Origin of the sequence: Achromobacter sp. Root565 (assembly GCF_001427425.1) — a bacterium.
Lineage (GTDB): Bacteria > Pseudomonadota > Gammaproteobacteria > Burkholderiales > Burkholderiaceae_B > Achromobacter > Achromobacter spanius_D.
In genome coordinates this window covers 342,140-399,810 of sequence record NZ_LMGO01000006.1, presented here as the reverse complement: position 1 = coordinate 399,810, position 57,671 = coordinate 342,140, and the positions used below count along the sequence as shown (strand labels likewise).

47 protein-coding genes (2 of these 47 running past the window's edge) are annotated in these 57,671 nt (G+C 65.7%); 23 read left to right on the top strand and 24 right to left on the bottom strand.

Features of this window, described 5'->3' with window-relative positions:
- From ASD71_RS23205 to flhD, 8 genes are all read right to left on the bottom strand, one after another.
- On the bottom strand, positions 1–570 hold the start of the coding sequence (locus ASD71_RS23205; RefSeq protein ID WP_056570597.1) for a methyl-accepting chemotaxis protein. Its footprint begins 1,134 nt before the window's first position; only the first 570 of its 1,704 coding nucleotides appear in the window; its start codon is at positions 568–570; its stop codon lies off the left edge, out of view.
- Positions 571–663: 93 nt separating this feature from the next.
- Positions 664–1,164, bottom strand: coding sequence for a chemotaxis protein CheW (gene cheW / locus ASD71_RS23200; protein ID WP_056570175.1), 501 nt, complete (start codon positions 1,162–1,164; stop codon positions 664–666).
- A gap of 17 nt (positions 1,165–1,181) precedes the next feature.
- On the bottom strand, positions 1,182–3,311 hold the full coding sequence (cheA, locus tag ASD71_RS23195; RefSeq protein ID WP_056570174.1) for a chemotaxis protein CheA: 2,130 nt from the start codon (positions 3,309–3,311) through the stop codon (positions 1,182–1,184).
- Between the two features lie 28 nt (positions 3,312–3,339).
- The gene (locus ASD71_RS23190) at positions 3,340–3,720 is read right to left on the bottom strand and encodes a response regulator (protein WP_056316568.1); all 381 of its coding nucleotides are present in this window, start codon (positions 3,718–3,720) and stop codon (positions 3,340–3,342) included.
- Positions 3,717–4,712 (bottom strand): flagellar motor protein MotB, encoded by a 996-nt coding sequence (gene motB, locus ASD71_RS23185; RefSeq protein WP_056570171.1) that lies wholly within the window; start codon positions 4,710–4,712, stop codon positions 3,717–3,719. Before motB ends, ASD71_RS23190 begins: the two co-directional genes overlap by 4 nt.
- Positions 4,713–4,723: 11 nt before the next feature.
- Positions 4,724–5,593: a flagellar motor stator protein MotA gene (motA, locus tag ASD71_RS23180; RefSeq protein ID WP_056570169.1), complete on the bottom strand. Its 870-nt coding sequence runs from the start codon at positions 5,591–5,593 to the stop codon at positions 4,724–4,726.
- Positions 5,594–5,709: 116 nt separating this feature from the next.
- Complete coding sequence (flhC, locus tag ASD71_RS23175) at positions 5,710–6,288, bottom strand: flagellar transcriptional regulator FlhC (protein WP_056570167.1); 579 nt, start codon at positions 6,286–6,288, stop codon at positions 5,710–5,712.
- Between the two features lie 33 nt (positions 6,289–6,321).
- Positions 6,322–6,645 carry a flagellar transcriptional regulator FlhD gene (flhD, locus tag ASD71_RS23170; RefSeq protein ID WP_046806433.1) on the bottom strand — a complete coding sequence of 108 codons (324 nt, stop codon included), beginning with the start codon at positions 6,643–6,645 and terminating at the stop codon, positions 6,322–6,324.
- A gap of 426 nt (positions 6,646–7,071) precedes the next feature.
- Between flhD and ASD71_RS23165 the strand changes: the two genes are divergently transcribed.
- From ASD71_RS23165 to ASD71_RS28145, 14 genes are all read left to right on the top strand, one after another.
- Positions 7,072–7,827 carry an RNA polymerase sigma factor FliA gene (locus ASD71_RS23165; protein WP_056570165.1) on the top strand — a complete coding sequence of 252 codons (756 nt, stop codon included), beginning with the start codon at positions 7,072–7,074 and terminating at the stop codon, positions 7,825–7,827.
- Between the two features lie 180 nt (positions 7,828–8,007).
- Positions 8,008–9,609, top strand: coding sequence for a methyltransferase regulatory domain-containing protein (locus tag ASD71_RS23160; protein WP_056570164.1), 1,602 nt, complete (start codon positions 8,008–8,010; stop codon positions 9,607–9,609).
- 226 nt (positions 9,610–9,835) lie between these two features.
- Positions 9,836–11,524: a flagellin gene (locus ASD71_RS23155; RefSeq protein WP_056570161.1), complete on the top strand. Its 1,689-nt coding sequence runs from the start codon at positions 9,836–9,838 to the stop codon at positions 11,522–11,524.
- 257 nt (positions 11,525–11,781) lie between these two features.
- Positions 11,782–15,210, top strand: a complete 3,429-nt coding sequence (locus tag ASD71_RS23150) for a methyltransferase domain-containing protein (RefSeq protein WP_056570159.1) — start codon at positions 11,782–11,784, stop codon at positions 15,208–15,210.
- Entirely contained in the window at positions 15,207–15,977 is a 771-nt protein-coding gene (gene rfbF / locus ASD71_RS23145) for a glucose-1-phosphate cytidylyltransferase (RefSeq protein ID WP_056570157.1), read from the top strand. Before ASD71_RS23150 ends, rfbF begins: the two co-directional genes overlap by 4 nt.
- A complete protein-coding gene (gene rfbG, locus ASD71_RS23140; protein ID WP_056570155.1) occupies positions 15,962–17,032 on the top strand; it encodes a CDP-glucose 4,6-dehydratase in 1,071 nt (356 codons plus the stop codon). The genes rfbF and rfbG overlap by 16 nt, the downstream gene beginning before the upstream one ends.
- The gene (locus ASD71_RS23135; RefSeq protein ID WP_056570154.1) at positions 17,029–17,586 is read left to right on the top strand and encodes a dTDP-4-dehydrorhamnose 3,5-epimerase family protein; all 558 of its coding nucleotides are present in this window, start codon (positions 17,029–17,031) and stop codon (positions 17,584–17,586) included. The genes rfbG and ASD71_RS23135 overlap by 4 nt, the downstream gene beginning before the upstream one ends.
- Positions 17,583–18,827, top strand: coding sequence for a class I SAM-dependent methyltransferase (locus ASD71_RS23130; protein ID WP_056570153.1), 1,245 nt, complete (start codon positions 17,583–17,585; stop codon positions 18,825–18,827). The genes ASD71_RS23135 and ASD71_RS23130 overlap by 4 nt, the downstream gene beginning before the upstream one ends.
- A complete protein-coding gene (locus ASD71_RS23125) occupies positions 18,824–19,645 on the top strand; it encodes an NAD(P)-dependent oxidoreductase (RefSeq protein WP_056570152.1) in 822 nt (273 codons plus the stop codon). The genes ASD71_RS23130 and ASD71_RS23125 overlap by 4 nt, the downstream gene beginning before the upstream one ends.
- The gene (locus ASD71_RS23120; RefSeq protein ID WP_056570151.1) at positions 19,646–20,401 is read left to right on the top strand and encodes a cephalosporin hydroxylase family protein; all 756 of its coding nucleotides are present in this window, start codon (positions 19,646–19,648) and stop codon (positions 20,399–20,401) included.
- Positions 20,402–20,420: 19 nt separating this feature from the next.
- Positions 20,421–20,921: a DapH/DapD/GlmU-related protein gene (locus tag ASD71_RS23115; protein ID WP_056570150.1), complete on the top strand. Its 501-nt coding sequence runs from the start codon at positions 20,421–20,423 to the stop codon at positions 20,919–20,921.
- 130 nt (positions 20,922–21,051) lie between these two features.
- Positions 21,052–22,017, top strand: a complete 966-nt coding sequence (locus ASD71_RS23110) for a hypothetical protein (RefSeq protein WP_056570148.1) — start codon at positions 21,052–21,054, stop codon at positions 22,015–22,017.
- 240 nt (positions 22,018–22,257) lie between these two features.
- Positions 22,258–22,452 (top strand): putative motility protein, encoded by a 195-nt coding sequence (locus tag ASD71_RS23105; RefSeq protein WP_056316520.1) that lies wholly within the window; start codon positions 22,258–22,260, stop codon positions 22,450–22,452.
- Positions 22,453–23,566: 1,114 nt separating this feature from the next.
- Positions 23,567–24,124, top strand: a complete 558-nt coding sequence (locus ASD71_RS28145) for a transposase (protein ID WP_255357211.1) — start codon at positions 23,567–23,569, stop codon at positions 24,122–24,124.
- 108 nt (positions 24,125–24,232) lie between these two features.
- Here ASD71_RS28145 and ASD71_RS23095 read toward each other — a convergent pair whose 3' ends face one another.
- Positions 24,233–24,736 (bottom strand): MarR family winged helix-turn-helix transcriptional regulator, encoded by a 504-nt coding sequence (locus tag ASD71_RS23095; RefSeq protein WP_056570146.1) that lies wholly within the window; start codon positions 24,734–24,736, stop codon positions 24,233–24,235.
- A gap of 112 nt (positions 24,737–24,848) precedes the next feature.
- Between ASD71_RS23095 and ASD71_RS23090 the strand changes: the two genes are divergently transcribed.
- Positions 24,849–26,033 (top strand): MFS transporter, encoded by a 1,185-nt coding sequence (locus ASD71_RS23090; RefSeq protein WP_200949473.1) that lies wholly within the window; start codon positions 24,849–24,851, stop codon positions 26,031–26,033.
- 94 nt (positions 26,034–26,127) lie between these two features.
- Here the strand turns inward: ASD71_RS23090 and lpdA are convergent, their stop codons facing one another.
- The 3 genes from lpdA to aceE are packed head-to-tail and all read right to left on the bottom strand — an operon-like array spanning position 26,128 to position 32,328.
- Positions 26,128–27,915, bottom strand: coding sequence for a dihydrolipoyl dehydrogenase (gene lpdA, locus ASD71_RS23085; protein WP_056570142.1), 1,788 nt, complete (start codon positions 27,913–27,915; stop codon positions 26,128–26,130).
- 12 nt (positions 27,916–27,927) lie between these two features.
- On the bottom strand, positions 27,928–29,607 hold the full coding sequence (gene aceF / locus ASD71_RS23080) for a dihydrolipoyllysine-residue acetyltransferase (protein ID WP_056570139.1): 1,680 nt from the start codon (positions 29,605–29,607) through the stop codon (positions 27,928–27,930).
- 12 nt (positions 29,608–29,619) lie between these two features.
- A complete protein-coding gene (aceE, locus tag ASD71_RS23075; protein ID WP_056570137.1) occupies positions 29,620–32,328 on the bottom strand; it encodes a pyruvate dehydrogenase (acetyl-transferring), homodimeric type in 2,709 nt (902 codons plus the stop codon).
- Positions 32,329–32,680: 352 nt separating this feature from the next.
- Between aceE and ASD71_RS23070 the strand changes: the two genes are divergently transcribed.
- The 6 genes from ASD71_RS23070 to ASD71_RS23045 all read left to right on the top strand — a co-directional run bounded on the left by ASD71_RS23070 (position 32,681) and on the right by ASD71_RS23045 (position 39,542).
- Positions 32,681–34,435, top strand: coding sequence for a PAS domain S-box protein (locus tag ASD71_RS23070; RefSeq protein ID WP_056570135.1), 1,755 nt, complete (start codon positions 32,681–32,683; stop codon positions 34,433–34,435).
- Positions 34,432–35,058 carry a response regulator transcription factor gene (locus ASD71_RS23065; RefSeq protein WP_056570132.1) on the top strand — a complete coding sequence of 209 codons (627 nt, stop codon included), beginning with the start codon at positions 34,432–34,434 and terminating at the stop codon, positions 35,056–35,058. Before ASD71_RS23070 ends, ASD71_RS23065 begins: the two co-directional genes overlap by 4 nt.
- A complete protein-coding gene (folD, locus tag ASD71_RS23060) occupies positions 35,055–35,906 on the top strand; it encodes a bifunctional methylenetetrahydrofolate dehydrogenase/methenyltetrahydrofolate cyclohydrolase FolD (RefSeq protein ID WP_056570130.1) in 852 nt (283 codons plus the stop codon). The genes ASD71_RS23065 and folD overlap by 4 nt, the downstream gene beginning before the upstream one ends.
- Before the next feature lie 292 nt (positions 35,907–36,198).
- The gene (locus ASD71_RS23055; RefSeq protein WP_056570128.1) at positions 36,199–38,265 is read left to right on the top strand and encodes a M3 family metallopeptidase; all 2,067 of its coding nucleotides are present in this window, start codon (positions 36,199–36,201) and stop codon (positions 38,263–38,265) included.
- A gap of 318 nt (positions 38,266–38,583) precedes the next feature.
- A complete protein-coding gene (locus ASD71_RS23050; protein ID WP_056570126.1) occupies positions 38,584–39,198 on the top strand; it encodes an SCO family protein in 615 nt (204 codons plus the stop codon).
- A 92-nt stretch (positions 39,199–39,290) separates the two neighbouring features.
- Entirely contained in the window at positions 39,291–39,542 is a 252-nt protein-coding gene (locus tag ASD71_RS23045; RefSeq protein WP_056570125.1) for a GlsB/YeaQ/YmgE family stress response membrane protein, read from the top strand.
- Positions 39,543–39,629: 87 nt separating this feature from the next.
- Here ASD71_RS23045 and adeC read toward each other — a convergent pair whose 3' ends face one another.
- Genes adeC through ASD71_RS23030 form a run of 3 tightly spaced genes read right to left on the bottom strand, consistent with a single transcriptional unit; the run spans position 39,630 to position 45,512 of the window.
- A complete protein-coding gene (gene adeC, locus ASD71_RS23040; RefSeq protein WP_056570123.1) occupies positions 39,630–41,108 on the bottom strand; it encodes an AdeC/AdeK/OprM family multidrug efflux complex outer membrane factor in 1,479 nt (492 codons plus the stop codon).
- Positions 41,108–44,287, bottom strand: a complete 3,180-nt coding sequence (locus ASD71_RS23035) for an efflux RND transporter permease subunit (RefSeq protein ID WP_056570121.1) — start codon at positions 44,285–44,287, stop codon at positions 41,108–41,110. Before ASD71_RS23035 ends, adeC begins: the two co-directional genes overlap by 1 nt.
- A 13-nt stretch (positions 44,288–44,300) precedes the next feature.
- Entirely contained in the window at positions 44,301–45,512 is a 1,212-nt protein-coding gene (locus ASD71_RS23030) for an efflux RND transporter periplasmic adaptor subunit (RefSeq protein ID WP_056570118.1), read from the bottom strand.
- Positions 45,513–45,843: 331 nt separating this feature from the next.
- Here ASD71_RS23030 and ASD71_RS23025 point away from each other — a divergent pair, with 331 nt between their 5' ends.
- Entirely contained in the window at positions 45,844–46,755 is a 912-nt protein-coding gene (locus ASD71_RS23025; protein WP_056570116.1) for a LysR family transcriptional regulator, read from the top strand.
- 304 nt (positions 46,756–47,059) lie between these two features.
- Here the strand turns inward: ASD71_RS23025 and ASD71_RS23020 are convergent, their stop codons facing one another.
- The gene (locus tag ASD71_RS23020) at positions 47,060–47,791 is read right to left on the bottom strand and encodes a pseudouridine synthase (protein WP_056570593.1); all 732 of its coding nucleotides are present in this window, start codon (positions 47,789–47,791) and stop codon (positions 47,060–47,062) included.
- A gap of 106 nt (positions 47,792–47,897) precedes the next feature.
- Between ASD71_RS23020 and ASD71_RS23015 the strand changes: the two genes are divergently transcribed.
- On the top strand, positions 47,898–48,518 hold the full coding sequence (locus tag ASD71_RS23015; RefSeq protein ID WP_056570114.1) for a chorismate lyase: 621 nt from the start codon (positions 47,898–47,900) through the stop codon (positions 48,516–48,518).
- A 119-nt stretch (positions 48,519–48,637) separates the two neighbouring features.
- On the opposite strand, the gene ASD71_RS23010 is transcribed toward ASD71_RS23015, so the two are convergent.
- The 8 genes in view from ASD71_RS23010 to ASD71_RS22975 are tightly spaced (at most 10 nt apart) and all read right to left on the bottom strand, a layout consistent with a single transcriptional unit that may run on beyond the window.
- Positions 48,638–49,501 carry an oxaloacetate decarboxylase gene (locus ASD71_RS23010; protein ID WP_056570591.1) on the bottom strand — a complete coding sequence of 288 codons (864 nt, stop codon included), beginning with the start codon at positions 49,499–49,501 and terminating at the stop codon, positions 48,638–48,640.
- A gap of 10 nt (positions 49,502–49,511) precedes the next feature.
- Positions 49,512–50,909 (bottom strand): FAD-dependent oxidoreductase, encoded by a 1,398-nt coding sequence (locus ASD71_RS23005; protein WP_056570112.1) that lies wholly within the window; start codon positions 50,907–50,909, stop codon positions 49,512–49,514.
- A complete protein-coding gene (locus ASD71_RS23000; RefSeq protein WP_056570109.1) occupies positions 50,906–51,514 on the bottom strand; it encodes a cysteine hydrolase family protein in 609 nt (202 codons plus the stop codon). Before ASD71_RS23000 ends, ASD71_RS23005 begins: the two co-directional genes overlap by 4 nt.
- A 9-nt stretch (positions 51,515–51,523) precedes the next feature.
- Positions 51,524–53,572, bottom strand: coding sequence for a hydantoinase/oxoprolinase family protein (locus tag ASD71_RS22995; protein WP_056570108.1), 2,049 nt, complete (start codon positions 53,570–53,572; stop codon positions 51,524–51,526).
- Complete coding sequence (locus ASD71_RS22990; protein ID WP_056570106.1) at positions 53,569–55,239, bottom strand: hydantoinase B/oxoprolinase family protein; 1,671 nt, start codon at positions 55,237–55,239, stop codon at positions 53,569–53,571. The genes ASD71_RS22995 and ASD71_RS22990 overlap by 4 nt, the downstream gene beginning before the upstream one ends.
- A gap of 10 nt (positions 55,240–55,249) precedes the next feature.
- Positions 55,250–55,750, bottom strand: a complete 501-nt coding sequence (locus ASD71_RS22985) for a 3-isopropylmalate dehydratase (RefSeq protein WP_056570104.1) — start codon at positions 55,748–55,750, stop codon at positions 55,250–55,252.
- On the bottom strand, positions 55,747–57,015 hold the full coding sequence (locus tag ASD71_RS22980; protein WP_056570102.1) for a 3-isopropylmalate dehydratase large subunit: 1,269 nt from the start codon (positions 57,013–57,015) through the stop codon (positions 55,747–55,749). Before ASD71_RS22980 ends, ASD71_RS22985 begins: the two co-directional genes overlap by 4 nt.
- 2 nt (positions 57,016–57,017) lie before the next feature.
- Positions 57,018–57,671: the 3' portion of an ABC transporter ATP-binding protein gene (locus ASD71_RS22975; protein ID WP_056570101.1), read on the bottom strand. It continues 57 nt past the right edge of the window; only the last 654 of its 711 coding nucleotides appear in the window; its start codon lies beyond the right edge, outside the window — the gene reads right to left on this strand; the stop codon is at positions 57,018–57,020.

Below are 57,671 nucleotides of genomic sequence, written 5' to 3'. Positions count from 1 at the left end.
GGCGCGCCAGAAATCAAAGCCTTCGACGGCGCGCGCAAAGCGGCCTTCCAGCGCATCCTGCACTTTTTGAATCTGCGTCTGGTAGGCCGGCATGTCGGCCTTTTCCAGCGCGGCGACCAGGGGTGCGACGCCCTGCTGCACCAGCGCCGCATAGGCATCGTCGATTTCCTTCAGGGCCTCGGCTGCCTCGGGCGGCCGCGGCAAGGTCTTGAAGAAATCAAACTCGGCCTGGCCCTTGTTCAGCGACGCCTTGGCGCGCTCGAGCAGGCCGGCGGCCTCGCTGGACAGTCCTTGCGCCAGCAGGGTCGGCTGACCCACGCTGCGCACGATGTCCGCGTAGTTCAACGTGGCGGCACGCGCCAGGCCGTTCAGCGTGTCCTTGTGGCTCATCACCACGCGGCCGACGGCGTCGTCCAGTTCCTGCGATTGCTTGATCTCGGCCAGCGTCCCATTGCTGATGCGCAACGACAACACGCCCAGCGCGGCACCAATCACCAACATGAATGAGAAGAACGCCAGCACCCACAACAGGCTGCTGCGTATCGTCATGTTCGCGAAAAACTTGCGCATCACAAGAACCATCCCTTGACTGCAATCGTTAAAGGAAAGCGCCACATCGCGATCAATATGGCGCCTTTACCCCGCATTCCGGCCAGACTCCGATCAGGAGGCTACCTTCTCCACCAGCGCCATTTCGTCGCTGGTCATCATCTTTTCAATGTCCACCAGGATCAGCATGCGCTCGTCCACGGTGCCCAGGCCCGTCAGGTACTCGGTCGACAGCGTGGCGCCGAACTCGGGAGCCGGACGAACCTGACCCGAGTTGAGCATCAGCACGTCCGACACGCCGTCCACCACGATGCCAACGACACGGCGGTCGAGGTTGAGGATGATGACAACGGTCTGCTCGTTGTAGTCGACGCGGCCCAGGTTGAACTTGATGCGCAGGTCGACGATCGGCACGATGATGCCGCGCAGGTTCGTCACGCCCTTGATGAACGGCGGGACATTCGCGATGCGGGTCACCGTGTCGGCGTCGTAGCCGCGGATTTCCTGCACCTTCAGGATGTCGATCCCGTATTCCTCGTCGCCCAGCGTGAAGACCAGGAACTCGCTGCCGACATCTTCATTGCGCGCGGCTTGCGCTTGCGGTTTGGCTGCCATGATTTTTTAGTGCTCCATCAATTCAGAACGGCTTCGGGCTGCGACCAGCGCTCCCGGTTGGCGCGCGCGAGCGCAAATACGTCGACAATCAGGGCCACGCTGCCATCGCCAAGAATGGTGGCGGCGGAAATGCCCGGGACCTTGCGGTAATTCGATTCCAGATTTTTCACCACGACCTGGTGCTGCCCGATCAGGTGATCGACCAGCAGCGCGAAGCGCCGGTCCTCGGCCTGCATGATGACGGCGATCGCCTGGGTGGGATCGGTCTGGGCCTCGCCCACCGAGAACACCCGGTGCATCTCGACCAGCGGCAGGTATTCACCGCGCACGTGCATGACGCGCTCGTTGCCGGCGACCGAGTAGATCTGGTCATTGGTGGGCTGGAGCGATTCGGTGACGTGGTTCAGCGGCAGGATGAAGGTTTCTTCGCCCACCCGCACCGACATGCCGTCCAGAATGGCCAGCGTCAGCGGCAGCACGATGCGCGTCGTGGTGCCGTGGCCCGGCTCGCACGACAGCTGCACGTGGCCGCCCATGTCCTGAATGTTCCGGCGCACCACGTCCATGCCCACGCCACGGCCGGAAATGTCCGTGACCTTTTCGGCGGTGGAGAAACCAGGCGCGAAAATCAGCTGCCAGATCTCGTCGTCGGGCGAGTTTTCGTTGATGGCCAGGCCTTGCGCCATGGCCTTCTTCAGAATCTTCTCGCGGCTCAGGCCACCACCGTCGTCGCTGACTTCAATGACGATGTTGCCGCCGTTGTGCTGCGCGGACAGCACCAGCTGGCCAACCGGATCCTTGCCGGCGGCGACACGCTTTTCAGGCGTTTCGATGCCGTGGTCCAGGCTGTTGCGCACCAGGTGGGTCAGCGGGTCGATGATGCGTTCGATCAGGCTCTTGTCCAGCTCGGTCGCGCGGCCGTAGGTTTGCAGTTCGATCTGCTTGCCCATCTTGCCGGCGATATCGCGCACCAGGCGCGGGAAGCGGCTGAACACGTAGTCCATCGGCATCATGCGGATCGACATGACGGCTTCCTGCAGATCGCGCGCATTGCGCTCGAGCTGCTCCATGCCGTTCAGCAGACGATCGTGCAGCACCGGATCCAGCGTGGAGGCGGTCTGCGCCAGCATGGCTTGCGTGATGACAAGCTCACCCACCAGGTTGATGACCTGGTCGACTTTTTCGACGCCGACGCGGATCGAGGTCGATTCCTTGTCTGCATGGGCAGCGGTGGCAGCGGCCGGACGCGCGGCGGCACGGGCGGCCGGCGCGCCAGCATCGGCGGCAGGCGCTTCGGGCGCAACCGGGGCTGCGGCAGCCTCGGCAACCGGCGCGGCTTGCGCGGCAGGCGCCGCTTCGGCGGCCACAGGCGCGGCGTCGCCGCTTGCCGGCGCCGCTTCACGGGCGATGTTCAATTGGTCGCCGTCGACGATGAAGCAGCACACCGCTTCGATGTCTTCCGGCGTGCAGGTGCTTTCCACCCAGACGGTCAGCACGCCGTTGGCGCGTTCGCTCGCCTTGACGGCGCCCAGGTTGCCCATTTCTTCGAGCAGGGACGCGGCATCCTTGTCGGACACCTTGGTGATGCGCACGCGCAGCGGCAGGCCGTCAGCATCGGCGGCCGATGCGGCAGGTTCGACCGGCGCGGCCGGCGCAGGCTGGGGCGCCTGCTGCACGGGTGCGGGCGCCGGGGCGGCGACCGGCGCAGCAGCGGGCGCGGGCGCAGCGGCTGCGGCGGCGGGGTCCTGATGCTCCAGCGCAAGCTGCCTCAATACGGCGCAAATACGCTCAAACACGGCGTCATCGGGCTCTTCGGAGGCCCGATAGGCATCCAGTTGGCTTTTGAGCACGTCTTTCGTTTCCAAGAAAATATCAATCATGTCCGTGCGCAGCGCCATTTCGCCACGCCGGATCGCGTCCAGAAGGTTCTCAAGCAGATGGGTCGTACCCGCCAGCTGAGTGAAACAGCCGAACGTCGCTGCGCCGCCCTTGATCGAATGGGCCGCGCGGAAGATGGCGTTGAGCTGCTCGATGTCGGGCGCGCCCACATCGAGCTCGAGCAACAGCTGCTCCATTTGCGCAAGCAGCTCGTCCGCCTCGTCGAAAAAGGTCTCGTAAAACTGACTGAGGTCCAAACCAGAACTCATGACCCGTACGCCTTTCTAAATGAACCTGCTACGCGCCGGCCTGCTCATCGAGCAGTTCGGTCGCCAATTCCACCAGCACATCGGGATCCACCGGCTTGGAAAGCCAGCCGCAAACGCCCAGATCCCGGGCTGCCATCTTGCTGTCCACGTCGTCCTCGGTGGTCAGCACCAGCACCGGCACATCCATGTACCGATCCTCTTCGCGCAACCCCTGGATCAACTCCAGACCGCCCTTCACCGGCATGTTCCAGTCACTGACGACCAGATCCACCGGGTTGGCCATCGCCACCTCCAGCGCTTCCTGGCCGTTGCAAGCCGTCAACACCTTCCAGCCTGCGCCGGTCAGCGTCGCCTGCACGATCATCCGCATGGTCGTGGAATCGTCCGCCACGAGTATCGTTGCCGTCATTGTTGTTGAACCCCTTCAGCGGGCGGGGTGTTCTCCGCCTCGCCCTGCTTGGTTGCCGTTGCGGCCTGGCTGGCGGCTTGCACCGCCTGCACGGCCGACCCCACCTCGCGCGCATCCTTGGCGCTCACGTCCGCGGCTGCGGCGTTCTCGCTCTCGATCCGCTTCTGGGTGCTTTGGTTGAGCACCACCAGGCTGATGCGTCTATTAACGGCTGCATACGGATCATCTTTAACCAGACTCATGCTTGAAGACAGACCCTGGATGCGCATGACCTTGCTTTCGTTCATGCCGCCTGCCACCAATTCCTGGCGCGAGGCGTTCGCCCGGTCGGCCGACAGCTCCCAATTGCTGTAGGCGCGTTCGCCGCGCGCATACTGCGACGCGTCGGTATGACCGGAGATGCTCACCCTGTTCGGCAATTCGTTCAGCACCGGCCCCAGCTCGCGCAGGATGTCGCGCATGTACGGCTGCACTTCGGCGCGGCCGGTCGCGAACATCGGGCGGTTCTGGTTGTCGATGATCTGGATGCGCAGCCCTTCGGTCGTCAGGTCGATGAGGAGCTGCGGCCGGAAGGATTTCAGGACGGGGCTCGTCTCGATGACGTTCTCGAGGCGCCGCTTGAGGTTTTCGAGGCGATGCTGCTCGCGGCGCTCGGCGTCGCCCATGGGCTGGGACTCGACCCGGTTGCCCTGGCCACGGCGCACATCGCCCTCGCTGCGCAGCGGGTCCTGCCCGCCGCCGGGCACGGCGCTTGTTTCCGCCGAGCTGCTGGGGCCGCCCGTGATGGCGACGCGCAGCGGCATGCGGAAATACTCGGCGATGCCTTTCAGTTCTTCCTTCGGCACGATGCTGACCAGCCACATCACCAGGAAGAACGCCATCATTGCCGTAATGAAGTCGGCGTACGCGATCTTCCAGCTGCCCCCGTGGTGCCCGCCGCCCTTGACCTTCTTGCGGCGGATCACCACACGGTGATTATTTACCGTGCTCATGGCCCGCTCCGTCAGGCCTTGCCGGTCGACTTGGTCTGCCGGACGTGCTCTTCCAGCTCACCGAAGGTGGGCCGCACCGCCGAGAACAGCACCTTGCGTCCGAACTCCACCGCAAGCTGAGGCGGGTAGCCGTTCATGCTGGCCAGCAGCGTCGTCTTGATGCATTCGAGCACCTTCATGGCTTCGTCCGTGCGGCGCTCCACGCGGGAGGCCAGCGGACCCACAAAGCCGTACGCCAGCAAAATACCCAGGAACGTGCCGACCATGGCCTTGGAGATCAGGTCACCCAGGATGGCGGGCGGCTGATCCACGGCGGCCAGCGCCTTGATCACGCCCAGCACCGCGGCCACGATACCGAAAGCAGGCAGGCCGTCGGCCATCTGCTGCAGCGCATGAGCCGGCACTTCGCGCTCGTGGCGGTAGGTTTCGATTTCCTCGTCCATGAGCGTCTCGATCTCGAACGAGCTCATGTTGCCGCTGATCATGATGCGCAGGTAGTCCGTGATGAACTCCATGAGCTTCTCGTCTTTGGCGATACGGGGATATTCGCTGAAGATCGGGCTGGAGCCCGGATCCTCGATATGCGACTCGATGGCCATCAGGCCTTCGCGGCGCGCCTTGTTCAGCAGCACGTACAGGAGCGCCATCAGCTCCATGTAGACGTCCTTGCCGTAGCGCGAGCTCTTGAGCGCGTCCGGAAGCGCCTTCTTGACCAGCATCAGCGACTTCTTGCTGTTGCCCGCCAGGAACGCTCCGAACGCCGCGCCGAAGATCAGCGTCAGCTCGAAGGGCTGGTAAAGCGCGCCCATGTGTCCGCCCAGCGCCATGAAGCTGCCGACGACCGACACGATCACCACAAGAAAACCGATAACAATCAACACAACGGGCCCCTGCCAACGAAGTCTATAACTTGCGTCAATGATCCCCTGTCCCCCCTGCCCCAAAAAGGCGGGTTAGGGGGTGTTTTTCAGGGCTTTTGATGTATTTGGACGCCCGATCAGGTCGGAGCGGCGGTCGCAATGGGGGCTGGGCGGCTGCCGGCGCGTGCTTTTGCCGCCGCGCGGGTCTTGCCGGCGCGCGGTGGCGGACGGCAGATGGCGCACACGAAATCCGACTGAGGATCGTGGGCGTGGGCGATGAAATGACCGCCGCACTGCCGGCACGCGGAAAGCTGCAGCATGCCGCTGTCGAAGAATCGCACCAGCATCCACGCCCGGGTGAAGCTCAGGACGGGCTCGGCGTCCGCAGTCTCCTGCCCTGCGTTCTCGAGATACAGGCGATACGCGTCGATGGTGGCGCGTATGCCCTTGCTGGTGGTGCGCGTATTCAGGAACGAATACACGTTATAGAAGAGAGAGGAATGAATATTCGGCAGCCAGGTCATGAACCAGTCAACCGAAAAAGGCAGCATGCCCTTGGGTGGCGAGCAGCCGCGGATTTCGCGATACAGGCGGGCGAGGCGATCATGGCTGAGGCTGGTTTCAGCCTCAAGCACCTGAAGGCGCGCGCCCAGCGTAATCATGGAGCTGGCAAGCAGGATGTCGTCCGCTTCCTGGGAAACGCTCTTGGAGGCCATGACAGGTGTGTCCGAGTGGGATTCGCGAGGCCGTCAGGCCAGTTCTTCGACAGGCTGCTTGGCGAGCAGGATGGTTGCATGTGCTTGCTGCAGTGCACCACCCAGAACGTCGTGGGTCAGCGCCGACAGCAGGCTGTAATCGTCAAAACGGAAGCGGCACAGCAGCGAGCTGGAGCTGGCCAGTTTCACGAGTTGCGCCGGCGAGAGACGCATGAGAATGTCAGCGACTTCGTTACTGAAACCCAGGCGGAACATCGATGCGGCGAAATCGTCCCGCAACATGCGCTGAGCCAGTAACAGATACGACAGATTCACTTCGCGAATGTCTGCCAGCAAAGAATTTTCGACTTGTTGCACGCTGTACTCCCTATCCCTATCCCACCCGAGGGGCTTGATTACTCGTGGCGTCAGGCAACGTTTGTTACCTGTCCGCTTGCTGCATCCTGTTTTAATGCGAAATGTATCATTTGTTCGCAAATTAAGTAAAATTTACCACAGGTCATGTCATTTTCTATGACTTATATGACAAATCTTTGTTGATGTTGCGCAACGTGCCTTTCTAGACACACCTTGACATACAAGTTCGTGACAAATTCTCGCCAATTTGCCAAATAAGCATTCAAAACGTTGCGTACTTCCTGAAATGAACGGCCGCCCATTGCCGACAATGCCAACTTAGCGATTCTTAAGATTCGCCCGCATTACCGTAGCCGCGCTTGTCGACAATGTCGCAAATTGGCAACACGACCGCGCTTCACGATGGACTCCGCCAGAATTCCCGCAATGCCCCACGCAGATGACAGCCTGGTCGAATATGCGCCGCTAGTTCGGAAGCTGGCCCTGCAATTGCTCGCCCGGCTACCCGCCAGCGTCGAACTCGACGACTTGATACAAGCCGGCATGATCGGCCTGCTCGACGCCGTCCGCCGTTACCAGGAAACCGCGGACGCGCAGTTCGAGACCTACGCCACGACACGTATCCGTGGCGCGATGCTTGACGAGCTTCGCGGCCAGGATTGGTTGCCGCGCAGCGTGCGCACGAAGGCGCGCAAGATCGACCAAGCGATCCAGTTTCTGGAACAGCGTTTGATGCGCGCGCCCACCGAGGCCGAGATCGCGGCGCAGCTCGAGCTGCCGATCGACGAATACCAGACGCTGCTGCACGACGCGCAAGGCGTGCAGATCGTCCACTATGAAGACTTCACCACCGAGCCGGATTCGGCGTCCGGCCAGGCCGACTGGTCCGCCACGCTGAATCACGGCGCGCCCAGCGGCAACCCGCTGGACTCGCTGCTGGCCGGCGACTTCCGGCAGGCTCTGGTTCACGCCATCGACGCCCTGCCCGACCGCGAAAAGCTGTTGCTGTCGCTGTGTTACGAGCAGGGGCTGAACCTGAAGGAAATCGGCGCGATCATGAATGTGACCGAGGCACGGGTGTGCCAGTTGCGGTCGCAGGCGACCGCGCGCATCCGGGCGCGGCTGAAGGATCAGGCCTGGCAGGAATTGCCCCAGGAGGGGCAGATCGCGCAGATCATCTGATTTTCCCGGCCTGCGGACGCCGGGCGGCTTTCAGCCAGCGCGGATTCAGGGGGAAAATCGGACCTTGTTCATGCCTTCCGGGGCGCGGTGGGGCTGCTAGCCTTTCGGTCTAGCCCACAACGCGTGCGCGGCGAACCGCAAGAGCCTCGCAGCGCACCACGACCATCCCGGAATTTCGCCATGAGCGCACCCGACCGCTTGACGCAGGCCATTTCTGACGCCTACGACGAAACCCCCTATCTTTCCCTGCCCTTTTCGTACACCGCGCCAGGCAGCCTGCGCGCCGTGGCGCATCTGTATGGGATTTCCACGCCTGAATTGAGCCGCGCCCGCGTGCTGGAACTCGGCTGCGCGGCAGGCGGCAACCTGCTGCCCTTCGCAATGGCCTATCCCGAGGCGCGCGCGGTCGGTGTCGACCTGTCGCCGCAACAGATCGAAGCGGGCCAGCGCGCGGCCGAGGCCGCCGGCGCACGCAATCTCGATCTGCACGCCATGAGCCTGACCGACATCACGCCCGAGTTCGGCACGTTCGACTACATCATTTGCCACGGCGTATTCAGCTGGGTGCCGCCGGAAGTGCGTGACGCGATCCTGCGCATCTGCAAGGAGAACCTCGCGCCCGAGGGCGTCGCCTATATCAGCTACAACACCTACCCGGGCTGGAAGGCGTCGGACGTCATTCGCGACGCCATGATGCTCAACAGCTTCGGTGCGCAAACGCCGCAAGAGAAGCTGGCGCGCGCCAAGGACATGCTCGGCCTTATTGAAAACGGCCTGTGGGAAAACAATCCCCTGCAGTCGGCGCTGCAGCACACCGCGCAGAAGCTGCGCGGCCAAAGCGATCACTACCTGCTTCACGAATACCTGGAAGCCGTCAACACGCCCTGCTACTTCCTGGAGTTTGCGGCGGCGGCGCAACAGGCCGGCCTGGCTTATGTGACCGATGCCGAACCGCAACTGTCGTTCCCCTCCACATACGGTTCGCGTGTGGCACTGGGCCTGAACGGGCTGGCCGTCAACGCCGGCCGCGAGATGCGGGAACAGTATCTGGACTTCGCCATCGGCCGCTCGTTCCGCAAGAGCCTTCTGATTCACGCCGAACGCGCCGGCATGATCCTGGAGCAGCCCGAAGGCAGCGCCTTCGAGGGCATGCACCTGGCTGCCGACCTGCGCGCCCAACCCGGCGCCGCGGCTGCCCCGCAACAACGGCAATACCAGTCCGCGCGCGGCGCCACGCTGACCTCGCATGACCCGGTCGCCCATACGCTGATGGACATGCTGGGCGAGTCGTGGCCGCAGTCGGTGACGTTCGGCGCCGTCCGCGAAGCCGCCAGCAAGCACGCGCCTGCCGCCACCCAGGACGAGATGACCGCCGCGTTGCTGGCCCATGTCATCGCGCTCGTGCAATCGAATGCGCTGTACTACCGCCTGGAGCCGTCGCCGTATCAGGCGCCGCAATCCAAGCCCGTGCTCATCACGGGCGCCCTGAATCTGCTGCCCGAAGCCATCCGGCCCAACACGCAGGTCAGCCTGCATAACTTCTGGCATCAGGGCGTGACGCCGCCGGCCGATCCGCTGAGCCGGCACATCATGAGCCTGATGGATGGATCGCGCGGCGCGACCGAACTGCGCAGCGCCGTGCGCGACGCGCTGACGACCGGCCGCCATCCGCATCCGAACGGCCAGTCTTACAAAGGCGCCCGCAATCTGGAGCCGGTCGCGCAGGAATTTCTTAATTCCCTGCTGACCGAATTGCGCCGCAGCGGCCTCATCTTGAATTAAGCGCACGGCGTCCTGCCGGTCCTCCAGGGGAAACCGGCAGGAAATCCGGCTGTCCATCGTGCAAATTTACGATTGCCGAAAAAAAAGCCTAAAGATTGATTTTTGACTGCCGTAATCCTGGCAACGGAGAAATTCGAAGACACAAGTCAAAGAATTCTTCCCGTTACAAAGATGGGCGGCCCCGCTGCCCGGTTTGAAGAAGCCTTTCTCTCTTGGGAGCCTAAACATGGCTGCAGTCATCAATACCAACTACTTGTCGCTCGTTGCTCAGAACAACCTGAACAAGTCGCAATCTTCCCTGGGCACCGCCATCGAGCGCCTGTCGTCGGGCCTGCGCATCAACAGCGCCAAGGACGACGCCGCCGGTATGGCCATTGCCAACCGCTTCACCGCGAACGTCAAGGGCCTGACCCAAGCCGCTCGTAACGCCAACGACGGCATCTCGCTGGCTCAAACGACGGAAGGCGCTGCCTCCGAAGTCAACACCCACCTGCAACGCGTTCGCGAACTGTCCGTGCAAGCCGCCAACGGCAGCTACTCGCAAGAACAGCTGAACTCGATGCAAGACGAAATCAACCAGCGTCTGTCGGACATCGATCGCATCTCGCAACAAACCGACTTCAACGGCGTGAAGGTTCTGTCGGATTCGGCCAAGCCCCTGACGCTGCAAGTCGGCGCCAACGACGGCGAAACGATCACCCTGAACCTGACCGAAATCAGCGTCAAGACGCTGGGTCTGGACGGCTTCAACGTCAACGGCTCGGGCGTGACCCAGAACCGTTCGGCTACCGTGTCCGACCTGCAAGCTGCTGGCGGCGTGGCCACCGGTAACGACTGGAAGGTTACGACGACGCACGCTGCTGCTACCGCCGACCAAACGTTCGCCAAGCTGGAAAACGGCAACACCGTCAGCGTTGGCGCAGGCGCCACCGGCGTGACGTACACGTACGACGCCGCCAACAAGAACTTCACGTTCACCGACAAGTCGGCTTCGGACGCTGCTGCTGTTACCGCCCTGGCCACCTCGCTGCGCCCGGCTACCGGCACCACCTCCGGCACCTACACGCACAGCAACGGCTCGGCTTCGACCTCGTTCGACGTCGACGCGACCGGCAAGGTCACCATCGGCGGCCAAGACGCGTTCCTGGACGCCGCTGGCAACCTGACCACCAACAGCTCCAGCGCCACGGCTGCTACGCTGAACACCGTCATGGCAGCTGCCTCGAACGGCAGCGGCGGCGCCGGCAACTCGTCGGTCTCGATCGGCGGCAAGACGTACTCGAACACCGGTACGGCCAACCAACTGTCGTTCACCAACACCATCGCTACCGATGCGCTGCTGGCTAACGTCAAGGCCAACGCCACCGCCGGCGGCGTGATCGTCAAGCTGGGTCAAGGCATCACCAGCGCCAACGTCACGTTCACGAGCGGCAAGTCGACCGACACCTACGTCGACGACAAGGGCACGTTCACCACGACCAAGACGTACGACACGACCTACACCGTTGACCCGAACACGGGCAAGGCCACGGTCAAGAGCGGCACGGGCACCGGCGACTACGAAGCCAAGATCGGTAAGGAAGCCAAGGTCAACAGCTCCGGCAAGCTGACCACGGAAGACACCAGCAAGGGCACGAAGACCACCGATCCGATGAAGACGCTGGACGCCGCCTTCACGAAGCTGGACAAGCTGACCGGCGAACTGGGTGCTGTGCAGAACCGTCTGGAATCGACGATCGCCAACCTGAACAACGTGGTCAACAACCTCTCCAACGCTCGTTCGCGTATTCAAGACGCCGACTACGCCACGGAAGTGTCGAACATGTCCAAGGCTCAGATCCTGCAACAAGCTGGTACCTCGGTTCTGGCGCAAGCCAACCAAGTGCCGCAAACCGTGCTGTCGCTGCTGCGTTAATTCTCGGCAAACGGTACGAACAGCCAGGAAAGCCACGGCTTTCCCGGCTGCAGACCGGGCAAGGCCCTTCGCGCCTTACCCGGTCACCCCAAAAACCCGCTTCTGGCGGGTTTTTTTTCGTCTGCCAGGCGCCGGGCGCTTTGGGGAAAGTGGCGCGGAATTCCGACGCTGATTCGCGGAATGAACGGGGGTGGCGATTCGTAGAATTGCCACATTCCTCGTACTCCGGGCTTCTCGCCTGTCCGTCACCCGCATCCATGTCGAATCCGGCTTACCACCACCGCCAGGCAATTGCCGAACCGGGACTTCTGGCGACCAGCCACTCCCCCCTGAACCTGCAGGCTACCGCCTATCTCTACGGCGTCGAGGCGCCGGCGCTGGGCAAGGCCCGTGTGCTGGGCGTGGGCTGCGGCACCGGCAAGGGGCTTTTTCCCTTCGCCCTGGCCTACCCCGAGGCGCAGGTCACGGGCATCCACGCGTCTGAAGCCGTCATCGCGCAAGGCCGCGACATGGCCGCCGCGCTGGGCCTGACGAATCTCACGCTGCTGGCGCAGGACTATGCCGAGCTGGATCCGGGCGCAGGTCCCTTCGACTACATCATCGTCACCGGCCTCTACAGCTATCTGCCGCCCGGCGAGGCTCAAGCCCTGCTGGAGCGCTGCGGCAGGCTGTTGTCGCCGAACGGCATCCTGTATGTGGATTACCACGTCTACCCCGGCGCGAAAGCCCAGGAAGTCGTGCGCGACGCCATCATGCTGCACGGCCACGCCGCGCAGACAGAAGACCAGTTCCGCGCCAGCGCGCTGGCCGCGCTGACCTTGTTCAACGATGGGATTGCGGCGTCCAACCCGATCGGCAATCACCTCGCGACGGCCGCGGCGCAGTTCCAGCGCGCCTTCGACGGCCAGACGCAGGACACGGTGGTCCCGGTCGCCAGCAATCCCTGCTACTTCGTCGAGTTTGCGGGCCGGGCGGCCGAGGCCGGACTGGGTTACGTGGGCGACGCCCAGCCCCTTTCCGAAATCGCCCTGAACATGGGGCAGAACGTCTCGCTGACCCACAGCCTGCTGACCATGGGCCAGCCTGCCAGCGTCAGGCAGCAATACCTGGATTTCGCGACCGGACGCGGATTCCGGCAAAGCCTTCTCACCACCCAGGCCGCCGCCGAACAGCTCCAGCCGCGGCCGGACCTGAGCCGGCTCAAGGACCTGCGCTGGGCGTGCGGCGCGCAGCGCCTGGCCGCCAACGGGCAGGAGGTGGGTGCGACCTATGTGAACCACCTGGGCCGCGGCCTGGTGACCACGGAAGCGCACATGGTCAAGCTGATGGACACGCTTGCCCACGCCTGGCCCGGGTCCCTGCCCTATACGACATTGGTCGCCGTGCTGATGCACGCGGAGGGGCTGGACGACGGCGCCGCGCGCAAGCTGCTCGACAAGTCGCTGACGACGCTGATGGAGCACGATCTGGCGCATTTCTGCGTCGAAGCGGGCCCTTACGATCGTGAAGACAACGCGCCGGTCCGCCCGGTTGCCTGCCTGAACGTCGCGCTGTCCGAACAGCTTGCGCAAGGCGTTCCGCTGCGGTTCAACCTGTGGCACGAACCCGTCAAGCTGATCCTGACGCCCGATTTTCAGACCATGGCGGACCGGCTTGCCCAAGGGCTGCCGCTGCTGCAGGTAAGCACCGCGCCTGAAACGACCGAAGCAGGTATCCCGCGGGACACATCGGGCCTCCTGGAATTGCTGGGCCTGCTCAAGCGTTATGGGCTGCTGCAGGGGGCAGCGTCGGCGTGGGCCGCGCTGCTCAACGAGGCGCTGACCGCCAGCCACGGCGACGCGCAGCTCTTTGGACTGTATGCCGGCGCCCTGGCACGCGTCAGCCTGAATCAGCGCGTTCTGGCGGCCGGCTCGATGGCCGGTGGCCTGCCGCCGGCCGCGGCGACGCTTGCCATGCGCATCCAGGACCTGCTGACCGAACGGCAATACGACAAGGCCGAAGGCCTGGCGCGCCAGCTCATCAAGACGGTCCCGGGCGCCTCCGCGGCCTGGGAGCCCCTGGCTGTCACGCTGTGCAACTCCGGCAGGTTCCGCCAGGCGCTCGCGCCGGCGCTCAAGATGCTGGAATTGGCGCCCGCGCGGGCCCAAAGCTATATCGTGCTGTCGTCCTGCCTGACGGCGCTCACCCGCACTTCCGAAGCCATCGGCGCGGCGCGCCGCGCGGTGGAGCTTGCGCCTCGCGACGCCTCCACGCATGGCGTGCTGGGCGATGCGCTGTGTTCGGAGCTGCGCTACAAGGAAGCACAGGCAAGCTGCCTGACCGCGTTGTCGCTGGATCCCTATCAGGAAAAGGCCAGAACCAACCTGGGCAAGATCCTGCTGGATCGCGGTGATGCGGAAGGCGCCGTGACCGCCGCCAAGGCCGCGGTGTCGATCGCGCCCAAGGCGCTCATCGCGCACAACAACCTGCTGTTTTCGCTGAACTACTCCCCGTCCGCGACCGCGGAAGAGGTGTTCGACGCCTACCGCCAGTTCAATCAGGTCCATTGCGAGGGCCTGCGGTCGACGTGGCGTCCCCATGCGAACCTCCGTGACGCCAAGCGCCGCATCCGCGTGGCTTACGTGTCTCCGGACTTCCGCCAGCATTCGGGCAACAACTTCATCGAGCCCTTGCTGTCGCATCACGACCGCGAGAACCTTGAACTGCATGCCTACGCGGAATTCGTCGCGGAAGACCCCGTCACCACCCGCTTCAAGCGCTATTTCGACGCCTGGACGCCTACCGCCGGCATGAGCGACGCGGCGCTTGCCGACCGCATCCGCGCCGACGGCATCGACATCCTGATCGACGTCGCCGGCCACACCGGCGGCAACCGGCTGGGCGTGTTCGCCCGCAAGCCCGCGCCCATTTCGTTGACCTGGCTGGGCTTCGGCTACACCACGGGCCTCACCGCCATCGACTACATCATGAGCGATGAAGTCATGGCGCCCACGGGCAGCGAAGCCCTGTTTTCTGAGAAGCCCTGGCGGCTGGCCGACAGCAACTTCGTCTACCGCGCCGGCGCAGGCATGGGCGACTGCAACGACCTGCCGGCGCAGAAGAACGGCTACATCACCTTCGGCAGCCTCACCCGCGCGATCCGCATGAACGACAAGGTCGTCGGCGTGTGGGCAGAGATCCTGCGCCGCGTGCCGCAGTCGCGCCTGATCGTCAACAGCCGCAGCTACAAGGACGGCCCGATGCGCGAGGAGCTGGCAAGCCGCTTCGGCGCGCACGGCATCGCGCGCGACCGCCTGCTGATCGGCTGGGACAGCCCCCCGTGGGACATCCTGCGCAGCATGGACATCGGTCTGGACTGCTTCCCCCACAACTCGGGCGTGACGCTGGTCGAGACCCTTTACATGGGCGTGCCGTACGTCACCCTCGCCAGCCGGCCCAGCGTCGGCCGCATCGGCAGTTCGATCCTGCACGGCATCCAACGCCCCGAGTGGGTCGCGCAGACGGAATTGGAGTACGTGGAGAAGGTCGTCGCGCTGGCGAGCGACCTGCCCGCCCTGGCCAAGATCCGCGGCGGCCTGCGCGAAGAAATGCGCGTCAGCCCCCTGATGAACGAACCCGCCTTCGCGCGCAAGTTCGAAGGCGCGCTGCGCGAAATGTTCAAGAACTGGTGCGAAACCCAAGCATGAAAGCAATCATCCTGGCCGGAGGCCTTGGCACCCGGATTTCCGAAGAAACCCACACGCGACCCAAGCCGATGATCGAGATCGGCGGGCGGCCCATCCTGTGGCACATCATGAAGACCTATTCCGCCCACGGCGTGAACGACTTCGTGATCTGCTGCGGGTACAAGGGCTACATGATCAAGGAGTATTTCGCCAACTACTTCCTGCACATGTCCGACGTCACGTTCGACATGGCCGACAACCGCATGGAAGTGCATCAGCGCAAGGCCGAGCCGTGGCGCGTGACATTGGTGGACACGGGCGAGAACACGATGACCGGCGGGCGCTTGAAGCGCGTGGCCGACTACGTGAAGGAAGAAGAGGCGTTCTGCTTTACGTATGGCGACGGCGTGGCCGATATCGACATCACCGCCCTGCTCGCCTTTCACCGCAAGCACGGCAAGGCGGCCACCGTGACCGCCGTGCAGCCGCCTGGCCGTTATGGCGCGCTGCGCCGCGAAGGCGATCTGGTCACCGGCTTTGCGGAAAAACCGCGCGGCGACGGCGGCCTGATCAACGGCGGCTTCTTCGTGCTGTCGCCCAGCGTGCTCAAGCTGATCGAGGACGACGACTGCACGTGGGAACTCGGCCCGCTGGAAGCACTGAGCCGTGACGGCCAGCTCCACGCCTACGAACACCTGGGCTTCTGGCAGCCCATGGACACGTTGCGCGAAAAGAACCTGCTGGAATCCCTCTGGAGCACGGGCAAGGCGCCATGGAAAGTCTGGTAACGCCGAATGCCGGTTTCTGGCGCGGCAAGCGCGTCCTCCTGACGGGTCACACCGGATTCAAGGGCGGCTGGCTGGCAATCTGGCTGCAGCGGCTGGGCGCGCAGGTGACGGGCGTTGCCCTGCCGCCGTGCACGGAACCCAGCCTGTATCAGGCCGCCCGCTTGGGCGCGCTGATCGATAGCCACTATTGCGACATCCGCGACGCCGCCGCGCTGCGCGAACACGTGCTGGCCGCCCGTCCGGACGTCGTGCTGCACCTGGCCGCGCAGGCGCTGGTGCGGCCGAGCTATGCGCAGCCGGTCGAAACCTTTGCCGCCAATATCATGGGCACGGCGCATCTACTGGATGCCCTGCGCGCCACGCCGTCGGCCCGGGTCGCGGTCATGGTCACGACCGACAAGGTCTACCGAAACAACGAATGGCCCTACCCGTACCGCGAGAACGACGCGCTGGGCGGGCACGATCCCTACAGCGCCAGCAAGGCCGCCAGCGAACTGGTCATTGCGTCCTATCGCGACGCCTTCCTGCGTGAGCAAGGCCTGGCTGTTGCCAGCGCGCGCGCCGGCAATGTGATCGGCGGCGGCGACTGGTCGGCGGACCGCCTGCTGCCTGACGCCGCGCGCGCCTGGCGGGACGGCGGAGATCTGCATGTACGGCGGCCGCAATCGGTACGCCCGTGGCAACACGTCCTGGAACCGCTTGCGGGTTACCTGACCCTGGCGGAAAAGCTGTGGGATGCGCCCGCGCTGGCGGACGCGTACAACTTCGGCCCGGATGTCGCCGAGGCAGCGCCGGTGCGCACCGTGGTGGATCTTGCCCTGTCCGCCTACGGCAAGGGCCGCGTGGTCTATGCCGAACAGATCGAAGGACCGCACGAGGCCGGGCTGCTCACCCTGGATACGTCCAAGGCGCGCGCAGTGCTGAACGTGGCGCCCCGATGGGCGCTGCCGCAGGCGGTGACGCACAGCATGGACTGGTACCGCCGATTCGACGCCGGCGACGATGCGCAGGCGCTCTGCCATGCCGACATCGACCGCTACGAGGCGCGGACATGAGCCTGGTCATTCTCGATACGCCGATCTCCGGCCTGAAGGTCGTGCAGCGCCATCCGCGCGGCGACACGCGCGGCTTTCTGGCGCGGCTGTTCGATGCGGCCGATCTGGCGGCATGCGGCTGGAGCGGCCCGGTCGCGCAGGTCAACCATACCTATACCGCGCAAGCCGGCACGGTCCGCGGCATGCACTACCAGTTGCCGCCCTTTGCGGAAATGAAGCTCGTGAGCTGCATCCGGGGCGTGGTCTGGGACGTTGCCATCGATCTGCGGCAGGGTTCGCCCACGTTCCTGCAGTGGCATGCGGAACGTCTGTCAGCGGACAACGGCCGCGCGCTGCTGATTCCCGAAGGCTTCGCCCACGGTTTTCAGACGCTGAGCGACGACGTGGAAATGCTGTACTGCCACTCCGCCCCCTATGCCCCGCAAGCCGAGGCCGGTCTGCATTACCAGGAGGCCCGCGTCGGCATCTCCTGGCCCGCCCCCCCTACCCTGGTGTCCGAGCGCGATCAGCAACATCCGCGCCTGGACGCTGCTTATTCTGGAGTCGCACTGTGAAGTGCCGCCATTGCCAGGCCGAACTGCGCCTGCCCTTCCTCGACCTGGGCCATGCCCCGCCGTCCAACGCCTACCTGACCGAAGCGGCGCTGCGCGGCCCGGAGAGCTGGTTCCCGCTGCGCATCCTCGTGTGCGAGTCCTGCTGGCTGGTCCAGACCGAAGACCACGCGGGCCGCGAGGCGCTGTTCACCGACGACTACGCCTACTTCAGCTCGTTCTCGTCATCGTGGCTGGCGCATTCGCGCCGCTACGTGGATGCGATGATCGGCCGCTTCGGCCTGGGCAAGGACAGCATGGTCGCGGAGATCGCGGCCAACGACGGCTATCTGCTGCAGTACGTCAAGGAAGCGGGCATTGCCTGCTACGGCGTGGAGCCCACCGCCAGCACGGCGCAAGCCGCCCGCGACCGCGGCATCGACATCGTGCAGCGCTTCTTCGGCGTCGAACTGGGCGACGAACTGACCGAGGGCGGACGCGCCGCGGACCTGATTGCCGCCAACAACGTGCTGGCGCATGTTCCGGACATCAACGATTTCGTTTCGGGCTTCGCCGCCCTGCTCAAGCCGCAAGGCGTGGCGACATTCGAGTTTCCGCACCTGCTGCGCATGGTGCAGGAAGGCCAGTTCGACACCGTCTATCACGAGCACTATTCCTATCTGTCGCTCACGGCGGTATCGCGCATCTTCACCGCCAACGGCCTGTCGGTGTTCGATGTCGAGCACCTGGGCACGCACGGCGGCAGCCTGCGCGTCTTCGCGCAGCGCCTGGATACCGGCAAGCATGAAACCGGCGCCGAGGTGGCGCGCACGCTGGATGAAGAACAGCGCGCCGGCGTCGCCGGGTCGGACTTCTACGCACGCTTCCAGCAACAGGCCGAACGGGTCAAGAATGACCTGCTGGCGTTCCTGGTGGAGCTGCGCCGCGGCGGCAAGCGCATTGCCGCTTACGGCGCAGCCGCCAAGGGCAACACGCTGCTGAATTTTGCCGGCGTGCGTCCGGATCTGCTGCCGTACGTGGTGGACCTGAACCCGGCCAAGCAGGACAAGTACCTGCCGGGCAGCCACATTCCCATCGTGGCCGAAGCGCGGCTGCGCGAGGACCGGCCCGAGTACATCCTGATCCTGCCCTGGAATCTGAAGACCGAGGTGTCGGAGCAGCTTGCCTACGCGCGCCATGAATGGGGCGCCAAGCTGGTCACGGCGATCCCGTCGCTTTCCATCGACAGCGGTCCCCACGCATGAACAGCAGGCCGGTCACCGTTCTGGGCGCCTCGGGCTTCATCGGCCGCCATCTGGCCGCGCGTCTGCGCGCCGACGGCGTCGCCTGTGACGCGCCGCCGCGCCAGGATGCGGACCTGCTGCGCCGCCCGCTGGGTCACGTGATCTACGCGATCGGTCTGACATCGGACTTTCGCAGCCGTCCGCTGGACACCGTCGAGGCCCACGTCTGCCTGTTGCGCAGCCTGCTCGCCCACGGCGATTTCGACAGCCTGACCTACCTGTCCAGCACGCGCGTGTATTCAGGCGTGGCCGACACGAATGAAAGCGCGGCGCTGCGCGTCAATCCGAACGACGCGAGCGACCTGTACAACCTGTCCAAGCTCATGGGCGAATCGCTCTGCCTGCATGGCGGACGGCCGGCCAAGGTGGCGCGCCTGTCCAACATCGTCGGCCTGCGCGACGCGCCGGACAGCTTCATTGATCAGTTGCTGGAGGAAGGCGCGCGCGACGGCCGCATCACGCTGCGCACGGCGCTCTCCTCCCGCAAGGACTACCTGCACATCGACGACGCGGTCTCGCAGATTCTTGCCATCGCCCTGTCCGATGCCGCCGGCATCTTCAATGTCGCGCACGGCGCGGGCGTTGAGAACCGCGAGGTCGCAGCGTGCCTGCAGGATGTCATGGGCTACCCCGTTTCGGTCGCACCCGGCGCCCCGGCGTGGGCGTTCGACGACATCGACGTGACGCGCACGCAAGCGCTGTGCCGCCAGCCCCCGCGTCCGTTTTCCGAATTTTTCCCGAATTTTCTAGCGCAGTACCGTCTGCACAAAGGAATCTGAATGTCCTACCTTGAAACCACGCCCGACGCGCATCCGGAGTACCGCCAGGAGAAGGAAGCCCGCATTGCCGGGTTTGCCAAAGACCAGGAATTCCGCGAGCTCTCCATTGCCTGGCGCCAGATGGCGCTGGAGCGCAAGTACATGAACAACTTCTCGTGGGCGGGCCGCCCGCTCATCCAGCTGCCCATGGACGCCATGGCCATGCAGGAACTGATCTGGGCCGTGAAGCCGGACCTGATCATCGAGACGGGCATTGCCCACGGCGGCTCGCTGATGCTGTCGGCCTCCATGCTGCAACTGCTGGGCGCGGGCGAAGTGGTCGGCGTGGACATCGAAATCCGCGAGCACAACCGCAAGGCCATCGAGACCCACCCGCTAGCCAAGCGCATCCACCTCATCGAAGGCTCCAGCATCGACCCCGCGACGATCGCGCAGGTGCGCGCGCACGCCGAGGGCAAGAAGAACATCATGGTGTGCCTGGATTCCAATCACACGCACGACCATGTGCTGGCCGAACTGAACGCCTACGCGGATCTCGTCAGCGTGGGAAGCTATTGCGTCGTCTTCGACACCTTCGTGGAAGACATGCCGGCCGACTACGAATGGCCGGGCCGCCACTGGGGCAAGGGCAACAACCCCAAGACGGCCGTGTGGGAATGGACCAAGCAGCATCCCGAGTTCGAGATCGACCGCTCGGTCGAAGACCGCCTGCTCGTCACGTCGGCGCCCGACGGCTTCCTGCGCCGCAAGGCCTGATCGCGGTACGGCGGGCAGCATGATCCAGATCGATCCCACCGCGCGGGTGTCCGCGCTGGCAGATATCGAGGATTCGACGCGCGGCACGCGCATCGTAGTCGGCGCGCGCGCGGTGATCGATTCCTTCGTAAAGATCAAGCCCGCGGGCGGCGCGGGCGATGTCGAGATCGGCCCGGAATGCGTCATCAATTCCGGGTGCGTGCTCTACACCGGCAACGGCATCCGCATGGGCGCCCGCGTGGCGGTGGCCGCCAACTGCACCTTCGCCCCCGCCAACCATGAATTCCGCCGCCGCGATCTGCCCATCCGCGAACAGGGCTTCAGGCCCAGCAAGGGTGGCATCGTGATCGAGGACGACGTCTGGATCGGCGCCAACTGCGTGCTGCTGGACGGCGCAGTGCTGCGCGAGGGCTGCGTGATCGCGGCCGGCACGATTGTGCGCGGCGAAGTCGAGGCGTATTCGATACAGGGCGGCAATCCGATGCAGCTGCTGGGACGGCGGGAAGCAACAGAGGACTGAGGCGGGAGGATTCGGCTGCGGGGCGGAAAGTTGGGCCAAGCGGCCGATTTACGGTCCTATTCCCCGGTTGCCCCTTGCGGACATGCTTCATAATTGCGACCGCAGCTTTTGTATCTATATTTTTCACGACATGACCGCCACGCCTCCCGATCCACTCGCTACGCAGCACGACGGCACTCCGGATCAAGATGACCAGGGGCCGGTGGACACGCAGACCCTGCGCCTGCGCGAAGAGAACCGCGCCCTGCGCGAGCTGCTTGCTGCACAGGTCCAGGCCTCGCTGCCGCGGCAGGAGCCGGGCTGGTTCAAGCGCCTGTGCTGGTGGCTGATTTCCGCGCCCGGCGCGGCGCTGGTCGGATGGCGCAGCCTGTTCGGCCGCGACGACGGCGAACCCATGACGCGCCGCCGCGTGGGCTGCGCGACGGTGACCGTGATTTATACGCTGGCCATCTACGGCGCGCTGGTGCTGCTGGTCGTGTCGTGGAATTCCCCCAACACCGCACCGTCGGGCGCCACGTCCGCCAGTCCCGTGCGCGTGCCCCTGACGCCGCTGCCTCCCCTGCCGCCGGAATCGGACACGGCGGGCACGGGTGCCGCGCCATCGCCGGCAGGCGGGCAAGGCGAGAAGATTATCGGATCGGCGTCGTCAGCAGTGGGGTCACCGTCGGGGGCATCGACTGGCGCGGATCGCGCTGGGGCATCGCCCGCGACGGGAGAAGCGGGACCTGCCGGGTCTGCGGCTGCCGGGTCTGCTACTGCCTCGATGGCTTCCCCCGGCGGGCCGGATCGTACCGCGCCGGCGGATCCCTCGAATGCGCCGGAACGCGCGACGCAGGCGGCTTCCTCTGCCGCGCCGGATCATCCGGCGCCAGCGGCATCCGCCAGCGAACCCGCCGGGCCGCAGTCGACGCTGCGCATCACCGAGTTTCCCGCCCCCGATCCGATGGCATGGGTCGCCGCGCTCGACGGCGAGTTGGCACGATGCGCCGAACTGGGCTTCTTCGAGCGCCCGGAATGCGCCTGGGCCGCGCGCAAGCAGTATTGCGAACCGCATCACGGTTGGGGCCAAGTCAAGGAATGCCCGGCCCAGCCGTAGGGCGCAAGCCGCGCCTGTGGCAACGCCGGCACAGCCCGACTGGGCCAAATCTGTCGCCGTCGCCTGCCCGACGCAGCCAAAGCTTGCCAGGCCGTGTCACATGCCCGCCACGAACACCCGCCACAATGCACTGCGGCTCGCGATCATTGCGAAATGTTTTGCATCATTCGAATGGCGTGCCCCATAATGCGACTTGCTTCGGCCGTTAACGCGGCCTCACATCACCAGGACACCTAGACCATGGATGCTTCCGTCAACAACACCGTCAATTCCGCCTTGGCCCTGCGCGACGCGAATCTCATGATGGAGGTCCAGGCATCGGTGACTAAAAAGGCAATCAACGCCCAAGCCGACTCGGTCGCCACGCTGCTGCAATCGCTGCCGGTACTGGCAATCGACGGCACGCTGGGCTCGCGCATCAACACGCACGCGTAAACCCCCGCCGCGCGGCAATCAGCCGCAACGCAAAGAACGAAGATCAGCCGCCCACGGGCGGCTTTTTTGTGCCCGGCTGCACGGCGCCCTAGCAAGCTGAAAAGGTGTCTGACACCCAGGAGAGATCGGTTCAAGGTGTCTGACACCCTGGAGAGATCACCTTCAATTTGCGCCGCCGCCTCAAGGGTGTCAGACACCGGCCCGCAATCGATACGGTCAGCAGAAAACACCTTGTTCCCATGCGACATCGGTTCAAGGTGTCTGACACCCTGGAGAGATCACCTTCAAATTGCGCCGCCGCCTCAAGGGTGTCAGACACCGGCCCGCAGTCGATAGGTTCAGCAGAAAGCGCATTGCTCCCATGCGGCACCGGTTCAAGGTGTCTGACACCCTGGAGAGATCACCTTCAATTTGCGCCGCCGCCTCAAGGGTGTCAGACACCGGCCCGCARTCGATAGGTTCAGCAGAAAGCACCTTGCTCCCATGCGGMACCGGTTCAAGGTGTCTGACACCCTGGAGAGATCACCTTCAAATTGCGCCGCCGCCTCCAGGGTGTCAGACACCGGCCCGCAATCGATAGGTTCAGCAGAAAGCRCCTTGCTCCCATGCGGCACCGGTTCAAGGTGTCTGACACCCTGGAGAGATCACCTTCAATTTGCGCCGCCGCCTCAAGGGTGTCAGACACCGGCCCGCANCACCGGTTCAAGGTGTCTGACACCCTGGAGAGATCACCTTCAATTTGCGCCGCCGCCTCAAGGGTGTCAGACACCGGCCCGCAATCGATACGTTCAGCAGAAAGCGCCGTGCTCCCATGCGGCACCGGTTCAAGGTGTCTGACACCCTGGAGAGATCACCTTCAATTTGCGCCGCCGCCTCAAGGGTGTCAGACACCCGCCCGCAATCGATACGTTCAGCAGAAAACGCCTTGTTCCCATGCAGCACCGGTTCAAGGTGTCTGACACCCTGGAGAGATCACCTTCAATTTGCACCGCCGCCTCAAGGGTGTCAGACACCGGCGCACCGCCATACGCAGGGCCAAAGTTGTCTCTCCGACGCGCCCCTCAGACCGGGCAATCGCTATCCTGCCTGCTGTTCCATTCTCTCGCGTGCAACCATGGCCAGAAGACCTCGAATCCTCATTGCGCATCAACCGCACCATATCGTCCAGCGTGGCCATCGGCAGCGGCCTGTGTTCGATGATTCCAATGACTATTGCGCTTATCTTGAAGATCTGCACGATTACCGCCGAACCCTGGGCGTCGCGCTGCACGCTTGGTGCCTGATGCCGAACCATGTGCATCTGTTGCTGACGCCCCAGGATGATCCGCGGACGCTGTCGATGCTGATGCAGCGAATCGCGCAACGTGCGACGCGACGTTGGAATGCGCGCAGGGACGTCGCCGGCTCGCTTTGGGAGGCTCGGTTCAAATCGCGGGTGATCGATACTGAGCAGTATCTGTTGGACTGCTGCAGGTACATCGAATTGAATCCGGTACGAGCCGGCCTGACAGTGTCCGCCACGGATTACCGTTGGTCGAGCTATCGGGCGCGGATGGGCATTGTCAACGACGGTCATTTGGACTTGCATGACCTGTATCTGGCGATGGGGCCGGACCCGCAGACAAGGCGCAAGGAGTACGCGAAATGGTGTTTTAGCCAGACCGGTGTCTGACACCCGTGGGGGGGGTTGGCTCAGATTGCACGCGCACTTCCGGGGTGTCAGACACCTACGCTAAGAAATCGCTGTCCGACACCCACGCAACCTGCACCGCGCACCCGCTCAATCCCCCGGCTTGCGTCCCAAGCCCACAATCAATTTCGCCAGTAGCCCATCCAGTTGCGCCTGTTCCTTCTGCGACAACGACGCCATGGCCTGCTGCTCGTTGGCAACGTGCAGCGGCAGCAGCTTGTCGATCAGCGCCAAGCCCGCCGGTGTCAGGCGCACCAGCGTGCTGCGCCGGTCATTGGGCGACGGCACGCGTTCGATGAGGCCTTTGCGTTCCAGGCGGTCAAGCCGGCTGGTCATCGCGCCTGACGACAGCATCAGGCCCTCGTGCAGGTCGGTGGGCGTCATCGCGTACGGATTGCCCGAACGCCGCAGCGTGGCGATGACGTCGAATTCGCCTTGGTGCAGTTCGAACTGCGCGGCCAGCGGCAGGAACCAATAGCGTTCCAGGAGATGCGTGGCTTCCAGCAGGCGCCCCGCCAGCGCCATCACGTTGGCGTCGATGTCCGGCCGCTCGCGTTGCCATTCTTCCTGCGCGCGCCTTGCACGATCAGTCATGGTTCTCTCTGCATGAAGCTATTTATATTGGCAGCCATGATATCCCGTTGCCGAGCGCACCGTGCCGTCTATATACTTCGACATCAAATAACTTGATGTCGAGATATCCATGTTGAGCGTGCGGTTACGCCCCCTGATTGTCCTCATTGCCATCGTCGCGGTGGCGCTGAATCTGCGGCCCGCGCTGGCGGCCATCGGGCCGTTGCTGGACATGATTCAGTCGGCCACGGGGGCCACCAATACGCAGGCCAGCCTGCTGACGACGTTGCCCGTCTTTGTCATGGGAATCTGCGCGCTGGCCGGCGGCCGCCTTACCAGATACTTGAATGAACGGGGCGGGATCGGTCTGGGTATCGCGTTGGTGGCCCTGGCCTGCCTATCGCGCTACGCCGCCGTGAACACGTACGGACTGCTGCTGACGGCCGCGCTGGCGGGCGTGGGCATTGCGCTGGCGCAGACCTTGCTGCCGGCCTTCATCAAGCGCAATTTCGCGCATGACATGGGCCGGGTGTTCGGCTTGTACACCACCGGCATCATGGCGGGCGCGGCCGTCGCGGCGGCCAGCGCCGCGGGGCTGGCGGGCAGCTTTGGCTGGCCCGCAGCGTTGGCGTTCTGGAGCGTGCCCGCCGTGCTTGCGCTGCCGTTGTGGTTCAAGGCAACGCGAGATTGCGCTGATGCGCCATCGCCCCGCCACCGCACAACTCGAACCGCCCCGCGCGCTTTTTGGCGCAATCTGCGGGCGTGGGAACTGATGCTGTTCTTTGGCATCGGCACCGGGGCGTACACGCTGGTGCTGGCGTGGTTGCCCCCGTTCTACACCGGCCTTGGGTGGGAGCCCTCCGCCGCAGGCTTTCTGCTGGGCGGCCTGACGCTGGCCGAAGTGATGGCGGGCTTGGCCGTGTCGGCGTGGATCGGCAAGTTTCCCGACCGGCGCAAGCCGCTGGCCGTTGTGCTGACGATCCTGATCTGCGGGCTGGCATGCCTGATTCTTGCACCGCTCAAGCTGGCGCTGCTGGCGTGCCTGCTGCTGGGCATTGGCATCGGTGCGCTCTTTCCGCTGTCGCTGATCGTGGCGATGGACCACCTGGACGATCCGGCGCAAGCGGGGATGCTGGCGGCGTTCGTGCAAGGCGGCGGCTACGTGCTTGCGAGCTTCATGCCGCTGCTGGCGGGCGTGCTGCGCGACCGGTTTTCGAGCCTGACCGAGGCCTGGATCGTGATGCTGGCCGGCGCGGTCATGCTGCTGGCGCTGGCAATGCGGTTTTCGCCCGCCTCGTACCGACGGATCGACGCCTGACCACGCACGCACAAACCGCGCACCCATAAAAAAACGCCGCCCCCTTCAAAAAGGGGCGGCGCTTTCCATTGCAGACGCGGCAAGCCGCGGCGCGTTACTTCTTTTTCATCGGCGGCAAGTCAGTGCAGACGCCTTCGGCGACTTCCGCGGCCATGCCCACCGATTCGCCCAGCGTCGGGTGCGGGTGGATAGTCTTGGCGATGTCGACGACGTCGGCGCCCATTTCCACGGCCAGCGCCAGTTCGCTGATCAGATCGCCCGCGTGGGTGCCCACGATGCTGCCGCCCAGGATGCGATGCGTCTCGGCGTCGAAAATGAGCTTGGTGAAGCCCTCGTCGCGGCCGTTGGCGATGGCGCGGCCCGAGGCTGCCCACGGGAACACGCCCTTCTCGATCTTGATGCCCTGCTTCTTGGCTTCGTCCTCGGTCAGGCCGACCCACGCCACTTCCGGATCGGTGTAGGCCACCGACGGGATGACGCGCGCGTCGAAGAAGGACTTCTGGCCGGCGGCGGCTTCGGCGGCGACGTGGCCTTCATGCACAGCCTTGTGGGCGAGCATGGGTTGACCCACGATGTCGCCGATGGCATAGATGTGCGGCACGTTCGTGCGCATCTGGCGGTCGACCTCGATGAAACCGCGGTCGGTGACGGCGATGCCCGCCTTGTCGGCGCCGATCTTCTTGCCGTTGGGGCTGCGGCCGACGGCTTGCAGCACCAGGTCGTAGCGTTGCGGTTCCTTGGGCGCGCCCTCGCCTTCGAAGGTGACGTAGATGCCGTCCTTCTTGGCTTCGGCGCCCACGGTCTTGGTCTTCAACATGATGTTGTCGAAGCGGTAGGCGTTCTTCTTTTGCCACACCTTGACCAGGTCGCGGTCGGCGCCCTGCATCAGGCCGTCCAGCATTTCCACCACGTCCAGACGCGCGCCCAGCGTGGAGTACACCGTACCCATTTCGAGGCCGATGATGCCGCCGCCGATGATGAGCATCTTCTTGGGCACTTCACGCAGCAGCAAGGCGCCGGTGGAGTCGACGATGCGCTCGTCCTGGGGCAGGAACGGCAACTTCACCGACTGGCTGCCGGCGGCAATGATGGCCTGCTTGAAGCGCAGGGTCTGCGTCTTGCCATCGGCGCCCTTGACCGTCAGGTGGTTGGCATCGGCGAATTCGCCCACGCCCGTCACCACGGTGACCTTGCGCGCCTTGGCCATGCCGGCCAGGCCGCCGGTCAGCTTGGCGACCACGCTGTCCTTGTAGCCGCGCAGCTTGTCCAGATCGATCTTGGGCTCGCCGAAGCTGATGCCATGGGCAGCCAGCTCGCGGGCTTCGTCGATGATGGCGGCGTTGTGCAGCAGCGCCTTGGACGGAATGCAGCCCACGTTCAGGCAGACGCCGCCCAGCGTGCTGTAGCGCTCGACCAGGACCACGGACAGGCCCAGGTCGGCGGCGCGGAAGGCGGCGGAGTAGCCGCCGGGGCCCGCGCCCAGCACCAGCATGTCGTATTCGCCGTCGGCCGAGCCACTGAAGGTAGCGGCGGCAGGCGCGGCGGCCTTCGCAGCGGGCGCGTCGGACTTGGGCGCGTCGGACTTGGCGGCCGGCTTGGGATCGGCCTTGGGAGCCGCTTCCTTGGCGGCGCCAGCATCAGCAGCCGCTTCCACTTCCAGCACGACCGCGCCTTCAGCGACCTTGTCGCCGACCTTCACGGCAATGGACTTCACCACGCCGCCTTGCGACGCGGGGATCTCCATCGAGGCCTTGTCGGATTCGACGGTGATCAGGCTTTGCTCGGCCTTGATCGTGTCGCCCACGGCCACCAGCACCTCGATGACTTCCACTTCCTTGAAGTCGCCGATGTCCGGCACTTTGATTTGAACGGTATTGCTCATAGGGCTCCCCGTTTACAGCGCGATGCGGCGGAAGTCGGCCAGCAGCGCACCCAGATAGGCGTTGAAGCGCGCGGCCGAGGCGCCGTCGATGACGCGGTGGTCATAGGACAACGACAGCGGCACGATCAGGCGCGGCACGAACTGCTTGCCGTCCCACACGGGCTTGTGCGAGGAGCGCGACACACCCAGGATCGCCACTTCAGGCGCGTTGATGATGGGCGTGAACGAGGTGCCGCCGATGCCGCCGAGCGACGAGATCGAGAAGCAGCCGCCCTGCATTTCCGCGGGCGAGATCTTGCCGTCGCGCGCCTTCTTGGACAGGTCCGTCATTTCCTGGGCGATCTGCAGGATGCCCTTCTTGTCGGCATCGCGGATCACCGGCACCACCAGCCCGTTGGGCGTGTCGGCCGCAAAACCGATGTGGTAGTACTGCTTGAGCACCAGGTTGTCGCCATCCAGCGAGGCGTTGAACTCGGGGAATTTCTTCAGGGCCGCGACCACGGCCTTGATCAGGAAGGCCAGCATCGTGACCTTGACGCCCGACTTCTCGTTTTCCTTGTTCAGCGTGACGCGCAGCGCTTCCAGGTCGGTGATGTCCGCTTCGTCGTTGTTGGTGACGTGCGGGATCATGACCCAGTTGCGGTGCAGGTTTGCGCCCGAGATCTTCTTGATGCGCGACAGCGGCTTGGCTTCGATCGGGCCGAACTTGGTGAAGTCGACCTTCGGCCACGGCAAGAGGCCCAGCGCGGCGCCATCGGCGGAACCGCCGGCAGCAGCGGCCGCCGGCGCTGCCGACAGAGCCTGCTTGACGAAACCGCGCACGTCGTCCGCGGTGATGCGTTCCTTGGGACCGGAGCCCTTGACCTTGGAGAGGTTCACGCCCAGTTCGCGCGCAAACTTGCGCACGGACGGCGAGGCGTGCGGGAGCTGGCCGGGCTTGAGGTTGGCGTCTTCCAGGGCGGCGGCGGGCGCCGGACGCGAGGCGGGCGCGGCAGCCTGCGCGGGTGCCGATTCTGCCTTGGCTTCCGGCTTTGCTGCGGGGGCCGCCGCGGCTTCGGACTTCGCGGCCGGGGCGGCAGCGGCTTGTGCACCGCCTTCCACCACCACCACGACCGAGCCCTTGGCGACCTTGTCGCCGACCTTGACCTTCACTTCCTTGACCACGCCGCCTTGCGAAGCCGGGATCTCCATCGAGGCCTTGTCGGACTCGACGGTGATCAGGCTTTGCTCGGCCTTGATGGTGTCGCCGACCGCGACCATGACTTCGATGACTTCAACTTCCTTGAAGTCGCCGATGTCCGGCACTTCGATCTCGACCGGGCCGCTGGAGGCGGCCGGCGCGGGCGCCGAGGCCTCGGCCTTGGGCGCGGCGGCGGCGGCCTGCTTGGGTTCTTCCTTGGCGGCCGGCTTGGGGTCGGCCTTGGGGGCCTCTTCCTTGGCGGCGCCGGAGGCGGCTTCTTCCACTTCCAGCACGACCGCGCCTTCGGCGACCTTGTCGCCGACCTTCACGGTGATGGACTTCACCACGCCGCCTTGCGACGCGGGGATTTCCATCGAGGCTTTGTCGGATTCGACCGTGATCAGGCTTTGCTCCGCCTTGATCGTGTCGCCCACGGCAACCAGCACTTCAATGACTTCCACTTCCTTGAAGTCGCCGATGTCGGGAACCTTGATTTGCACGATGTTGCTCATGTCTCTTTACCCTCAGGCGTATTGCGGGTTGGCTTTGTTCGGATTGATGCCGTACTTCTTGATGGCTTCGGCCACCTTGGCAACCGGCACCTTGCCTTCGTCGGCCAGCGCGCGCAGCGCGGCGACGACGACGAAGTGGCGATCCACCTCGAAGTGCTCGCGCAGCTTCGAGCGGAAATCCGAGCGGCCGAAACCATCGGTGCCCAGCACCTTGTATTCGCGGCCCTTGGGCACGAACGGACGGATCTGGTCCGCAAAGAGCTTCATGTAGTCGGTCGATGCGATGATCGGGCCTTCCGTCTTGGCCAGCTGTTCCGTGACGTAAGCCACCTGCGGCTTCTTCTCGTCGGGGTGCAGCATGTTGTGGCGTTCGGCGTCCAGACCGTTGCGGCGCAGCTCGGTGAAGCTGGTGACGCTCCAGATGTCGGAGGCGACGTCCCAGTCGGCGGCCAGCAATTCCTGCGCAGCCATGACTTCGCGCAGGATGGTGCCCGAACCCATGAGCTGCACGCGGTTCTTGCCCTTGCCGTGCGACTTGAGCTTGTACATGCCCTTGATGATGCCTTCCTCGTCGCCCTTGGTCAGACCGGGCTGCGGGTAGTTTTCGTTCATCACCGTCAGGTAGTAGTAGACGTTTTCCTGGTCTTGCACCATGCGCTTCAGACCGTGCTGAATGATCACGGCGAGCTCATGGCCGAACGTCGGGTCGTACGACACGCAGTTCGGGATGGTCGAGGCCAGGATGTGGCTGTGGCCGTCTTCGTGCTGCAGGCCTTCGCCGTTCAGCGTCGTGCGGCCGGCGGTGCCGCCCAGGAGGAAGCCGCGCGCCTGCATGTCGCCCGCGGCCCAGGCCAGGTCGCCGATGCGCTGGAACCCGAACATCGAGTAGTAGATGAAGAACGGGATCATGATGCGGTTGTTCGAGGAGTACGACGTGGCCGCCGCAATCCACGAGCTCATCGCGCCCGCTTCGTTGATGCCTTCCTGCAGAAGCTGGCCGTCGGCCGCTTCCTTGTAGTACATGACCTGGTCCTTGTCGACCGGGGTGTACTTCTGGCCTTCCGGCGCGTAGATGCCGATCTGGCGGAACAGGCCTTCCATGCCGAAGGTACGCGATTCGTCGGCCAGGATCGGCACGACGCGCGGACCCAGTTCCTTGTCGCGCAGCACCTGGTTCAGGATGCGCACGAAGGCTTGGGTGGTCGAGATTTCGCGGCCTTCCGCGGTGGGTTCCAGCACGGCCTTGAAGGCGTCCAGCGCGGGGGCCTTCAGTTGCTCGTCGGCCTTGGCGCGGCGGCGCGGCAGGTAGCCGCCCAGCGCGGCGCGGCGCTCGTGCAGGTACTTCATTTCGGGCGAGTCTTCGGCCGGCTTGAAGTACGGCAGGTCTTCCAGCTTGTCGTCCGGGATCGGGATGCCGAAGCGGTCGCGGAATTCGCGGATGGAGTCCAGCTCCAGCTTCTTTTGCTGGTGGGTCGGGTTCTTGGCCTGGCCGACGTGGCCCATGCCGTAGCCCTTGATGGTCTTGGCCAGGATGACGGTCGGCTGGCCGGTGTGGTCGCTGGCCGACTTGAAGGCCGCGTACACCTTGTGGGGGTCATGGCCGCCACGATTCAGGCGCCAGATGTCCTCATCGCTCATGCGCGACACGGCTTCCAGCAGCTTGGGGTGCTTGCCGAAGAAGTGTTCACGGACGAACTTGCCGTCGTTGGCCTTGTAAGCCTGGTACTCGCCGTCGACGGTTTCTTCCATGATCTGGCGCAGGATGCCTTCCTTGTCGTGCGCAAGCAGCGGATCCCAGTAACCGCCCCAGATCAGCTTGATGACGTTCCAGCCCGAACCGCGGAAGTCGCCTTCCAGTTCCTGGATGATCTTGCCGTTGCCGCGCACCGGGCCGTCCAGGCGCTGCAGGTTGCAGTTGATGACGAAGATCAGGTTGTCGAGCTTTTCGCGGGCCGCCAGGGCGATGGCGCCCAGCGACTCGGGTTCGTCCATTTCGCCGTCGCCGCAGAACACCCAGACCTTGCGGTTGCTGGTGTCGGCGATGCCGCGGGCGTGCAGGTACTTCAGGAAACGGGCCTGGTAGATGGCCATCAGCGGGCCCAGGCCCATCGACACCGTGGGGAACTGCCAGAAGTCCGGCATCAGCTTCGGATGCGGGTACGAGGACAGGCCCTTGCCGTCCACTTCCTGGCGGAAGTGATTCAGCTGGTCTTCGGTCAGGCGGCCTTCAAGGTAGGCGCGGCCGTACATGCCGGGCGAGGTGTGGCCCTGGAAGTAGACCAGGTCGCCGCCGTGGCCTTCGTCTTCAGCGTGCCAGAAGTGGTTCTGGCCGCAGCCGATCATGGTGGCCAGCGAGGCGAACGACGCGATGTGGCCGCCCAGGTCGCCGCCATCGGGCGGGTTGTGCTTGTTGGCCTTGACCACCATGGCCATGGCGTTCCAGCGCACGTACGAGCGGATGCGCGATTCCAGTTCCAGGTTGCCCGGGTGCGCCGGCTCCAGGCCGGGCGGAATCGTGTTGACGTAAGCGGTATTGGGCGAGAACGGGATATGCGCGCCGGAGCGACGGGCTTCGTCGATCAGGCGTTCCAGCAGGTAATGGGCGCGCTGCGGTCCTTCGCGATCAAGGACGGCTGCCAGGGCTTCGAGCCACTCCTGGGTTTCAAGGGTGTCTTCGTCGTTGGCGGCCTGCACGGCGCCAGCCTGGGCGTTAGAGGACATCGTGTGTCTCCTGTTGGGGTTCGTCGTGACCACACACCCGCTTATTTATCTACTCGCGGACATTGCATGGTAGCCGGGATCATCCGGGCTACCATGCAATGCATGGGGTCGGGGTGTTCAAAGGACCTGCCAGGGGCGGGTTTCCTGTCAGCCGGCATTCTAAGAAAGAAGATTAACCGGTCGCAAGGAAAATTTCATGTTGCGGTACGGCATTTCATAATGCGGAAAGTTGACCACAAGCTGAATTGCTGAACGCCATACTTTTTATGGTCTAGGCCGAATGGGGGACTTGATTCCCGGCAATTCCCTCCCAACACGCACTAAAATGCGCGGTCTACCGGCCCCGAATTCCATGTCCAGCGCGCCCAAGTCCAACATACCCACGCCTTTCCACGACCACGCCCGCACCCGGCGGCGCGGGGTGTACTGGGTCACGCCCGCGATGGTGCTGATCCTCTATATCTGTGTGATGGCGGTGTTCTTCTGGTTGCAGCGCATCCATGACGACAGCGTCATGTTTGTCACCATAGACCAGGAACTGCGCCAGCAACGCCTGATCTGGGTCGTGCTGGCGCTGTCGTGCGTCATCGTCATCAGCCTCTTGATGCTGTGGCGCTATACCCGCTTCCGGTCCACCGCCGAGGCCGCGCTCATCGCCGAAACCGGGTTCCGGCGCGCCATGGAAAACTCCATGTCCACGGGCATGCGCGTGCTCGACATGGAAGGCCGCATCGCCTATGTGAACCCCGCCTTCTGCCGGATGATCGGCTGGAACGAGGCCGACCTGATCGGCCGCAGCCCGCCCTTCCCGTATTGGGTGCCGGGCCGCCACGAACAGCACCAGCACACGCTGGACGTGCTGATGTCGGGCAAGACGCCCAGCAGCGGCCTGGAGGTCGAGGCCCAGCGGCGCGATGGCTCGCGCTTCACGGCGCGCATGTACGTGTCGCCGTTGCTGGACCCCAACGGCAATCAGATCGGCTGGATGACGTCCATGACGGACATCACCGAGCCCAAGCGCATCCGCGAGGCCCTGACTGCCGCGCACGAACGGTTCATGACCGTGCTGGAAGGCCTGGACGACGCCATCTCGGTCACCGCCGACACGCATGACGGGCTGGAGCTGCTGTTTGCCAACCGCACCTACCGCCGCGTGTTCGGCGCGCAGACCGGCGGCCACGACGAACTGCTGGCCGGCCGCCGCGGCCGCTTCACCGACGAATCGGTCGAGGTCTTTGCGCCGTCCGTGCAGCGCTGGTTTGAAGTGCACCACCGCATGCTGGCCTGGACGGACGGCCGCCGCGTGCGCATGCAGGTGGCGCGCGATATCACCGAGCGCCGCGGCCACGAGGAAGCGTCGCGCGTGCAGCAGGAAAAGATCCAGCTCACCAGCCGTCTGACCACGATGGGCGAAATGGCCTCGTCGCTGGCGCACGAACTGAACCAGCCGCTGACGGCCATCGCCAACTACAGCATGGGCGCGGTGGCGCTGGTCAAGGCCGGCCACACCAGTCCGAACATGCTGCTGCCCGCGCTGGAAAAGGCCGCCTCGCAGGCCGAGCGCGCCGGCAAGATCATCAGCCGAATCCGCGAATTCGTGAAGCGCAGCGAGCCGCGCCGCCAGCGCGTGGCCATCGGCCGCATCGTCGACAACGCCATCGGCTTTGCCGAAATCGACGCCCGCAAGCGCCGCATCCGCATCGACAGCTTCGTGCCGTCCAACGCGCCCGACGTCCTGGCCGACCCTATCCTGATCGAACAGGTCTTGCTGAACCTGCTCAAGAACGGGCTGGAAGCCATGGAAAAGAGCGAGTCCGACGAGCTTAAGGTTGCCGTAATTCTTCACGAGCAGCATATCGAGGTGGCCGTCGTGGACCGCGGCCACGGGCTGGCCGAACCCGAGCGTCTGTTCGAACCGTTCTTCAGCACCAAGTCGCAGGGCCTGGGCATGGGGCTGAACATCTGCCGTACCATTATCGAATCGCATCACGGCCGCCTGTGGGCTGACCCCAATCCCCCCGGCGGTACTATCTTCCGCTTCACCCTGCCCTGCGCTGCGACCCAGACGCAGGCCCAGAACGATCAGTCCGAGGAGTTGCACGCATGAACACGCCCCACCTGTCGAGCACAGTATTCATTGTCGACGACGACGAAGCGGTCCGCGATTCGCTGCGCTGGCTGCTGGAAGCCAATGGATACCGCGTTCGCGCCTACGCCAGCGGCGAGTCCTTCCTGGAAGACTACGACGCCAGCCAGATCGGCGTGCTGATCGCCGACGTGCGCATGCCCGGCATGAGCGGCCTGGAGCTGCAGGAACAGCTCATCATCCGCAACGCGCCGCTGCCCATCGTGTTCATCACCGGCCACGGCGACGTGCCGATGGCGGTGTCCACCATGAAGAAAGGCGCCGTCGACTTCCTGGAAAAGCCGTTCAACGAATCCGACCTGCGCGAAATCGTGGCGCGCATGCTGGAGCAGGCCACGCAGCGCGTGAGCAAGCACCAGGCCCAGAAGGACCACGAAGCCATGCTGGCGCGCCTGACCGCGCGCGAGCAACAGGTGCTGGAGCGCATCGTCGCCGGCCGCTTGAACAAGCAGATCGCCGACGACCTGGGCATCAGCATCAAGACCGTCGAGGCGCACCGCGCCAACATTATGGAAAAACTTGAAGTGACCACCGTTGCAGATTTGATGAAAGTGGCCTTGGCCAAACCCGAGGCACACGCATGACCGCAAGGATTATTGACGGCGCGGCCCTCTCGCAGCGCATTCGCGAAGAAGTCGCCCAGCGTGTTTCGGTCCTGGCCGCCAAGGGCACCCGCCCCGGCCTGGCCGTTGTGCTGGTCGGCGCGGACCCCGCCTCGCAGGTGTATGTGCGCAACAAGGTCGCGGCCTGCGAAAAGGCCGGACTGCATTCCGTGAAAGAGCAATACCCGGCCGAGATGACCGAGGCCGAACTGCTGGCCCGCATCGACGTGCTGAATCGGGACCCCAGCATCCACGGCATCCTGGTGCAACTGCCGCTGCCCAAGCACATGGACGCCCACAAGGTCATCGAGGCCATCGCGGCCGAGAAGGACGTGGACGGCTTCCATATCAGCAACGCAGGCCTGCTCATGACGGGCCAGCCGCTGTTCCGCCCCTGCACGCCGTATGGCGTGATGAAGATGCTGGAATCGGAAGGCGTGAACCTGCGCGGAGCTGAGGCCGTCATCGTGGGCGCCAGCAACATCGTGGGCAAGCCGATGGCCATGCTGCTGTTGCAGGCCGGCGCCACCATCACGATCTGCAACTCCAAGACGCGCGACCTGGCGGCCCAGACCCGCCGCGCCGACGTGCTGGTCGTGGCCACCGGCAAGCCCGGCATGATCGACGGCTCGATGATCAAGCCCGGCGCCGTCGTCATCGACGTGGGCATCAACCGCGGCGCCGACGGCAAGCTGTGCGGCGACGTGGATTTTGCTTCCGCCAAGGAAGTGGCCGGCGCGATCACCCCCGTGCCCGGCGGCGTGGGTCCGATGACCATCGCCATGCTGCTGGTCAATACGGTTGAAGCGGCTGAACGGGCTGCGGGTTAAAGCGTAGATCTCGGTGTCTGACACTCATGTGAGATGCACTTCAGCTTGAACGGGCGTCTCAGGGGTGTCAGACACCTGCCGCAACTTCCGCGGTGTCTGACACCCGTGTGAGAYGCACTTCAGCTTGAACGGGTGTCTCAGGGGTGTCAGACACCTGCCGCAACTTGAGGCACCCCATGAGGCCATCCCCTTGGTCGGCCCTTGCGTTCGGACCGATCGCCCTCACCTGATCCTTATCGCCTTCGCCGGCGCGCCTGGCGCGCCGCCTGCCACTCAATAAGCCGGTAACACCATGACCCAGAACCCCCTGCTCGCTCCCGTGTCCGAACTGGTCGATTACGCGGCCGTCAAACCCGCGCACATCGTGCCTGCCGTCGAGGAACTGCTGGGCATCGCCCGCAAGGCGGTCGACCACGCCGCCGACCCCGCGCTTGCGCCCACCTGGGAAGCCGTGGCCGAGCCCCTGGACACTGCGTCCGAGCGCCTGTGGCGCGCCTGGTCGGTGGCCGGCCACCTTAATGCCGTAGTCAATACGCCGGAACTGCGCGAGGCCTACAACGCCGCCCTGCCGCTGGTCACCGAGTTTTCGACCTGGGTTGGCCTGCACGAAGGGCTGTACAAGCAATACCAGCGGCTGGCCGCCTCGCCCGATTTCGCATCCTGGACGCCGGTGCGCCGCCGCATCGTGGAAATGGCGCTGCGTGACTTCCGCCTGAGCGGCGTCGAACTGCAGGGCGCCGACCGCGAACGCTATGCCGCGATTTCCGACCGCGAGGCGCAGGCGTCGCAGAAGTTCTCGGAAAACGTGCTGGATTCCATCGATGCGTGGTCGCTGATCGTTGAAGACGAAAGCCGCCTGGCCGGCATCCCGGCCGACGTGGTTGCCGCCGCGCGCGCCGCCGCCGACGAAGACGGCAAGGCCGGCTGGAAGCTCACGCTGAAGATGCCCTGCTACCTGCCCGTCATGCAGTACGCCAAGGATCGCTCGCTGCGCGAGGCGCTGTACCGCGGCTACGGCACGGTCGCGTCCGAACAGGGCGACGCCAAGTTCGACAACTCGCCGCTGATCGAAGAACTGCTTTCGCTGCGCGCCGAGGAATCGGGCCTGCTGGGCCTGGGCACCTTTGCCGCGCTGCGTCTGCAGACGCGCATGGCTCGCGACGCCAAGGAAGTCACCGTCTTCCTGCGCGACCTGGCCGCCCGCGCCAAGCCGTACGCGCAGCGCGATCTGGCTGAACTTACCGCCTACGCCACCGGCGAACTCGGGCTGGACAGCCTGCAGCCCTGGGACGTGGCCTACGCCTCGGAACGCCTGCGTGAATCGCGCTACGCGTACTCGGAAGACGAGGTGAAGCAGTACTTCACCGAGCCCCGCGTGCTGGCTGGCCTTTTTGACGTCATCCAGACCCTGTTCGGCGTGCGCCTGACGGAAACGCCTGTGTCGTCCTGGCACGGCGACGTGCGCGGCGTTCGGGTCGAAAGCCCCGAAGGCGCGCTGATCGGTCATCTGTACCTGGACCTGTACGCCCGCGCCGGCAAGCAGAACGGCGCGTGGGTCGACAGCGAGCGCACGCGCCGCGTCGTGGCCGGCCAAGTGCAGACGCCCATCGCGTACCTGACGTGCAATTTCTCACGCCCCAACGGCGACCGTCCTGCCGTGCTGACGCATGACGACGTCATCACCCTCTTCCACGAAACCGGCCACGCACTGCATGCGCTGCTGTCCGAAGTCGACGAGCCCGGCGCCGCCGCGTTTGCCAGCGTGGAATGGGACGCCATCGAACTGCCCTCGCAGTTCATGGAGAACTTCTGCTGGGAATGGGCCGTAGTGCAGAAGCTGTCGGCGCACGTGGACACCGGCGAGCCGCTGCCGCGCGCGCTCTACGACCGCCTGGTCGCCGCCCGCAACTACCAGAGCGGCATGCAGACCGTGCGCCAGATCGAGTTCGCGCTGTTCGACATGCTGATGCACGACCGCAGCAAGGGTGCGTCGATTTCCGAAGTGCTGGCGCTCTTGCAGGATGTGCGCCAGGAAGTTGCCGTGCTGTTCCCGCCCGAATGGCACCGCCTGCCGCACGCCTTCTCGCATCTGTTCGCGGGCGGCTACGGCGCGGGCTATTACAGCTACAAGTGGGCCGAAGTGCTGTCGGCCGACGCGTACGAGGCGTTCGAGGAAGCGGCGGCCAAGCAGGCCGGCAACGCGCTGGGCACGCTGGATCCGGAAACCGGTGCGCGTTTCCGCCGCGAAGTGCTGGCCGTGGGCGGCTCGCGCCCGGCGGCCGAATCGTTCGCCGCGTTCCGCGGCCGGGCGCCTCGCATTGACGCGCTGCTGCGCCATAGCGGGATGACGGCTAGCTGATGACGGTGTCCGACATCCGTGGTTTTGCCGGCAATTTGGCATGGGACGGTGTCTGACACCCTTGATGCACTGCCGCACCTTGCCGTGCACTTCAGCGGGTGTCAGACACCTTGCGCCGGCTAAATTGCCGGGCGTCTCATATGGTGTCAGACACCTGACGCCTGTTGCACGCCGCGCCTGCCAAGACGGCCCGCCATCGAGCGGGCCGTTTTTTTGCCCTGGGCTTGCGCGCGCACAAGGCATGGCGGCCGTATGCCGCTTTCCTCAGATCCAGCAGGTAGAATCCGAAAGGTTTACCCCCTTCCGGCTACTGGACCCATGCGACACCTGATTACCGGCCGCTACTTTCGCGGACTGCTGTTGGCCTTGTGTGTGTTTCTTGCCGCCTGCGGCGACAGGAACGTGGACTGGACGCTCTACAACGTCAAGGGCCACCTGCCGGATCTGAAGTTCTCGCTGCCCGGCGCGGGCGGCAAGACCGTCAGCAGCGACGACCTGAAGGGCAAGACGGTACTGCTGTTTTTCGGCTACGCCAGTTGCCCGGACATCTGCCCGACGACCATGGCGCAGTTGACTGCGGTGCTGCAGAACCTGGGCGACAAGGCCAAGGACGTGCGCATCCTGTTCGTCAGCGTGGACCCGCACCGCGACACGCCGGACATCCTGCAAGCCTACGTCAACGCCTTCAACAACAGCGCCATCGGCGTGACGGGCGACGAACGGCAGATCGCGGACCTGGCGCGCCGGTACCGCGTGGCCTACCAGATCGAAAAGCCCCGCCCCGGCGACGACGCCGATATGTACGAGGTGACGCACAGCCGCGGCGTGTACATTTTCGACAAGGACGGCCAAGCGCGCCTCCTGGCCTCCGACACCGACAGCATCGAGGCGCTGACCAAAGACGTGCGCCAGCTCATCGATCTGACTTCCTGAGGGGCCGCACACCAGTTGTTACAGCGACAGCGCGCGGGGCGTGGGTATCATCAGTCCACTTCGCCCCCTTTTCCCTAGTAAGGAGTACGCGCATGAGCATCATCATCATGATCATCGTCGGGTTCATCGTGGGCCTGATCGCCCGCGCCATCATGCCCGGGGACCAGAACATGGGGATCATCATGACCACCATTCTTGGCATCATCGGCGCCGTCGTTGCCGGCTTCCTGGGCCAGTCGCTGGGGTGGTACCAGCCCGGCGAACCCGCGGGCTGGATCGGATCCGTCGTCGGCGCGGTCATCGTGCTGTTCGTGGTGGGCCTGATCGCCAGGAAGCGCACCTGACGTCTGCGTCTTCGCACGCAAAAAAAAACGGGCCGATCGCAAGATCGGCCCGTTTTGCATTGCACGCGCGATTCACGCGCCGGGGTTTCAGCCCGCGGGCGTGACCGGTGCGGCAGGCGCCGCGGCCGTGCGTTCCGTCCACCCGCCGCCCAGCACCTTGTACAGCGTGACCAGGTTGGTCAGGCGCGCCAGACGCGTGTCGACCAGCGCCTGCTGCGAGGTGTAGAGCGAGCGCTGCGAATCCAGCACGCTCAGGTAGTCGTCGATGCCCTGCCGGAAACGTTGCTCCGACGCGTCATACGCGCGCTGGTTGGCGTCCACCAGCAGGCGCTGGGCCTGGATCTGCTCGTCCAGCGTGCCGCGGCCGGCCAGCGCGTCCGCGACTTCCCGGAACCCCGTCTGGATCGACTTTTCGTACTGAGCCACCTGGATGTTCTTCTGCACCTTCGCCAGGTCCAGCCCCGCCAGCAGCGAGCCGCCCGCGAAGATCGGCACGGTGATCTGGGGCACGAAGCTCCACGCCCCCGAACCGCCGTCGAACAAACCGCCCAGGCTGGCGCTGGCGGTGCCGGCCGAACCCGTGAGACTGATGGTCGGGAAGAACGCCGCGCGCGCCGCGCCGATGTTGGCATTGGCGCCCTTGAGCTGATGCTCGGCCGCGCGGATGTCCGGGCGGCGGACCAGCAGGTCGGACGGCAGGCCGGCGGGCAGCGTGGTCGGCAGCATGCTGTCGTCCAGCTTGATCGCGTTGTCCAGCGCCGCGACTATCTGCGGCGACAGCGGCTGGCCGACCAGCAGCACCAGCGCATTGCGGTCCTGCGCGGCCTGGCGCGTGTATTGCGACAGATTGCGCTGGGCCGTGCGCAGCGACACTTCGGCCTGGCTCAGGTCCAGCGCGGTGGACAGCCCCTGGTCGTAGCTCTGCTTGGTCAGGTTGTAGGAATCTTCCTGGCTCTTGAGCGTATCGCGCGTCAGGCTGAGCAGCTCCTGGTCCGCGCGCAGCGTTAGGTAAGCATTCGCAACCTCGGCGATCAGCGTGAGCTGCGTCGCGGTGCGCGTCTCGTCCAGCGCCAGGTAGGATTCCAGCGCCTGGTCGCTCAGGCTGCGGATGCGGCCAAAGAGGTCCAGTTCCCAGGCGGACATGGCAGCGCCCACCTGGTAGCTGTGGCTAGTGGTGGCCTGGCCGCTGGGCGACAGGTCGGCCGGCGTGCGCTGGGCAGACCCCTGCCCCGCCACGCCGATGCTGGGCGCCAGGTCCGCGCGCTGGATGCGGTACTGCGCGCGGGCCGCCTCGACGTTCAGTGCCGCCACGCGCAGGTCGCGGTTGTTGACGAGCGACTGTTCGATCAGCTGTTGCAAGAGCGGATCGCCGAAGAAGTCGCGCCAGCCGATGTCGGCCACGGCCATGCCGCCCGGCGCGGCCGCCTGGGCCGCGTTGTAGGCGGCGCCCGTGGGATAGGCGGCGTCGATGGGCGCATCGGGGCGCTCATATGTGGGGGCCAGCGAGCAGCCCGCCAGGGCCGCCGCCAGGGATACAGACAGCAAGGTTCTCATCTGGAGTTTCATTACGGTTGGCCCTCCGCCGGCACGTCGTGCGGCCCCTTGGCGCTGGTGTCGTGCTTGTCGACGTTTTCGCTCATGCGCTTGACCTTGAACACGCGCAGCATGATCACGAAGAACGCCGGGACGAAGAAGATGGCCAGGAAGGTGCCGGTCAGCATGCCGCCGATAACGCCCGTGCCGATGGCGTTCTGGCTGCCCGAGCCCGCGCCGCTGGAAATCGCCAGCGGGGTCACGCCCAGGATGAACGCCAGGGACGTCATCAGGATGGGACGCAGGCGCTGACGGGCGGCATGGATGGCCGACTCGGTCAGGCTGGCGCCCGATTCATAGTGCTCCTTGGCGAACTCCACGATCAGGATGGCGTTTTTGGCCGCCAGCCCGATTGTCGTCAACAGACCCACCTGGAAGAACACGTCGTTGGACAGGCCGCGCATCAGCGTGGCCAGCAGCGCGCCGATGATCCCCAGCGGCACCACCAGCATGACCGCGGACGGAATGGTCCAGCTTTCATAGAGCGCCGCCAGGCACAGGAACACCACGATGAGCGAGATCGCGTACAGCGCGGGCGCCTGGGCGCCGGACAGGCGTTCTTCGAACGACAGGCCGGTCCATTCGAAACCGACGCCGACCGGCAGCTTGGCCGCCAGGCGTTCCATTTCTTCCATGGCCGCGCCCGAGCTGTAGCCCGGCGCCGCCTGGCCCTGGATGTTGTAGGACGGAACACCGTTGTAGCGGTTGAGCTTCTGCGGGCCGAAGCTCCACGTCGCGCTGGAGAACGCCGAGAACGGGACCATGTCGCCATCCTTGTTGCGCACGTACCATTTGTTCAGGTCTTCCGGCAGCATGCGCGAGGACGCCTCGCCCTGCGCAAACACCTTCTTCACGCGGCCGCGGTCGATGAAGTCGTTGACGTACGACGACCCCCACGCGGTGGCGAGCGTGCTGTTGATGTCCGACACGGCCACGCCCAAGGCGCGGGCCTTTTCGCGGTCGATGTCCAGCTGGTACTGCGGCGCGTCTTCGATGCCGTTGGGACGCACGCCCGCCAGCACCGGGCTCTGGGCGGCCTCGCCCAGCAACTGATTGCGCGCGGCAAGCAGCTTCTCGTGGCCCACGCCGGCGCGGTCCATCAGCTGGAAGTCAAAGCCGGTGACGTTGCCCAGTTCCATCACGGAAGGCGGCGGCACGACGAACAACTTCGCACGGCGTTCCGTCTTGGCGAAGTGCGCGTTGGCGCGGTCCGCCACGGCGGCGGCCTTCAGGCTGACGTCGCCGCGTTCTTCCCAGTCGCGCAGCTTGATGAACAGGATGGACGCGTTCTGGCCGCGGCCGCCAAAGTTGAAGCCGTTGACTGCGAACACCGAGGTGACGGCGTCCTTTTCTTCGGTCAGCAGGTACTTGGTGGCGTCGTCGATGACGGCCTTGGTGGCTTCGGCGGTGGCGCCGGCCGGCGTCTGAATCTGGGCGAACAGAATGCCCTGGTCTTCGGCCGGCAGGAACGCGGTCGGGATGCGGGTGAACATCCAGCCCATCGCGATGACCAGCGCCAGGTAGACGACCATCAGGCGCTTGGTGCGGTTCAGGCCGCGGGCGACGGTATTGGCGTAACCGTTGCTGCTGCGCTCGAACGTGCGGTTGAACCAGCCGAAAAAGCCCTTCTTGGCGCCGTGATGGCCCTTCGGAATGGGCTTGAGCAGCGTCGCGCACAAGGCCGGCGTGAACACGATGGCGACGATCACGGACAGCACCATCGAGGACACGATCGTGATCGAGAACTGACGGTAGATCACGCCCGTGGAACCGCCGAAAAATGCCATGGGGACGAACACGGCGGCCAGCACCATCGCGATGCCGATCAGGGCGCCGGTGATCTGGCTCATGGACTTGCGGGTGGCCTGCTTGGGCGTGAGGCCCTCTTCGGCCATCACCCGCTCGACGTTTTCGACCACCACGATGGCGTCGTCGACGAGCAGACCGATGGCCAGCACCATCCCGAACATCGTCAAGGTGTTGATGGAATAGCCGAACGCCGCCAGCACGCCGAACGTGCCCAGCAGCACCACCGGCACGGCAAGCGTGGGAATGATGGTGGCGCGGAAGTTCTGCAGGAAGAGATACATCACCAGGAACACCAGGATGATGGCCTCGACCAGCGTCTTGAACACTTCATGGATCGACAGGCTGACGAACGGCGTCGTGTCGTACGGATAGACGACGTCCATGCCCGGCGGGAAATACGGCTTGAGGTTGTTGATGGTGTCGCGCACCGCCTGCGCCGTGTCCAGCGCGTTGGCGCCCGGCGCCAGCTTGATCGCCAGGCCCGAGGCCGGATTGCCGTTGTAGAAGCTGTCGATGGCGTAGGTCTGGCCACCCAGTTCGATGCGCGAGACATCGCGCAGGCGCACCTGCGAACCGTCGGAATTGACCTTCAGCAGGATCTGGCCGAAGTCCTCGGCCGTCTGCAGACGCGACGGTCCGATGATGGTGGCGTTGAGCTGCTGGCCGCGCACGGACGGCAGGCCGCCCAATTGCCCGGACGATACCTGGACGTTCTGTTCCTTGATGGCGGTGGTGACGTCGACCGTGGTCAGCCCGTAGTTGACGAGCTTGGCGGGGTCCAGCCAGATCCGCATCGCGTACTGCGAGCCGAAGAGCTGAAAGTCGCCCACGCCCTGCGTGCGGCTGATGGGATCCTGGACGTACGAAGCGACGTAGTCGGCCAGGTCGTCCTTGGTCATCGTGCCGTCGGTGGACACGAAGCCCGCCACGATCAGGAAGTTCTTCGTGGCCTTGGTGACGCGGATGCCCTGCTGCTGCACTTCCTGCGGCAAGAGCGGCTGCGCCAGCGCCAGCTTGTTCTGGACCTGCACCTGTGCGGTGTCGGGGTTGGTGCCCTGCTTGAAGGTCAGCGTGATGGACATGCTGCCGTCGGAGTTGCTTTCCGACGAGATGTACTGCAGGCCGTCAAGACCGTTCATCTGCTGCTCGATCACCTGCACCACGGTGTCCTGCACGGTCTGCGCGGACGCGCCCGGGTAGGTCACCGCGATGCCGATGGCGGGCGGCGCGATGTTGGGGTACTGGGCGACCGGAAGCTGCAGGATGGACAGCGCGCCGGCCAACATCAGCACGATCGCGATCACCCAGGCAAAAACCGGCCTGTCGATAAAAAACTTTGCCATGCGTGGCTCCTGATTACTGCTTTGCCGGCGCGGCGGGGGCAGCGGCCCCCGGCGCATTGGCCGCTTGCGGCTGGGCCTTGGCGCCGGCTTCGGTGGCGACCACCTCAACGCCGGGGCGGACCATCTGCAGGCCTTCCACGATCACGCGGTCGCCGGCGGCCAGACCGTCGGTGACGAGCCACTTGTCGCCGATGGCACGGTCGGTCTTCAGATCGCGCAATTCGACCTGGTTCTTGGCGTTGACGACAAGCGCGGTCGGCTGGCCGCGCTGATTGCGCGTCACGCCGCGCTGCGGCACCAGCAGGCCGTCGGCGGCAACGCCGTCAGCCAGGCGCGCACGCACGAACATGCCGGGCAACAGGCGCCGGTCCGGATTGGGGAACACCGCGCGCAGCGTGATCGAGCCCGTTCCCGGGTCGACGGTCACTTCGGAGAACTGGAGCTTGCCCGACTCTTTGTATTGCGAGCCGTCTTCCAGCGTCAGCGTGACCAGCGCGGCCTGCTCGCCATCCAGCTTCTTGAGCTGACCGGTGGCCAGCGCGTCCTGCAGGCGCAGAAGCTGCACGCTGGACTGCGTGACGTCGACGTAGATCGGGTCGATCTGCTGCACTGCGGCCAGCGCGCTGGTCTGGTTGGCGGTCACAAGCGCGCCTTCGGTCACGGCCGAGCGGCCGATGATGCCGTCGATCGGCGACAACACCTTGGTGTAGACGAGATTGATGCGGGCCGTATCCAGCGCCGCCTTGGCAGACAGCACGTCGGCAGCGGCCTGATCGCGCGAGGCAACGGCGTTGTCGTAGGTCTGCTGGCTGACCGCGCGGGTCGCGACCAGCGGCTTGTAGCGCTCGGCCAGCAGCGCGGCGGTCTTCTGCTGCGCCTGAGCGCGGGCCAGCGCGGCCTTCTGGCTGTCGACGTTGGCTTGGTAGAGAGCGGGGTCGATCTGATAGAGCTGTTCGCCCGCCTTGACCTCGCCGCCCTCGGTGAAGAGGCGCTTCTGGACGATGCCGTTGACCTGCGGGCGGACTTCGGCCACGCGGAAGGCAGACGTGCGGCCGGGCAGTTCGGTCGTAAGGGAAACGGGCTGCGTCGCCAATGTGACGACCGTCACTTGCGGCTTGCCGCCCTGGGGCGCCTCTTGCTTCTTGCCGCAAGCGGCCAGTGTGAGGGCCGATGCCGTCAGCGCGACAACGGCCGCGCCGCGCCACATAGCGCTTTTCTTATTCATAGATTGCATTCCCGATTTCAATAAAAGTAGCCCCACGCTGCGCATGCGCCGCGTGCCTGATGGCCGTGTATGGCCGGATTGCCTGGGGCGATTCTGCGAAGAACATCAGCCCGTCGGACCGTCTTGGCGCGGTCCGCGGCGTTCGACCTGGGTGGATTCGCGTAGAACACGCAAGGCTGGACGTTTATCGCATTGCTGCATTGCAGAACTCGCATTCTGAGTTATCCCGCTTTAGAAACAAAGGGGCATGAAGAGAAAACATCATTCCATTTATGGGACAATTGCGCGATCGCCACTGTGACAGAATCGCGTCATGAAACGCCTACAGGGAATGGAACTCTTCGTCGAGGTCGCCAAAACGCACAGTTTTAGCCGCGCTGCGGCAACGCTGGGCGTCCCGAAGTCGACCTTGTCTCGCCAGGTGGCCGAATTGGAGCGGTCCGTGGGGCTGCGGCTGCTCAGCCGCACCACGCGCAAGGTCGAACTGACCGATGCCGGACGGCTGTATTTCGAACGCTGCCAGCGCATCGTGGCCGAGGCGCAGATCGCCCATGAAGAATTGCAGAAGCTGGTCGACACGCCGGCCGGACCGCTTCGCGTGAACATGCCCGCGGATTTCGGCACGGACTTCCTGGCTGAGTCATTCATGGAGTTTTCCCGGCGCTATCCCGATGTGACGTTTTTCCTGGACCTCGCGAACCCGGACCACGCATCGCGCGTGTTCCAGACCTGCGACGTGTCGATCGAAATCGGCGACCTGCCAAATTCGACCCAGATTGCAAGACTGCTGGGCATGCTGCCCGCCTACCTGTATGCCTCGCGCGACTACCTGGAAAAGCACGGCGAACCGAAGCATCCCAGCGACTTGACCCGGCACGAGTGCATCGAGTTCCGCGCGGAAGGCGCCGGCCGCGTGACGCGCTGGCCGCTGACGAATGGCGAGCAGCACATCGAGTTCACGCCGGGCAACCGCTTTTCCGTCAACGGCGTCGCCATGGCCCGGCGCCTGGCCATGCTGGGCGCAGGCATCGCGGTGCTGGTGGGTGGTCAGATGTCGGAACAGCAGTCCGGCCAGTTGCAGCGTGTGCTGCCGGACTGGCAGTTGGGCCCGTTTCCGGTGCATGCGGTCACGGAGACGCGCCTGCTGCCTGCAAAGACCCGGATCTTCATCGAGTTCCTGATGGAGCGCCTGGGCAGCCACTGGCAAGCGAAGGATACGCCCGGTTTCATGAAATCCCGCTGAGATCGAAACAGACTGAAAAATTCTTCGGCGGTCGACAAGTGTTGTCGGGTGGGATGACCAATGCGCGGGGGTGTCTCGCGGGCGGTGTCAGACACCCTTTGGATGGCGTCTCGGGATGAAGGGCATCTCACCAGGGTGTCAGACACCTGCGTTGGAGGCCGTCTCACTGCGGCGTCAGGTGCCCGCTGCAGCGGTAGGTGTCTGACACCCTCGGGGCACGATCTCCGAGGGCAGACTGTCTCACCAGGGTGTCAGACACCGGCATGGAACAGAAACTGTCTCATCGGGGGTGTCAGACACCGGCTCAGAAAGACTCGTCGTCGCGCAGGTAGCGCCATTGGCCCAGGGGCAGATCGCCCAGCGCCACGCGGCCGATGCGTACGCGTTTGAGGCCGATCACTTTCAGACCCACCAGTTCGCACATGCGGCGAATCTGGCGTTTTTTGCCTTCGCGCAGCACGAAGCGGAGTTGATCGTGGTTCTGCCAGCGCACCTGGGCGTGCTTGAGCGGCTTGCCGTCCAGCGAGAGCCCGTGGTTCAGCAGGGCCAGGCCGTTGTCGGACAGATTGCCCTGGACGCGGACCAGGTATTCCTTGTCGATCGTGGAGTCCTCGCCGATCAATTGCTTGGCGACGCGGCCGTCTTGCGTGAGGACGAGGAGTCCTTGCGAATCGATGTCCAGGCGGCCAGCGACGGCCAGGCCGTCCAGGTGTGCGCGTTCAAAGCGCTGCGGGGCGCGGTCGCCGGCGAAGCGGGAGCGGGAGTCGATCAGGGCGACGGCGGGCGTGTAGCCTTTTTCGGCCTGGCCGGACACGTAGCCCACGGGCTTGTTGATGAGGATCGTGACGCGGGAGGTCTGGCGCGCGTGCGCGGCGCGCTCCAGTGTGATTTCCTGGTCGGGATAGGCCCGCGCGCCCAGTTCGGACACGACGACGCCGTCGACGCGGACCCAGCCGCGCTCGATATAGCTGTCCGCCTCGCGGCGTGAGCAGAGTCCGCGCTCGGACATGAGCTTGGAGATACGTACTTTTTCCATGGGCGGTATTGTATGCGGACGGCCGGTGAGGATCGGCCGGTACCCCGTGCCCTGCGGCATTGCGACGCAGGCGGCCTTGCGGCGGGGCTTGGCATAATACGCAGCCATGACGAAACCCGCAGCCCATTGCCCCCCTCTCGCCGCCGGCTGGCTGGCGCAAGCCCCGGCCATTCTGTCCCCCGCCCAACGCCACTGGCTGTTCCGGCCGGGCGCGCTTACCGCCGGCCTGCGCCAGGTCGGGCAGGTGCGTCTGCGGGTATTGGCCGAGTACGCCGACGGCGCGCCGGCTGACGAGGCACTTGCGATGCGCATTGCGCCGGGCTCACCGGTATGGATCCGCGAGGTGCTGATGTCCGTGAATGGCGTGGACAGCGTCCCGGCGCGCAGCCTGACGCCGTTGACCGCTTCGCACGGCGCCTGGCAAGGGATGCGGCGCCTGTTGACCCGGCCGTTGGCCGACATGCTGTATCACGACAGCACGGTGATCCGGTCGCCTTTTGCATGCCGCCGCCTGGCCTCGCCCGTGCCGTTCCATGCCACCGCCTCGAACGTGCTGCCGTCCGAGGCCCGCGCGTTGCAGGCCGGCCGGATCTGGGCGCGCCGCTCGGTATTCTGGCGCCAGGGCCAGCCGCTGCTGGTGGCCGAGTGCTTCCTGCCCGACTTCTGGGATTTGATCGCCGGCCAGCCCGTGCCGCCGCTCGTGCCGCACCAGCGCACGCCGCGCTGAAACGAGCCTGCTGAATGCGAGCCGCAGCGCAGACGTTCAGCCCACGCCGCGCGCACGCCTCCGTCACACCCGCGCACACCTTCCTGATGCAGGGACGCTGCCCCCCGCTGTGAGCGGGTTCAGCCTTCGTACCGCCGTCCCTGCTCCAGCAATTCCGGCGTGCCGATCACGTCGTTCAGCCCGTCGAAATCCAGCATCCTGTCCTTCCACGGCCCGGTCGTGCCGTGCTGGCGCAGGCTGCCGTAGTAGCCCTGCAGCGTGTGCGCAACCGCGCGCGCCGTGCCGCCAGGGAAGATGACGATGCGAAATCCCGCGGCGGCGAGCGCGCCCGCGTCCTGCACCGGGGTCTTGCCGCCCTCCACCATGTTGGCCAGCAGCGGCACACGCGAAGCGAATCGGTCGCACGCGGCGCGCATCTGTTCCGGCGTGCGCAGCGCCTCGATGAAGAGCGCATCCGCGCCGGCTTCCAGATAGGCTTCGGCGCGGTCCAGCGCCGCGTCCAGTCCTTCCGAGGCCAGCGCGTCGGTGCGCGCCAGAATCAGCGTGGACGCATTGACCCGCGCGTCGACGGCGGCGCGCAGCTTGCCGCACATCTCGGCGGCAGGAATCACGCTCTTGCCGTCCAGGTGGCCGCAGCGCTTTGGAAAGGTCTGGTCTTCGAGCTGGATCATGGCAGCGCCCGCGCGCTCGAAGCCGCGCACGGTGCGTTGCGTGTTCAGCGCGTTGCCGAAACCGGTGTCGGCGTCCACGATCACGGCGGCCGACACGCGCTCGGCGATGCGGGCCAGCGTGTCCTCGACCTCGGTGTAGGTGGTCAGGCCGATGTCCGACCGGCCCAGCCGCGTGTAGGCGATGGACGCGCCCGACAGGTACAGCGCGGAAAAGCCCGCCTGCTCGGCCACCAGCGCCGACAAGGCGTCGTAGACGCCGGGGGCCAGCACCGTGCCGGCCGCCAATTGCGCTTTCAGGTTCTGTGTTTGCATCATGTGTTTCCTAATCCAGGCGGCGCCCGAGCAGCGCCGCCGCCGTGGCCGCGGCGATATGGCCGCCGGCGACCGCGCTGAGCAAGCCGTTGCCGGACAGATAGCCCGACACGTCGTTGCCCGAAACGCCACGGGCGGCGCCGCCCGCAGCCAGCAGGTTGGGCAGCGCCCGGCCTGCGTTGTCCAGGACGCGGCATTGCGCGTCGATATCCAGCCCGCCTTGCGTATGAAAGAGCGCGCCCGTCACCTTGACCGCGTGGTACGGCGCCTGCAGTGCGCGTTCGAAACGGCGTCCCAGCGGATCCGCCGCGCCGGGTCCGACCGCGTCCAGCGTCTGGCCCAGCACACCGGGATCGCAGCCGATCAGCGCGGCCAGTGCCGCCACATCGGCGCATGTCTTCAACGCATGGCCTTGCTCGGCCTGCACGAAGTCGGGAAAGCCGCGCGCCAGCGCGAGCGTGCGGTCGTCAAAGACATTCCACGCCACCGAGCCCGGCTGCGCCAGCACATGGACCGCGGCCTCGGAATAACCGTGGGTCTCGTCGTGAAAGCGCCGCCCGTCACGGTTGATCTGCACGCCGCCGTCCATCATCACGGCCCAGGAGATCAGCGCGCCTTGCGGCGTCGCCCAGGAGCCGTGGCCCTGGTAGCCGCCCAGGTCCGCAAGCCGCGCGCCAAGCTGCGTGCCCCACTGGATGGCGCTGCCATCGTTGCCGACGTGACCGCCGTAGACGGCCTCGCGCATCGCGGGCAGGTATTCGCCGACCATCGCGGTGTTGCCGCCAAAGCCATTGCACGCCAGCAGCAAGACATCGCAGCCGATCACGTCGACCGAGCCGTCAGGGCGTTCGCAGCCCACGGCCGTGACGCGGCCATCAGCGTCCGTCCAGATCTCGCGCGCCAACGCGCGTGTCAGCAGGTAAGCGCCGGCCTCGCTGGCGGCGCGTTCCAGGGCTGCGACCAGTGCCGCGCCCGTGCGCTCGGCCAGCGTGTGCATGCGCCGCGCGGTGTGGCCGGGGTACAGGAACCCGTCCAGCACCTCGAAGCGCAGGCCGTGCGCGGCAAGCCCGTCCATGGCCGCGGCAGCCGCACCGGTGTAGGCGGCCACCAGTTCAGGTGACGCCGTGCCGTGGGCTTTGGCCTGGATGTCGGCGGCAAAACGCGCCGCGTCATCCTCGATGCCCGCTGCGCGTTGCACCGCGGAGCCGGCCGCGGGAATGAAACCCGAAGACAGCGCTGTGGATCCGCTGGGCACGGCGTCGCGTTCGATCAGGACCGTTTCGATGCCGGCGCGGGCCAGGCGCAGCGCGGCGGTCAGGCCACAGGCGCCCGCGCCGATGATGGCCACCGGCACGTGCATGGCGTCCGCGCCGGGCGAAACGCCCCGTCTGACGACTGGCGCACTCACGACTTCAGCCTGTCCAGCACGTCCTGGCACGAGACCACGTCGGCCACGGTGCGCAGGTCCGCCAGCGCGGCCTCGTGCATCGCAGGCGTGGGCGCGGCGCAGCCGTCGGCCAGCACCGTGACGTGGTAGTCGCGCATGTGGGCGTCGCGCACCGTACTGGCGACGCCGCCGTTGGTGACGATGCCCGCCACCACCACGCTGGAGATGCCCGCGCGCCGCAGCACCCAATCAAGCTGCGTGTTGAAGAAGGCCGAATACGCGACTTTCCAGACCGATACGTCGACCAGCCCGTCCAGCTCGGCCACGTTGGCCTGGCCGGGCGAACCGGCGACGAAATCGCCGCGGCGCAAGAACGGGCGCAACTGCTTGAGATGCGGCGAAATCATGGGCTCGCCGTGCGCATCGGGCCACAACGTGAACTGGCTGGCGGCTACAAAACCGCCCTGTCCCTTCAACGCGCGGGCCACGGGCGCCACGCGCGCCGGCAAGGCTTTCGCCTGCGGGCTGACCGCGCCGCCGCGGTCATACGCGCCGCCCGGCGCCAGGAAATCGTTCTGCAGGTCGATGATGACCAGCGCGGTCGTGCGGGGATCGAAGGCGTGCATGGCGGGCTCCTACGATGCGGTGCGGGCGATGAGCATGTTGCCCAGGGAATCGACCCGGCCCGCGAAGCCGGGCTCGATCCAGATGGTGGTGTCCGGTTGCTCGAGGATGGCGGGTCCCGCCACATCGGCGCCGACCGGCAGGTCCAGGCGCGCGTAGCGCACGGCGTCGTGCCATTGCCCGGCGTGAAAGACCCGCTGCGTGCCCAGCGCGGCGGGCATGGCCTCGGCCGTCGGCGCCAGCAGGGCCAGATCGAACTTGGGGCGCTGGCCGATGCGGGCATAGCGCAGATTCAGGATGCGGACCGGAATGCCGGTCAGGCTGCGGCCGAAGGCGGCCTGGTAGGCGCGGTCGAATGCGGCGGCGATGCCGTCGCGGGTGAGGTCCGAGCGACCCACTTCCACGCGCACGGTGTGGCTCTGGCCCACGTACAGCATGTCGAGTTCAATGCTTTCGCGGATGCCCTCGAAGGACACGCCCGCCGAATCCAGACGCGCCTGGCACGCAGCCGCCAGCTCGTCGATGCGGGCCAGCAGGTCGGCCGCATCCAGCGCGCTCAGCGCCACGTTCAGGGTCTGCACGCCGTCGTGGCGCATATCGGCCATGACGCAGCCCAGCGCCGAGGTCACACCCGGATAGCGCGGGACGATGCCGTGCGCGGCATCCACCTCATTCATCATGGCGCACACGTGCAGCGCGCCGCCGCCGCCGAACGGCATGTAGGCGAACTTGCGCGGATCGTGGCCGCGCTCGATGGAGACGACGCGGATCGCGCCCGCCATCTTGGCGTTGGCCACGGTCAGGATGGCTTCCGCCGCGGCGTGGACGTCCAGGCCCAGCGGGCGCGCGACGTGCTCGTCGATGGCGGCGCGCGCCAGTTCCACGTCCATCTTGGCCAAGAGACCGCCGCCCAGCGGGCGTTCCGCGGCGATGCGGCCCAGCAGCACGTTGGCGTCGGTGACGGTCGGACGCGTATTGCCGCGGCCATAGCAGGCCGGACCGGGAATGCTGCCCGCGGATTCCGGGCCGACCTGCAGCAGGCCGCCCGCGTCCACGCTGGCAATCGAGCCGCCGCCCGCGCCAATGGTTTCGATCTGGATCATCGGCGCGCGCACGACCATGCCGAAGTCGATGGCGGTCTGTGCCGACAGCGAGGCCTCGCCCTCGGCCACCAGCGACACATCGAACGACGTTCCGCCCATGTCGCCCGTGACCACGTTGGGAAAGCCCGCGGCGCGCGCGATGGCCGCGCAGGCAATGACGCCGGCCGCAGGACCCGACAACGCGGTGCGCACGGGCACGTCGCACGCGGTCTGGCGCGACATGACGCCGCCGTTGCTTTGCACCACCAGCAGCTCGCCCTCGAAGCCGTGCTGCTGCAGGTCCGATTCCAGCCGCGTCAGGTAGCTGCCCACCACGGGCTGCAGGGCCGCGTTCAGCACGGCCGTCGAGCAGCGCTCGAATTCGCGGATCTCGGGCAGCACCTCGGTGGCCGCAGTGACGTTGCCGTTCGGCCAGATGGCGCGCACGCGCGCCGCGGCCTGAGCTTCGTTCACCGGATTGGCGTAGGCATTGATGAAGAAGACGCAGACCGCGTCGCAGCCCGCTTCCAGCAGCGCGCGCGCGGCGGCCTCGACCTGGTCCAGATCCACGGGTGTGTGCAGCGCGCCATCGGCCAGCACGCGTTCGCGCACTTCCAGCCGCAGGTCGCGCGGCACCACGGGTTCATAGTTGCCGCGCAGGCCCCACGTCTGCGGCCGGTCGCGCCGGCGCATTTCAAGCACGTCGCGGAAACCTTCGGTCGTGATGATGCCGGTGCGCGCCACCTTGCGCTCGAGCAGCGCATTGGTGCCCACCGTGGTGCCATGCACGATGGTCGCAATGTCGCCCGCGCCGTCCGCCACCCGTGCAATGCCGTTCATGAAGCCGCGCGCTTCCTCGCCGCGGGTCGACGGCACCTTGACCACGCGGGCGCTGCCGCCCGCCTCGTCCAGCACGAACAGATCCGTGAACGTGCCGCCCACGTCCACGCCCACCACCAAACCTTGCGCCGCGCTCATGCCGACTGCTCCTTCTGAATGTCGCTCACATAGCCCATCTTGCGATCGTGCTCGCGCGCCGCAGGATCGCGCCGCGCGGGCTCGCCGTAGCCGCCTCCGCCCGGCGTTTCCAGACGCACGCGATCACCGCGCTGCAACCGGATGCCCTGCATCTTCGAACTCATGGGCGGGGACTGCCACTGGCCGTCCTGCTGATAGCGGAAGACGTTGAGCGCGGCCTGGCCGCCGCCCGCGATGCCCTTGGGCGCGCTACGGCCGCGTTCGCCGAAGATGAAGGCTTCGGCGCTGTCTTCCAGCAATTCGATTTCATAGATGGCGCCCAGGCCGCCCCGGTGCGCGCCGTCGCCCGCCGAGTCCGGCCGCAGCGCCCATTGCGTGAAACGCACGGGATACGCCGCTTCCAGGATTTCCAGCGGCGGAATGGTGGCGGTGGAGATCGGCGCGTTGCCGTGGCTCAGGCCGTCGCCATCCGAATGGCCGCCGTGACCGCCGCCGAAGAAGCTGAACATGACCCAGCGCTGGCCCTTGCGGGCGGCGTCGCTGCGGTAGCCGGCGATCGACAGCGCGTTGATCGTGCCGTAGGCCTGCGCCATGGCGCGGTCCGGCGCGGCCTGGGCCATGGCGCAGAAGATCACGTCGATCATGCGCAGAATGGTTTCGGTGTAGCCGCCCACGGGACGCGGGCGGTCGGCCGAAATCACCAGGCCGTCTGGCAGCGTCACGTCCACCGCGTCCAGCACCCCGGCGTTGGCCGGCACGTCCGGGAACAGGTGTTTAAGCGCCACGTAGCAGGCCGCGATGGCCGTGGCGCGCGAGATGTTGACCGGACCCGCGCACGCCGGCGACGTGCCGGTGAAGTCCAGCCCCAGCCGGTCGCCGGCGATGGTGAGCTTGAGCGCGATACGCAGCGGCGCGTCGCGCACGCCGTCGTTGTCCAGCATGTCCTCAAAGGCGTATGCGCCATCCGGCAGGCGGGCGATGTGGTCGCGCATCAGGCGGCGCGCGCGTTCCCGCAGCGTGTCCAGGGATTCCAGCACCGTGGCGTCGCCGTATTCATCCAGCAAACCATCCAGACGCCGCGCGCCCAGTTCCAGCGCGGCCAGCTGGCCGTTCAGGTCGCCCCACAGGCTGTCGGGCAGACGGGTATTGGCCTTCAGGATGGCCAGCACGTCCTGGTCCAGCACACCGGCGCGCACGATGCGCACAGGCGGAATCTGCACCGCTTCCTGCCAGCATTCGGTGGCGGCCGGGTTGTAGTTGCCGGGCACCGCGCCACCCACGTCGTGCCAGTGGGCGGCCGACGCCAGGAAGCAGAAGAGCTTGCCGCCGCGGAACACCGGCTTGACCAGCTTGAAGTCGTTGGCGTGCGTGCCGCCCTCGTACGGGTCGTTGAACAGCCACACGTCGCCGTCCGTCATGCCGCCGCGCTCGGCCGCGGTCTTGGCCGCCGCCTTCACCGCGAACGCCATCGCGCCCACGAAGACGGGCAGGCCCGACTTGCCCTGGATCAGCGTGGCGCCGGTGGCGGCGTCGTACATGCCGTGGCAGGCGTCATGAGCCTCGGCAATGATGGGATTGAACGCGCTGCGGTACAGCGTCGCGTCCATTTCGTCGGCGATCTGTTCCAGGCGGCCCTTCAGGACCGCCAGGGTAACGGGGTCAAGCATGATGTTGTTCCTAAGAGGTTTGACGCTGTTTCAGCAGATTCAGCAGTCCGCCGGCCTGCACCATGTCAAGGAGAAAGCCGGGCACGGTCTCGCAGTGCAATTCGGCGGGCGTGCCCCCGGGGCGGCCGATGCGTCCGGCGACGGGGTCGAATGTGATGCCCTCGCCCTCGGCCAGGGTCTCGGCCTGGCTGCACGTCAGCAGCAACAGTCCGACGTTGAAGGCGTTGCGGAAGTACAGGCCGTTGAAGGACGGCGCAATCACCGCGGCCACGCCCAGGCGCACCAGGGCGGCCGCGGCCTGCTCGCGCGACGAGCCGATGCCGAAGTTGGGGCCGGTCACCAGCACATCGCCCGGCTGCACCTGCCCGGCAAAGTCCGGACGGACGCGTTGCAAGCAGTGGCGCGCGATTTCGTCGATGCCGAACTTCATGTAGGCGCCGGGCGCGAGCGCATCGGTGTCGATGTCCGCGCCCACGCGCCAGACGCGATGCGTCGTGGTGTCTGTGTTCATGCCAGGAACTCCCGGGGATCGGCAATGCGCCCCGCCACGGCCGAGGCCGCAACCGTATACGGCGAGGCCAGGTAGACCTGCGCGGTCTCCGACCCCATGCGCCCCTTGAAATTGCGGGCAGTGGTGGCGATGACGCTGGCGCCGTCCGGAATGGACCCGCCATAGCCCGCACAGGCGCCGCACGAGGTGGCCAGCACCTGGGCGCCGGCGTCGCGCAGCACCTGCATGACGCCTTCGCGGTCGGCCTGGTCCTGGTCCTGCCGGCTGGCCGGCGCCACCATCAGCTGCATGCCGTCCGCCAGCCGGCGGCCGCGCAGCACGGTGGCTGCGGCGCGCAGGTCGTCCAGCTTGGCGCCGGTGCAGGCGCCGATGTAGGCCACCTGCACGGGCACATCGTTGTAGGTGTCCACGCCGCGCGAATTGGCCGGGCTGTGCGGCGCGGCAACCTGCGGGGCCAGCGCGGCGGCATCGAACTCATGCCACTCGGCGTCCGCCCCGGGATCGCTCTGCCAGCGGGCCAGATCCAGTGCTTGCGTCACACCCGCATCCCGCAGCCAGGCCGCGGTGGTCTCGTCCGGAGCGATAAGCCCGACCTGCGAGCCCAGCTCGGCGCTCATGTTCGACAGCGTCATGCGCTCCTGCATGGACAGCGCGCGCACGGCCTCGCCGCAGAACTCCACCGCCTGATAGCGCCCGCCGTTCATGCCGTAGCGGCCGATCATGTGCAGCATCATGTCCTTGGCCGTGACGCCATCGGCCAGCCGGCCGCGCCAATTCATCATCAGCGTCTTGGGCACCTTGACCCAGATCTGGCCGGTGACCGCCACGCCCAGCATCTCGGTGCTGCCGATGCCGAACATGTAAGCGCCGAACGCGCCGCCGGTCGGCGAATGCGAATCGCCGCCGACGCAGAACATGCCCGGCCGGATGTGCCCGTGCTGCGGCACCACCACGTGGCAGATGCCCACTGAGTCATACACGTTGGGCAGTTGCTGCTCCGCGGCCCAGTCGCGCGCGATGCGCACGATGCGGCGCGATTCGTCGTCGGATTCCGGCACGTAGTGGTCGATGACCAGCACGATCCGGGACGGGTCCCACAACGTCGCGCCCAGCTCTTCCAGCATGGGCTTCAAGCGCCGCGGACCGCTGGAATCGTGGAACATTGCCAGATCGACCGCACAGGTCACGATTTCGCCCTCGGACACCGTCTCGCGCCCGCAGGCAGCGGCGATCAGCTTCTGAGCCAGGGTTTGAGGCTGGGCCATGATTACATCCCCAGATAGGCGCGGCGCACGTCGTCGCTGGCCAACAGGTCGGGACAGCTGCCGCTGTAGCGCACGGCGCCGTTTTCCAGCACGTAGGCGCGCTGCCCGGTTTCCAGCGACTGGCCCACGTTCTGCTCGACCAGCAGGATCGCCAGGCCATCGCCATGCAGCCGCTTGATGAGGCCGAACAGTTCCTCGACCATCAGCGGCGACAGGCCAAGCGAGGGTTCGTCGAGGATCAGCAGGCGCGGCTCGGCCATGAGGCCGCGGCCGATTGCCAGCATCTGCTGCTCGCCGCCGGACATGGTGCCGGCCAGTTGTTCCAGGCGTTCGCGCAGCCGCGGGAAAATGTCGAGCACCTTGTCCAGATTCTGCGCGCGGCGCTCGCGCGCCCGGGTGAAGGAGCCAAGCTCCAGGTTTTCGCGCACGCTCAGGTTCGGGAAAACGCGGCGGCCCTCCGGCACCTGGATCAGACCCGCCTGCACCACCTGCCGGTAGTGGCGGCCGGTCAGGTCCTGGCCTTCAAAACGCACCGTACCGCCCCACGGCCGGCACAGGCCGCACACCGTATTGTTCAGCGTGGACTTGCCCGCGCCATTGCTGCCCAGCAGCACCACGATCTCACCCGCCTGCACGTCCAGGTCCACGCCGCGCAG

Bases quoted from the DNA above. Each gene is read 5' to 3' on its own strand.
- flhC (WP_056570167.1), bottom strand. From the start codon at position 6,288: ATGGCCTCCAAGAGCGTTTCCCAGGAAGCGGACGACATCCTGCTTGCC.
- ASD71_RS22980 (WP_056570102.1), bottom strand. From the start codon at position 57,015: ATGGCCCAGCCTCAAACCCTGGCTCAGAAGCTGATCGCCGCTGCCTGC.
- ASD71_RS23115 (WP_056570150.1), top strand. From the start codon at position 20,421: ATGATCCAGATCGATCCCACCGCGCGGGTGTCCGCGCTGGCAGATATC.
- adeC (WP_056570123.1), bottom strand. From the start codon at position 41,108: ATGAAACTCCAGATGAGAACCTTGCTGTCTGTATCCCTGGCGGCGGCC.
- ASD71_RS23120 (WP_056570151.1), top strand. From the start codon at position 19,646: ATGTCCTACCTTGAAACCACGCCCGACGCGCATCCGGAGTACCGCCAG.
- aceE (WP_056570137.1), bottom strand. From the start codon at position 32,328: ATGTCCTCTAACGCCCAGGCTGGCGCCGTGCAGGCCGCCAACGACGAA.
- ASD71_RS23055 (WP_056570128.1), top strand. From the start codon at position 36,199: ATGACCCAGAACCCCCTGCTCGCTCCCGTGTCCGAACTGGTCGATTAC.
- folD (WP_056570130.1), top strand. From the start codon at position 35,055: ATGACCGCAAGGATTATTGACGGCGCGGCCCTCTCGCAGCGCATTCGC.
- ASD71_RS22995 (WP_056570108.1), bottom strand. From the start codon at position 53,572: ATGAGCGCGGCGCAAGGTTTGGTGGTGGGCGTGGACGTGGGCGGCACG.
- ASD71_RS23020 (WP_056570593.1), bottom strand. From the start codon at position 47,791: ATGGAAAAAGTACGTATCTCCAAGCTCATGTCCGAGCGCGGACTCTGC.
- ASD71_RS23190 (WP_056316568.1), bottom strand. From the start codon at position 3,720: ATGACGGCAACGATACTCGTGGCGGACGATTCCACGACCATGCGGATG.
- ASD71_RS23015 (WP_056570114.1), top strand. From the start codon at position 47,898: ATGACGAAACCCGCAGCCCATTGCCCCCCTCTCGCCGCCGGCTGGCTG.
- ASD71_RS23010 (WP_056570591.1), bottom strand. From the start codon at position 49,501: ATGCAAACACAGAACCTGAAAGCGCAATTGGCGGCCGGCACGGTGCTG.
- motB (WP_056570171.1), bottom strand. From the start codon at position 4,712: ATGAGCACGGTAAATAATCACCGTGTGGTGATCCGCCGCAAGAAGGTC.
- rfbG (WP_056570155.1), top strand. From the start codon at position 15,962: ATGGAAAGTCTGGTAACGCCGAATGCCGGTTTCTGGCGCGGCAAGCGC.
- ASD71_RS22990 (WP_056570106.1), bottom strand. From the start codon at position 55,239: ATGCTTGACCCCGTTACCCTGGCGGTCCTGAAGGGCCGCCTGGAACAG.
- ASD71_RS23150 (WP_056570159.1), top strand. From the start codon at position 11,782: ATGTCGAATCCGGCTTACCACCACCGCCAGGCAATTGCCGAACCGGGA.
- ASD71_RS23110 (WP_056570148.1), top strand. From the start codon at position 21,052: ATGACCGCCACGCCTCCCGATCCACTCGCTACGCAGCACGACGGCACT.
- ASD71_RS23165 (WP_056570165.1), top strand. From the start codon at position 7,072: ATGCCCCACGCAGATGACAGCCTGGTCGAATATGCGCCGCTAGTTCGG.
- ASD71_RS23105 (WP_056316520.1), top strand. From the start codon at position 22,258: ATGGATGCTTCCGTCAACAACACCGTCAATTCCGCCTTGGCCCTGCGC.
- ASD71_RS23070 (WP_056570135.1), top strand. From the start codon at position 32,681: ATGTCCAGCGCGCCCAAGTCCAACATACCCACGCCTTTCCACGACCAC.
- ASD71_RS23000 (WP_056570109.1), bottom strand. From the start codon at position 51,514: ATGCACGCCTTCGATCCCCGCACGACCGCGCTGGTCATCATCGACCTG.
- ASD71_RS28145 (WP_255357211.1), top strand. From the start codon at position 23,567: ATGGCCAGAAGACCTCGAATCCTCATTGCGCATCAACCGCACCATATC.
- cheW (WP_056570175.1), bottom strand. From the start codon at position 1,164: ATGGCAGCCAAACCGCAAGCGCAAGCCGCGCGCAATGAAGATGTCGGC.
- ASD71_RS23050 (WP_056570126.1), top strand. From the start codon at position 38,584: ATGCGACACCTGATTACCGGCCGCTACTTTCGCGGACTGCTGTTGGCC.
- ASD71_RS23065 (WP_056570132.1), top strand. From the start codon at position 34,432: ATGAACACGCCCCACCTGTCGAGCACAGTATTCATTGTCGACGACGAC.
- cheA (WP_056570174.1), bottom strand. From the start codon at position 3,311: ATGAGTTCTGGTTTGGACCTCAGTCAGTTTTACGAGACCTTTTTCGAC.
- rfbF (WP_056570157.1), top strand. From the start codon at position 15,207: ATGAAAGCAATCATCCTGGCCGGAGGCCTTGGCACCCGGATTTCCGAA.
- ASD71_RS23155 (WP_056570161.1), top strand. From the start codon at position 9,836: ATGGCTGCAGTCATCAATACCAACTACTTGTCGCTCGTTGCTCAGAAC.
- ASD71_RS23095 (WP_056570146.1), bottom strand. From the start codon at position 24,736: ATGACTGATCGTGCAAGGCGCGCGCAGGAAGAATGGCAACGCGAGCGG.
- ASD71_RS23045 (WP_056570125.1), top strand. From the start codon at position 39,291: ATGAGCATCATCATCATGATCATCGTCGGGTTCATCGTGGGCCTGATC.
- lpdA (WP_056570142.1), bottom strand. From the start codon at position 27,915: ATGAGCAATACCGTTCAAATCAAAGTGCCGGACATCGGCGACTTCAAG.
- ASD71_RS23030 (WP_056570118.1), bottom strand. From the start codon at position 45,512: ATGAATAAGAAAAGCGCTATGTGGCGCGGCGCGGCCGTTGTCGCGCTG.
- ASD71_RS23035 (WP_056570121.1), bottom strand. From the start codon at position 44,287: ATGGCAAAGTTTTTTATCGACAGGCCGGTTTTTGCCTGGGTGATCGCG.
- ASD71_RS23135 (WP_056570154.1), top strand. From the start codon at position 17,029: ATGAGCCTGGTCATTCTCGATACGCCGATCTCCGGCCTGAAGGTCGTG.
- ASD71_RS23160 (WP_056570164.1), top strand. From the start codon at position 8,008: ATGAGCGCACCCGACCGCTTGACGCAGGCCATTTCTGACGCCTACGAC.
- ASD71_RS23025 (WP_056570116.1), top strand. From the start codon at position 45,844: ATGGAACTCTTCGTCGAGGTCGCCAAAACGCACAGTTTTAGCCGCGCT.
- ASD71_RS23125 (WP_056570152.1), top strand. From the start codon at position 18,824: ATGAACAGCAGGCCGGTCACCGTTCTGGGCGCCTCGGGCTTCATCGGC.
- aceF (WP_056570139.1), bottom strand. From the start codon at position 29,607: ATGAGCAACATCGTGCAAATCAAGGTTCCCGACATCGGCGACTTCAAG.
- ASD71_RS22985 (WP_056570104.1), bottom strand. From the start codon at position 55,750: ATGAACACAGACACCACGACGCATCGCGTCTGGCGCGTGGGCGCGGAC.